Annotated in this window: 39 protein-coding genes and 2 pseudogenes (1 of these 41 only partly in view); 13 read left to right on the plus strand and 28 right to left on the minus strand. The window is 54.1% G+C overall.

What is annotated here, in order from left to right; all coding sequences use genetic code 11:
- From IAE30_RS17760 to IAE30_RS17800, 9 genes are all read right to left on the minus strand, one after another.
- Nucleotides 1–169 carry the start of a YbjO family protein gene (locus IAE30_RS17760; protein ID WP_038647873.1) on the minus strand. It extends 296 nt beyond the left edge of the window, so only the first 169 of its 465 coding nucleotides appear in the window; its start codon is at nucleotides 167–169; its stop codon lies off the left edge, out of view.
- Nucleotides 170–367: 198 nt separating this feature from the next.
- The gene (potI, locus tag IAE30_RS17765) at nucleotides 368–1,213 is read right to left on the minus strand and encodes a putrescine ABC transporter permease PotI (protein ID WP_038647875.1); all 846 of its coding nucleotides are present in this window, start codon (nucleotides 1,211–1,213) and stop codon (nucleotides 368–370) included.
- Complete coding sequence (potH, locus tag IAE30_RS17770) at nucleotides 1,210–2,166, minus strand: putrescine ABC transporter permease PotH (RefSeq protein ID WP_200680502.1); 957 nt, start codon at nucleotides 2,164–2,166, stop codon at nucleotides 1,210–1,212. Before potH ends, potI begins: the two co-directional genes overlap by 4 nt.
- A gap of 9 nt (nucleotides 2,167–2,175) precedes the next feature.
- Nucleotides 2,176–3,309, minus strand: a complete 1,134-nt coding sequence (gene potG, locus IAE30_RS17775) for a putrescine ABC transporter ATP-binding subunit PotG (protein WP_156102820.1) — start codon at nucleotides 3,307–3,309, stop codon at nucleotides 2,176–2,178.
- A gap of 119 nt (nucleotides 3,310–3,428) precedes the next feature.
- A complete protein-coding gene (potF, locus tag IAE30_RS17780) occupies nucleotides 3,429–4,538 on the minus strand; it encodes a spermidine/putrescine ABC transporter substrate-binding protein PotF (RefSeq protein WP_038647879.1) in 1,110 nt (369 codons plus the stop codon).
- A gap of 373 nt (nucleotides 4,539–4,911) precedes the next feature.
- Nucleotides 4,912–5,391, minus strand: coding sequence for a YbjN domain-containing protein (locus tag IAE30_RS17785; RefSeq protein WP_038647881.1), 480 nt, complete (start codon nucleotides 5,389–5,391; stop codon nucleotides 4,912–4,914).
- A gap of 86 nt (nucleotides 5,392–5,477) precedes the next feature.
- Nucleotides 5,478–6,380, minus strand: coding sequence for a 30S ribosomal protein S6--L-glutamate ligase (rimK, locus tag IAE30_RS17790; RefSeq protein WP_200680503.1), 903 nt, complete (start codon nucleotides 6,378–6,380; stop codon nucleotides 5,478–5,480).
- Between the two features lie 17 nt (nucleotides 6,381–6,397).
- Complete coding sequence (gene nfsA, locus IAE30_RS17795) at nucleotides 6,398–7,120, minus strand: oxygen-insensitive NADPH nitroreductase (protein WP_038647886.1); 723 nt, start codon at nucleotides 7,118–7,120, stop codon at nucleotides 6,398–6,400.
- Nucleotides 7,121–7,132: 12 nt separating this feature from the next.
- Nucleotides 7,133–7,384, minus strand: coding sequence for a DUF1418 family protein (locus IAE30_RS17800; RefSeq protein ID WP_200537186.1), 252 nt, complete (start codon nucleotides 7,382–7,384; stop codon nucleotides 7,133–7,135).
- Nucleotides 7,385–7,645: 261 nt separating this feature from the next.
- On the opposite strand from IAE30_RS17800, the gene IAE30_RS17805 reads away from it, so the two are divergent.
- The gene (locus IAE30_RS17805) at nucleotides 7,646–7,909 is read left to right on the plus strand and encodes a GrxA family glutaredoxin (protein ID WP_034820748.1); all 264 of its coding nucleotides are present in this window, start codon (nucleotides 7,646–7,648) and stop codon (nucleotides 7,907–7,909) included.
- Nucleotides 7,910–7,942: 33 nt separating this feature from the next.
- On the opposite strand, the pseudogene ybjM reads toward IAE30_RS17805, so the two are convergent.
- Nucleotides 7,943–8,320, minus strand: a pseudogene (gene ybjM, locus IAE30_RS30430) (inner membrane protein YbjM).
- A 249-nt stretch (nucleotides 8,321–8,569) separates the two neighbouring features.
- Between ybjM and IAE30_RS17815 the strand changes: the two are divergent.
- The 3 genes from IAE30_RS17815 (at nucleotide 8,570) to ybjG (ending at nucleotide 11,808) form a co-directional block, all read left to right on the plus strand.
- Nucleotides 8,570–10,258: an aspartate:alanine antiporter gene (locus tag IAE30_RS17815; protein ID WP_038647892.1), complete on the plus strand. Its 1,689-nt coding sequence runs from the start codon at nucleotides 8,570–8,572 to the stop codon at nucleotides 10,256–10,258.
- Nucleotides 10,259–10,460: 202 nt separating this feature from the next.
- On the plus strand, nucleotides 10,461–11,222 hold the full coding sequence (locus IAE30_RS17820; protein ID WP_038647894.1) for a phosphatase PAP2 family protein: 762 nt from the start codon (nucleotides 10,461–10,463) through the stop codon (nucleotides 11,220–11,222).
- Nucleotides 11,203–11,808 carry an undecaprenyl-diphosphate phosphatase gene (gene ybjG / locus IAE30_RS17825; RefSeq protein ID WP_200680504.1) on the plus strand — a complete coding sequence of 202 codons (606 nt, stop codon included), beginning with the start codon at nucleotides 11,203–11,205 and terminating at the stop codon, nucleotides 11,806–11,808. Before IAE30_RS17820 ends, ybjG begins: the two co-directional genes overlap by 20 nt.
- A 37-nt stretch (nucleotides 11,809–11,845) precedes the next feature.
- Here ybjG and IAE30_RS17830 read toward each other — a convergent pair whose 3' ends face one another.
- Nucleotides 11,846–13,051, minus strand: a complete 1,206-nt coding sequence (locus tag IAE30_RS17830; RefSeq protein WP_200680505.1) for a serine hydrolase — start codon at nucleotides 13,049–13,051, stop codon at nucleotides 11,846–11,848.
- Nucleotides 13,052–13,327: 276 nt separating this feature from the next.
- On the opposite strand from IAE30_RS17830, the gene IAE30_RS17835 reads away from it, so the two are divergent.
- Nucleotides 13,328–13,984 carry an HAD family phosphatase gene (locus IAE30_RS17835; protein WP_038647898.1) on the plus strand — a complete coding sequence of 219 codons (657 nt, stop codon included), beginning with the start codon at nucleotides 13,328–13,330 and terminating at the stop codon, nucleotides 13,982–13,984.
- A gap of 1 nt (nucleotide 13,985) precedes the next feature.
- Here IAE30_RS17835 and IAE30_RS17840 read toward each other — a convergent pair whose 3' ends face one another.
- The 3 genes from IAE30_RS17840 to IAE30_RS17850 all read right to left on the minus strand — a co-directional run bounded on the left by IAE30_RS17840 (nucleotide 13,986) and on the right by IAE30_RS17850 (nucleotide 16,635).
- Nucleotides 13,986–15,119, minus strand: coding sequence for a PQQ-dependent sugar dehydrogenase (locus IAE30_RS17840; protein ID WP_200680507.1), 1,134 nt, complete (start codon nucleotides 15,117–15,119; stop codon nucleotides 13,986–13,988).
- A gap of 105 nt (nucleotides 15,120–15,224) precedes the next feature.
- Nucleotides 15,225–15,881 (minus strand): DUF3313 domain-containing protein, encoded by a 657-nt coding sequence (locus tag IAE30_RS17845; RefSeq protein ID WP_200537182.1) that lies wholly within the window; start codon nucleotides 15,879–15,881, stop codon nucleotides 15,225–15,227.
- A 118-nt stretch (nucleotides 15,882–15,999) separates the two neighbouring features.
- Nucleotides 16,000–16,635, minus strand: a complete 636-nt coding sequence (locus IAE30_RS17850; protein ID WP_034820773.1) for a carbonic anhydrase — start codon at nucleotides 16,633–16,635, stop codon at nucleotides 16,000–16,002.
- A gap of 330 nt (nucleotides 16,636–16,965) precedes the next feature.
- Here IAE30_RS17850 and rimO point away from each other — a divergent pair, with 330 nt between their 5' ends.
- On the plus strand, nucleotides 16,966–18,291 hold the full coding sequence (rimO, locus tag IAE30_RS17855) for a 30S ribosomal protein S12 methylthiotransferase RimO (RefSeq protein ID WP_038647904.1): 1,326 nt from the start codon (nucleotides 16,966–16,968) through the stop codon (nucleotides 18,289–18,291).
- Here the strand turns inward: rimO and IAE30_RS17860 are convergent.
- Complete coding sequence (locus IAE30_RS17860) at nucleotides 18,288–18,737, minus strand: DUF4385 domain-containing protein (RefSeq protein WP_200537181.1); 450 nt, start codon at nucleotides 18,735–18,737, stop codon at nucleotides 18,288–18,290. The two genes, rimO and IAE30_RS17860, sit on opposite strands and share 4 nt — an antisense overlap.
- A gap of 114 nt (nucleotides 18,738–18,851) precedes the next feature.
- Here IAE30_RS17860 and IAE30_RS17865 point away from each other — a divergent pair, with 114 nt between their 5' ends.
- Nucleotides 18,852–20,519, plus strand: a complete 1,668-nt coding sequence (locus IAE30_RS17865) for a methyl-accepting chemotaxis protein (protein ID WP_200680509.1) — start codon at nucleotides 18,852–18,854, stop codon at nucleotides 20,517–20,519.
- 301 nt (nucleotides 20,520–20,820) lie between these two features.
- Here the strand turns inward: IAE30_RS17865 and gsiD are convergent, their stop codons facing one another.
- The 5 genes from gsiD to IAE30_RS17890 all read right to left on the minus strand — a co-directional run bounded on the left by gsiD (nucleotide 20,821) and on the right by IAE30_RS17890 (nucleotide 27,138).
- On the minus strand, nucleotides 20,821–21,726 hold the full coding sequence (gsiD, locus tag IAE30_RS17870; protein ID WP_038647910.1) for a glutathione ABC transporter permease GsiD: 906 nt from the start codon (nucleotides 21,724–21,726) through the stop codon (nucleotides 20,821–20,823).
- A gap of 10 nt (nucleotides 21,727–21,736) precedes the next feature.
- Entirely contained in the window at nucleotides 21,737–22,657 is a 921-nt protein-coding gene (gsiC, locus tag IAE30_RS17875) for a glutathione ABC transporter permease GsiC (protein ID WP_200680511.1), read from the minus strand.
- A 49-nt stretch (nucleotides 22,658–22,706) separates the two neighbouring features.
- Nucleotides 22,707–24,242, minus strand: coding sequence for a glutathione ABC transporter substrate-binding protein GsiB (gsiB, locus tag IAE30_RS17880; RefSeq protein WP_200680513.1), 1,536 nt, complete (start codon nucleotides 24,240–24,242; stop codon nucleotides 22,707–22,709).
- 64 nt (nucleotides 24,243–24,306) lie between these two features.
- The gene (gene gsiA, locus IAE30_RS17885) at nucleotides 24,307–26,163 is read right to left on the minus strand and encodes a glutathione ABC transporter ATP-binding protein GsiA (RefSeq protein WP_200680514.1); all 1,857 of its coding nucleotides are present in this window, start codon (nucleotides 26,161–26,163) and stop codon (nucleotides 24,307–24,309) included.
- Nucleotides 26,164–26,172: 9 nt separating this feature from the next.
- Complete coding sequence (locus tag IAE30_RS17890) at nucleotides 26,173–27,138, minus strand: isoaspartyl peptidase/L-asparaginase family protein (RefSeq protein ID WP_200537177.1); 966 nt, start codon at nucleotides 27,136–27,138, stop codon at nucleotides 26,173–26,175.
- A gap of 228 nt (nucleotides 27,139–27,366) precedes the next feature.
- Here IAE30_RS17890 and moeA point away from each other — a divergent pair, with 228 nt between their 5' ends.
- Both moeA and moeB read left to right on the plus strand, forming a co-directional pair.
- Nucleotides 27,367–28,602: a molybdopterin molybdotransferase MoeA gene (moeA, locus tag IAE30_RS17895; RefSeq protein ID WP_200537176.1), complete on the plus strand. Its 1,236-nt coding sequence runs from the start codon at nucleotides 27,367–27,369 to the stop codon at nucleotides 28,600–28,602.
- Entirely contained in the window at nucleotides 28,602–29,357 is a 756-nt protein-coding gene (gene moeB, locus IAE30_RS17900; RefSeq protein ID WP_038647919.1) for a molybdopterin-synthase adenylyltransferase MoeB, read from the plus strand. Before moeA ends, moeB begins: the two co-directional genes overlap by 1 nt.
- A gap of 64 nt (nucleotides 29,358–29,421) precedes the next feature.
- Here moeB and IAE30_RS17905 read toward each other — a convergent pair whose 3' ends face one another.
- The 8 genes from IAE30_RS17905 to mntR form a co-directional block, all read right to left on the minus strand.
- Nucleotides 29,422–31,014 carry an ABC-F family ATPase gene (locus tag IAE30_RS17905; RefSeq protein ID WP_045814023.1) on the minus strand — a complete coding sequence of 531 codons (1,593 nt, stop codon included), beginning with the start codon at nucleotides 31,012–31,014 and terminating at the stop codon, nucleotides 29,422–29,424.
- Nucleotides 31,015–31,199: 185 nt separating this feature from the next.
- A complete protein-coding gene (locus IAE30_RS17910) occupies nucleotides 31,200–31,601 on the minus strand; it encodes an H-NS family nucleoid-associated regulatory protein (protein WP_034820857.1) in 402 nt (133 codons plus the stop codon).
- A 431-nt stretch (nucleotides 31,602–32,032) separates the two neighbouring features.
- Nucleotides 32,033–33,514, minus strand: a complete 1,482-nt coding sequence (locus tag IAE30_RS17915; protein ID WP_038647923.1) for a sugar porter family MFS transporter — start codon at nucleotides 33,512–33,514, stop codon at nucleotides 32,033–32,035.
- A 268-nt stretch (nucleotides 33,515–33,782) separates the two neighbouring features.
- Nucleotides 33,783–35,300, minus strand: a complete 1,518-nt coding sequence (locus IAE30_RS17920; protein WP_038647925.1) for an efflux transporter outer membrane subunit — start codon at nucleotides 35,298–35,300, stop codon at nucleotides 33,783–33,785.
- 1 nt (nucleotide 35,301) lies between these two features.
- The gene (locus IAE30_RS17925) at nucleotides 35,302–36,870 is read right to left on the minus strand and encodes a DHA2 family efflux MFS transporter permease subunit (protein WP_038647927.1); all 1,569 of its coding nucleotides are present in this window, start codon (nucleotides 36,868–36,870) and stop codon (nucleotides 35,302–35,304) included.
- Complete coding sequence (locus IAE30_RS17930) at nucleotides 36,867–37,997, minus strand: HlyD family secretion protein (RefSeq protein ID WP_200680515.1); 1,131 nt, start codon at nucleotides 37,995–37,997, stop codon at nucleotides 36,867–36,869. The genes IAE30_RS17925 and IAE30_RS17930 overlap by 4 nt, the downstream gene beginning before the upstream one ends.
- Before the next feature lie 187 nt (nucleotides 37,998–38,184).
- Nucleotides 38,185–39,294, minus strand: a complete 1,110-nt coding sequence (locus IAE30_RS17935; RefSeq protein ID WP_200680516.1) for an SLC13 family permease — start codon at nucleotides 39,292–39,294, stop codon at nucleotides 38,185–38,187.
- 21 nt (nucleotides 39,295–39,315) lie between these two features.
- Nucleotides 39,316–39,774, minus strand: a complete 459-nt coding sequence (mntR, locus tag IAE30_RS17940) for a manganese-binding transcriptional regulator MntR (protein WP_045814028.1) — start codon at nucleotides 39,772–39,774, stop codon at nucleotides 39,316–39,318.
- Between the two features lie 265 nt (nucleotides 39,775–40,039).
- Between mntR and IAE30_RS17945 the strand changes: the two genes are divergently transcribed.
- From IAE30_RS17945 to IAE30_RS17960, 4 genes and pseudogenes are all read left to right on the plus strand, one after another.
- Nucleotides 40,040–40,234, plus strand: a complete 195-nt coding sequence (locus IAE30_RS17945) for a hypothetical protein (RefSeq protein WP_045814029.1) — start codon at nucleotides 40,040–40,042, stop codon at nucleotides 40,232–40,234.
- Nucleotides 40,235–40,539: 305 nt separating this feature from the next.
- A complete protein-coding gene (locus IAE30_RS17950) occupies nucleotides 40,540–41,268 on the plus strand; it encodes a gluconate 2-dehydrogenase subunit 3 family protein (RefSeq protein ID WP_200680517.1) in 729 nt (242 codons plus the stop codon).
- The gene (locus IAE30_RS17955) at nucleotides 41,268–43,046 is read left to right on the plus strand and encodes a GMC family oxidoreductase (RefSeq protein WP_045814031.1); all 1,779 of its coding nucleotides are present in this window, start codon (nucleotides 41,268–41,270) and stop codon (nucleotides 43,044–43,046) included. The genes IAE30_RS17950 and IAE30_RS17955 overlap by 1 nt, the downstream gene beginning before the upstream one ends.
- Before the next feature lie 53 nt (nucleotides 43,047–43,099).
- Nucleotides 43,100–43,252 (plus strand): annotated as a pseudogene (locus IAE30_RS17960) (cytochrome c); the annotation flags it as partial.
- Nucleotides 43,253–43,297 lie beyond the last annotated feature (45 nt).

Raw genomic sequence — 43,297 nt, forward strand, 5'->3', positions numbered from 1 at the left:
AATCCCACGCCTGTGCACTGCGGTGGACAAAGTTGGCTATTTCGTCGTAACCCAGCTCATTGGCCAGCATCAGCACGCTGAGACAGCGTGTGGCAATGATGGCGATCCCCGCGACCATCACTGGTGCAGGCGTTGAATTGGCCATCGCGTTTTTGAGGGTTTCCGACATGGTTTGACTCCGTAACCATAAAAAAACGGGCAAGTCTTACCCCAAAATAATTCACGTTTTAGCAAGGCGGCAAGTGTGCGAATCCTCAGGAGCTTACCTAAGTAAGTGACTGGGGTGAACACACGTAGCCAACGCCCCTACAACGTGAAGTATGAAGGATAAACCGGCCCGTTATTATATTGGCAAATGTTACGGGTTTCAGCCACGTCTGGCTTTCTGAATATCGCGTAAACGTTGCTTTTCTTCGTGCGCCATAAAGCGCCAGGCGATGAAACCGACCAGGCCGACGACAAACAAAATCAATGAGGCTAACGCATTGATCTCTGGATTGACGCCGCGTCGAACAGTAGCAAAGATCGCCATCGGCAGCGTCGTGGCGCCCGGCCCGGTGACGAAGCTGGCAATCACCAGATCATCCAGTGACAGCGTAAAGGCCAGCAGCCAACCGGTGACAATTGCCGGAGCAATCATTGGCACGGTTATCACGAAGAACACTTTCAGCGGCGTCGCCCCGAGATCCATTGCCGCTTCTTCGATGGAGCGATCCAGCTCGCGCAGGCGGGAGTTGATCACCACCGCCACGTAAGCAGTACAGAAGGTGACGTGCGCCAGCCAGATGGTGAGCATGCCACGATCGCTCGGCCAGCCGAAGGTATTGCCCATCGCCACAAACAGCAGCAGCAGTGACAACCCGGTGATCACATCTGGCATCACCAGCGGCGCGGTGAGCATAAACGCAAAACCGCTATGCCCACGGAAACGGCCGAAACGCACGATGATCACCGCCGCCATGGTGCCCAACACCACCGCCATGGTAGCGGAGAGCGCCGCAATGGTCAGGCTGAGGCCAACGGCATCCAGCATCGCATCGTCCTGGAACAGCACTTTGTACCAGTGGAATGAGAAGCTCTCCCACACGGTGACCAGCTGCGAGCTGTTGAAGGAGTAAACCACCAGCAGCAGCATCGGCGCGTACAGGAACAGGAAGCATGCGGCTAAAATCGCCGTACGCCACGGAGAGCGAATGGTCGGTAACTGATTCATTCCTTCTCTCCTAACTCACGATTTTGATGCTTGTGGAACCAGATGATCGGCAGAATCAAAATTAACAGGATGATCACCGCCAGCGCCGAAGCCACCGGCCAGTCACGGTTGTTAAAGAACTCCTGCCACAGGATACGGCCAATCATGATGCTGTCCGGCCCTCCCAGCAGTTCCGGGATCACGTACTCCCCTACCGCCGGGATAAACACCAGCATCGAACCGGCAATAATGCCGCCTTTGGTCAGCGGCACAATCACGCTGAAGAAGGTTTTCAGCGGACGCGCCCCCAGATCCAGCGAGGCCTCGACCAGCGAGTAGTCGATACGGGTTAACGCGGTATAGATGGGCAGCACCATAAACGGCAGATAGCAGTAAACGATACCGATATACACCGCGGTATTGGTGTAAAGAATCACCAGTGGATGATCGATAACCCCCAACCACATCAGGAAGCGGTTAAGAATACCGTTGTTGTTCAGCAAGCCCATCCACGCGTATACGCGCACCAGGAACGAAGTCCAGGAAGGCAAGATGACCAGCAACAGCAGAATGGTGCGCATCGAAGGCTTACTGTGCGCCACCGCCCACGCCAGCGGATATCCGATCAGCAGACAGATCACGGTAGAAATCGCCGCCACCTTGAGTGAAGTCAGATAGGCTTCGGCATACAGCGGATCGTCCGTCAGTGTGATGTAGTTACCGAGATTCAGCACCAGATTGAGTTGGTCATCGGCCCAGGTCACCAGATCGGTGTAAGGCGGAATGGCACGCGCAATATCGGCGAAACTGATCTTCAGCACGATCAGGAACGGCAGCAAAAACAGCAGGATCAGCCAAAGATAAGGAAAGGCGATCACCAGCTTGCGGCCATGCAGCATTTTAATACGCGTGCCCCAGCGCTGCAGCGGTGTACCCACCACTTCCGGCTCGCTGCGTTGAGAAATCTGGCTCATTACGCCTCCTTAAACCGTCAGAACCACACAGCTGTCGGCGTCCCAGCACAGGCGAACTTCATCACCCCATGTTGGCGCACCTTTGCGGTAGCGATGTGCATTCTGCAGCTGCGCGCTGATCATCTGACCGCTACGCAGGCGAACGTGATAAATCGACAGGTCTCCGAGATAAGCGATATGCACCACTTCACCCACGGCAAAGTTGCAGCCATCCGCCGGCACCTCTTCGCACAGCATCACTTTTTCCGGACGTAAAGCGACATGCACGGGCACGTTATCGATGATGGAGACATCGGTCTGCACTTTAAGCGGATGCACCAGGCCCGGCGCATCGATCACCACGCCCTCTTCCGTGCGCTCACGCAGCAGGCCATCAAACACGTTAACTGAACCGATAAATTCGGCGCTGTAACGGCTGGTAGGATGCTCATAGATCTCTTCCGGCTCACCAATCTGCACAAATTTGCCACGGTTCATGATCGCGATACGACCGGCCATAGTCATCGCTTCTTCCTGGTCGTGCGTGACCATTACGCAGGTCGCGCCAACGCGTTCAAGAATATCCACCACTTCGTGCTGCATGCGGTCGCGCAGTTTCTTATCCAGCGCGCCCATCGGTTCATCCAGCAGCAGCAGTTTGGGGCGTTTAGCCAGGCTACGCGCCAGCGCCACACGCTGGCGCTGGCCGCCAGAGAGCTGGTGCGGCTTACGTTTCGCAAACTCTTGCATGTGCACCAGCGTCAGCATTTCTGCTACGCGGCTGCTGATTTCGCCTTTCGGCAATTTATCCTGCTTCAGTCCAAAGGCGATGTTCTGTTCCACCGTCATGTGCGGGAACAGTGCGTAAGACTGGAACATCATGTTGATCGGTCGCTGGTAAGGTGGAACGTGCGACAGGTCTTGCCCATCCAGCACAATCTGCCCGCTGGTCGGTGGCTCAAAGCCTGCCAGCATGCGCAGTAAGGTCGATTTACCGCAGCCGGAAGCACCCAGCAGGGCAAAAATTTCACCTTTATAAATGGTCAGGCTGACATCATCCACGGCGTGCTGGCCGTCAAAAGATTTGGTCAGGTTGCGAATTTCCAGCAGCGGCGTTAACGCCTTAGCCGTTTTATTTGGGGGGCGGGGAATCGCGTCGTTCACTAACATTTCTCCGGCGCTAAGCGGTGTAGCGCGGCACAGCCAGCCGCTAAAATGGCACAACAGAGGCCATCACCGCGCCTCTGTTGTCGTCTACAGGTCATGAATCCGTTTAGAACGAATTACTTACCACTTTTTACTTTAGTCCATGCACGGGTGCGCGCACGATCCAGTTTCGGATCCTGGACTTTGAGCACAAACAGCTTGGCCATCGCATCCGGCGTTGGGAAGATGCCCGGATTGTTGCGCACATCCGCATTGATCAATGGCAGTGACGCCTTGTTGCCGTTGGCGTAGTTCATCTTGTTAGAGACATCCGCGATCACTTTTGGATCCATGATGTAGTTCAGCCACTGATAGGCTGCATCGAGGTTTTTCGCGTCTTTCGGAATCGCCATCATGTCGAAGAAGGCCAGAGCGCCCTCTTTCGGCACGCTGTAACCCAGGTGCACGCCGTTGTTGGCTTTGACTGCACGATCTTTCGCCTGCAGGATATCGCCCGACCAGCCGATCGCCACGCAGATGTTGCCATTAGCCAGGTCGTTAATGTACTGAGACGAATGGAAGTAACGGATATTAGGACGCAGCTTCAGCAACAGATCCGTGGCGGCGCCGGTGTAATCTTTCGCGTCAGAGCTGTTCGGATCTTTGCCGAGATAATTCAGTACGGTGGCGAAAATCTCTTCCGGTGCATCGAGGAAGGAAACACCACAGCTTTTCAGTTTTTCCAGGTTTTCTGGCTTCAGCACCAAATCCCAGCTGTTGACGGGCGCATCAGTGCCCAATGCGGCTTTCACTTTATCGACGTTGTAACCGATGCCAGTGGTACCCCACAGATACGGAATCGCATATTTGTTACCCGGATCGTGCTGCGCGACTTTTGCCATCAAATCAGGATCGAGGTTTTTGTAGTTTGGCAGTTTGCTCTTATCCAGCTCCTGGAACACACCGGATTGCAGCTGACGTGCGAGGAAGCTGGAAGAAGGCACGACGACGTCGTAACCGGTTGAACCGGCCATCAGTTTACCTTCCAGCACTTCGTTGGAATCGAAGACGTCGTAGACCACTTTGATGCCGGTCTGCTTTTCAAAATTCGGCACGGTGTCGGCCGAAATATAATCGGACCAGTTATAGACGTGCAGCGTTTTATCCTCTGCCTGAGCACTAACGGCCGTCGCCATCAGCACACCTGCAACCACACCTGGCAACCATTTTTTACGTTGGTTGATCATGTTTTACTTCCTCCTGAGGGGGTCATCACAACGCTGCATACACGCGATCCTGACGTTGCGTTTTTTCTGTTTAATCACAGACACACAATGAATCAATATTCAGCGGGAGTTTAATAGCAAAAACCTATAGTTGTGCTGAGGTTGCATGTCTCAAGCAGCCCCGCAAGAATAGCCCCCCTGCTTCACGCGTGCCAGAGCTCAGCGTAAAAAACGCCTTTTTGCGATATTTTATGCATATTTCTGCTATGGGGTTTGGCACTAGCGGCATAAAGCACGACTAATATCTGGCAATAAAGGGCAAAATGCAGAATAAAAAGTGGTAGGGCTAAAATGAAAACTGCCGCAAAAAGCGGCAGTTAGCGAGGCGGGGAACTCAGTGCAGCATCGCGTGGCTGCTGGAGCTGGGTTGTCGCTCCTCTTCTTCGCCCATCATCAGCAAATTATTGGCAAAGGCTTCCATAATCACCATGGAAACGCCCTCTTCACTTTGCTTCATAAAGTGCGAGAACTGACCAAAGGTTAATCCGGCAGTGGTACTGATCGACTGGCAGACAATCAGCTTAGGCAGATTGTCATCCTGAATATCGATAAAGGCCTTCACCGTAAGCGAACTGGCATTGATCTGCGATAAATCGCCGACCAAAGGAATAAGTGCTGTGGGTTTCACTTCCGCGAGGGCCGAGAAAAGGATGACGTTGTCCACCAGGTCGATTTTTGCATCAAACACCCCGTCAAAATTCTGCATATGCGGCAGGTGCAGTGCCTGACAGGCATCGCATTCGAACCAGGTGATATTTTGTTGATCCAGCCAACGACGCAGGATGTCGATGTCAGGAACGACCAGTGAATCCATCGTTATGTCCTGTGGGGTGAAGAAATAAGCGCCTTAGCTTACGGAAAAAGTCCCTCTGATGCCACGAAAACCACGTAAAAGCGCGCCTAGCCCCCGGTTTTAAGACGATAGCCGGGGCAGGCATGCGCTTCTACCCAGTGAATCATCATTGAAGCGATGTCGAGGCCAGTGGTGCCTTCAATGCCCTCAAGCCCTGGCGAGGCATTCACCTCCATCACCAGCGGGCCGCGATTGGCGCGTAAAATATCCACCCCTGCGATTTCCAGCCCGAGCGTGGACGCGGCTTTCACGGCGATTTCGCGCTCTTTTTCGGTGATGGTCACCGCGTGCGCTTTACCGCCACGATGAAGATTCGAGCGGAAATCCCCCTCTTTCGCTTCACGCTCAATCGACGCCACCACTTCATTGCCAATCACCAGGCAGCGAATATCTCGCCCCTGTGCCTCTTTGATAAACTCTTGCACCAGAATGTGGGCGTTTAGGCCACGAAATGCATCAATCACGCTCTCCGCCGCCTGCCGCGTTTCAGCCAGCACCACGCCAATCCCCTGCGTGCCCTCCACTAATTTCACCACCAGCGGCGCACCCCCCACCATGGCGATCACATCCTGAGTATCGTCAGGCGAAGAAGCGAACCCGGTGATCGGCATATCAATGCCTTCACGCGCCAGCAGCTGCAACGATCGCAATTTGTCACGCGCCCGGGTGATGGCCACCGATTCATTCAGCGGATAGCTGCCCAACATCTCGAGCTGGCGCAACACCGCCGTGCCGTAAAAGGTGGTCGCCGTGCCAATGCGCGGGATAACGGCATCAAAATGGCCCAGCGGTTCGCCACGATAATGCACCGCGGGAGAATCGGAATTGATGTTCATGTAGCAGGAGAGTGGATCGATCATCTGCACCTGATGACCACGCTCTTCCGCGGCGTCGCGCAGGCGCTTACACGAATACAGCGTTCCATCACGCGTGAGAATGGCCATCTTCATAGCAGAGTTCCTTGTGCTTAGCGCGTTGCCCAGCCCTGTTGATGCAGATAATCCAGCATAAACGGACGCGTTTCTTTAATGATCAGGCGTTGAATCAGTTCGCTCCAGGTTTCCGAACGCTGGTTGCTGTCACGCTGCTGGTAATAAGCCGTGATTTGGTTATCGTACTGGGCCAGCACGCTTTTATCGACAGGTTGATAGCGATTTTCATGCACCAGCATCGCCGCTGGCATGCGGGGTTTCACGTCTGGGGCAGAAGCGGGATGACCGATGCAGAAACCAAACAGTGGCAGCACGAATTTCGGCAGTTCCAGCAAATCTGTGACTTGCGCGATGCTATTACGGATGCCACCAATAAACACCCCACCCAATCCCAGCGATTCCGCTGCGACCATGGCGTTTTGTGCCATCAATGCCGTATCCACACAGCCCAACAGCAACTGTTCGGCACGCCCAAGATGGGCATCCGGGCAGATCTGCTGATGACGATTAAAGTCGGCACAAAACACCCAAAATTCAGCGGCGGCACTCACCCACGGTTGCCCGCCGGTGAGTTGCACCAGCTGTTGACGCTTTTCCTGGTCGGTAATGCGAATAATTGAGGAACACTGCAAAAAGCTGGAGGTCGAGGCCGCTTGTGCTGCAGCAATGATCGCGCTGCGCTGGGCATCATCAATGCCCTGCTCGGTAAAGGCGCGAATGGAACGGTGGCTGCACAGTAAATCGATGGTCGGCGTCATAATCCTCTCCGGTTACTTCTTCTTGTGGTTGTGATTGAACAACTGCGGTGCCATCGCTTGCGCGGTACGCCACATCATCAGCCAGGCGGCTGGCAACATCAGCGCAATGCCAAGGAAAAACAGCAGCGTGGCCAGCGACTTTTTCGCCATAAAATCCGGCGCGCTAATCCAGTCATTGACCAGCAACAGCGCCCCCGTCACCGCGAGTACGCCAATCACTTCCAGCAACAAAACCGGTTTAGGCAACGTGGCCAGATTACGCATGGGTGATTTCCTCAGTTGCTCAATAGGTCAGTCGCATTTTAGACCCGAATAATTCGCTCTGCAGCAAGGCGTGGCTATCACCAGCCGCTTAACTGGAGCCAAACACATCTGCAGAGTGAAGTATGATGGACATAGATTGCGGTCATTAGAGTAACAGGCATTTTCTTCTTTGCTTAAGCAGGATGGGCGGGCATGATGTTAGCCATTATTCACGCTGTAATGTGAAACTGGTCACAAAACAGCAGCGGAAGGAGAGAAGCAATGATTGCAGTGATTTTTGGCCGTTCAAGCTGCCCATACTGCGTACGTGCGAAAGAGTTAGCCACCAAGCTGACCAGCGAGCGCGATGATTTCAACTATCAGTACGTCGATATTCAGGCGACCGGCATCACCAAGGCCGACCTGGAAGCACGTGCCGGCAAACCGGTGACCACCGTGCCGCAGATTTTCCTTGATGACCAGCACATCGGTGGTTACACCGAATTTGCGGCCTGGACCAAAGAAAATCTGGGTGTTGAAGCCTAATCAAGCGGGCCTGCGGGCCCGTTTTTGATCGTGCTATTCGGCACGCATCGCCAGCATAATCCGCATCAGGCGGATCAGTAACGCCCCGCATCCAGCCCAAAACAGCGCACTTAAACTCCATGCAACAATCAGCAGCCAACTGTGCATCTGCGTGACGGTGAGCCACATCCAGGCCATACCCAATAGCGTGCCCACCACGGCGACTCACAGTGTACTGACCAGGGGGCTATCTGGCTGCAACACTGCCATTAACATGCCCGGCAATAAAAACAGCAATAATTCAGGCTGTCCGCGCATAGCTTGTTCAGCGGCAACGGCCCAAAAATGGTGTGCAAAAATAAACACCAGCGTATAAAGCATCATACCCAGAACCGATGCTGGCCAGCGATTATTGCGCTGCAACATAACCATCCTCAACTTTGTTGTTAACAATATTGAAACGTTTACTGCCCTGATGCGCACAAGTGGAAATAAAAAGAAACAGCCGCTGGCAGAAGGATTAAAAACTGCTGATAGCTGAGGAAGTTATTTATGATTAGAATGACGCCGTTTTAAATAATGGTCTGCACCTTGCTGGCGGCAAGGACGCTAACGGCTGCCACAAGATAGCGAAAAAAGGCCTTCTCATCAACTTGTTACAGGTAAAGAAGAAGTTAAACCGTGAACATTAACGTCGCAGAATTGTTAAGCGGAAATGACGTTCTGTTATTATTTGTCGTCTTAGCCCTGGGGCTGTGCTTAGGTAAATTACGCCTGGGCTCGGTACAGCTAGGAAATTCCATTGGTGTCCTCGTTGTTTCATTGATTTTAGGCCAGCAGCACTTTGCGATAAATACCGACGCACTCAGCCTCGGCTTTATGTTGTTTATTTTTTGTGTCGGTGTTGAAGCCGGACCTAACTTTTTTTCGATCTTTTTCCGCGACGGTAAAAATTACTTCTTCCTCGCCATTGTGATGGTGGTCAGTGCGCTGCTCATTGCGCTTGGGCTGGGTAAAGTGTTCGGCTGGGATATCGGCCTGACGGCGGGCATGCTGGCCGGTTCCATGACTTCCACGCCGGTGCTGGTGGGCGCGGGTGACACACTGCGGCAAAGCATCAGTGACAGCCATCAGCTCAACATGATGCAGGATAACCTCAGCCTCGGTTACGCCCTCACCTATTTAATCGGTCTGGTCAGCCTGATCTTTGGTGCACGCTATCTGCCCCGTCTGCAACATCAGGACTTACCGACCTGCGCGCAGCAGATTGCGCGAGAGCGCGGACTGGATGCCGACAGCCAGCGTAAAGTGTTCTTACCGGTCATCCGCGCCTATCGCGTTGGCCCGGAACTGGTGGAATGGAGCGGTGGCAAAAACCTGCGCGAGTTAGGTATTCATCGTCAGACCGGCTGCTACATTGAACGTCTGCGCCGTAACGGTATTCTCGCCAGCCCGGATGGGGATGCGATGCTGCAACTCGGTGATGAAATTTCGCTGGTGGGCTATCCCGATGCACACGCACGCCTTGATGCCAGCTTCCGTAACGGCAAAGAGGTGTTCGACCGCGATTTACTCGACATGCGTATCGTCACCGAAGAGATTGTGGTGAAAAACCACAATGCGGTGAACAAACGTTTGAGCCATCTGAAACTCACCGATCATGGATGCTTCCTCAATCGGGTGATTCGCAGCCAGATTGAGATGCCAATTGATGACAGCATCATGCTCAACAAGGGCGATGTGTTGCAGGTCAGTGGTGAAGCGCGCCGAGTGAAAAGCCTGGCAGATCGCATCGGCTTTATTGCCATTCACAGTCAAATGACCGATCTGCTGGCCTTCTGCGCCTTCTTTATCATTGGGTTGATGATCGGCATGATCACCTTCCAGTTCAGCAACTTTAGCTTCGGCATCGGCAACGCCGCCGGTTTGCTGTTCGCGGGTATCATGCTCGGTTTCCTGCGCGCGAACCATCCGACCTTCGGCTACATCCCGCAGGGTGCGCTGACCATGGTAAAGGAGTTCGGTTTGATGGTGTTTATGGCAGGTGTCGGTTTGAGCGCCGGTAGCGGCCTGCAACATGGTCTGGGCAGCGCAGGCGCTTTGATGTTGCTCAGCGGCCTGCTGGTGAGTTTGATCCCAGTGGTGATTTGCTATCTGTTTGGTGCCTACGTGTTACGCATGAACCGCGCGCTGCTGTTTGGCGCCATCATGGGCGCGCGCACCTGCGCCCCGGCGATGGAGATCATCAGCGATACCGCGCGCAGTAGCATTCCGGCACTGGGCTATGCAGGAACTTATGCGATTGCTAACGTTTTGCTGACGCTGGCCGGCACGCTTATTGTGATAATTTGGCCGCTTTTGCCTTTTTAAAAATATTTTTACCGCGTTCAGAACTTTCTATTTGGGCCGCAGTCTGAATAAGTGCCACTGCTTTTCTTTGAAATCCCCAAATTGTGGAGCCCGCCGGTCACTGACTTGCGGGTTTTTTTATGCCTGCAATTCCTGCCGCTTAAGGTTCTCCTAAGCGTAAATTGCGACCCTGCCACTCTGGTTTCGCTATTTTTAAATATTCATGCAACTTTCATCAAAGTTAAACACTCCAACAACCCACGATAAGATTAAGAGCCCGACTATTTATTGTTTGTCTGGTCGCTTTTACGCTATCAACTTTATTTTACTGGCAATTTCGGCACTGGTGTTTATGTGGTGGTCGCGCCACGAAAGCCTGGATATCGCCATCAGCCAGCTGTGGTTTGACCCACAGACGCAGACGTTTCCGTGGCAACACAACCGCTGGCTGGACCTGATCAATCATCGCTTGTTCAAGGATGTGATCATCGCCGGTGCGGTATTGATGTTGTTACGAGGTGTGCAGAAGCGTGATGGTCGCCGCGTGCTGGTGGCCCTGCTGTTTGGCATGGGGCCGCTAGTGGTGGGCATCCTGAAGGCGCACAGCGCGCACTCCTGTCCATGGGATTTGGCGATGTTTGGCGGTAAAGCGGCCAGTTTTGTGCTGCTGGACCCTACTCCGGCCAACAGCGGTCCCGGGCAATGCTTCCCAGGCGGTCACGCTTCCAGCGGCTTTGCTCTGATGGCGCTGTTCTTCCTGTGGTGGCCAGAGCGTCCGCGCCGCGCCGTGCTGGCGCTGTTGTTCGGTATCACCGTGGGCTTACTGATGGGATACGGACAGGTGATGCGCGGTGCCCACTTCTTCTCTCACAATCTGTGGTCGGGATGGTGGGTGTGGCTGAGCCAGGTGCTGATTTTTGCTGGTGTTTCTTTTTGGGTAGACAAGATGAGGAAAAGCAAACGTGATGGAAGCGCTCAACCATAGACTGTTTCTATGGATCAATGCCACGACGGACTCACCGCCATGGTTGATTAATCTGGCAACCTTTATCGCCAAAGATGTGATTGCCATTGTCCCGCTGCTGATTGTGGCCTTATGGTTTTGGGGGCCGCGCGATCAAGTGCAATCTCAACGCGCGCTGGTACTGAAAACCGGTATGGCGCTGATTTATGCATTGAGCATTTCATGGTGCGTGGGCCAACTGTTGCCGCATCCGCGTCCATTTGCCATTGGCTTAGGGCACCAATTCCTCGCTCACGCCGCCGATGACTCTTACCCCAGCGATCATGGCACCACCATCTTCACTTTTGCACTGGCGTTCATCTTCTGGCATCGCCTGTGGTCTGGCGTCATTCTGCTGGCCGTGGGCAGTGCGATTGCCTGGTCACGCGTTTATCTTGGCGTACATTGGCCTATGGATATGCTGGGCGGATTTTTGGTGGGCTTACTGGCGTGTCTGGCCTCGCATATGGCGTGGCAGTTGTACGGCGAACGCATGCTGACATTCACCCACCAGTTGTATCGCGCTCTGTTCGCTATGCCGATCAAAAAAGGGTGGGTACGCGGATAAGGTAAAGGGCGGCTCACTCGGGCCGCCCGTTAGAGGACTAGCTAAACCACTTCCCAAACAAGCCGTTAAATTTCATCATAATGAAATCCCAGATACGACCCATAAACCCGCCCTCCGGCACCGCTTCCATCACCACCAGCGGGCGCTGATCCACGGTTTTGCCATCCAGTTGGAAATCAATGGTCCCCACCACCTGGTTCTTCTCCAGCGGCGCCTCCAGCTGCGGTGAATTCAGGGTGAAACTCGCCTTAAGGTTTTTCATCTGCCCTTTCGGGACGGTGATCGCCGCATCTTTCGCCACGCCGAGATTAACCTGGCTCTGTTCACCAAACCACACACGCTGCTGGGCAAAAGGCTTGTCGCTTTTTATCGGCGTCACGGTTTCGTAGAAACGGAAACCCCAGGTAAGCAGCTTCTCACTTTCACGGAAGCGAATCGCATCGGTTTGCGTACCCAGCACCACAGAGATCAAACGCATGTCTCCGTCGACCGCAGACGCGACCAGGTTATTCCCCGCGCCCGAGGTATGTCCGGTTTTAATTCCATCCACTTTCAGATTACTGCTCCACAACAGACGGTTACGGTTCATCTGCTTGATGTGATTAAAAGTGAACTCTTTCTCGCTGTTTAACGCGTACTCTTCAGGCACATCGCTAATCAGACGCTGCCCGATGATCGCCATGTCGCGCGCGGTGCTGTATTGCCCATCGGCATCCAGCCCGTGCACCGTCATAAAGTGGGTATTTTGTAGTCCAAACGCTTTAACGTAGTTGTTCATCAGGCCGATAAACGAGTCCTGGCTACCGGCGACATAATCGGCCAGCGCGATACAGGCATCATTGCCTGACTGAATCACCACGCCTTTATTGAGCTCAGAAACCGGAATACGGTCACCGGGTTTGAGGAACATTAGCGAGGAGCCGCGCAGTTTTGGATTGCCGGTTGCCCATGCATCCTGACCGATAGTCACCAGGTCATCGTTATGGATCTTACCGGCTTTCAGCGCCTGGCCGACCACATAGCTGGTCATCATTTTGGTCAGGCTGGCGGGATCTAACCGCTGGTCGGCATTGGACTCAGCCAGTACCTTGCCGCTGTTGTAGTCCATCAGAATCCAGGCTTTAGCCTCAATTTGAGGGGCTGCAGGCGCCTGTTCAGCCTGAGTGGTGACGGGAAGGAAAAGCACTAATAATGAAGTGGCAGCCAGCGGCCGCAAAGCAGAAATGACGGAGTTTTTTCTCATGAGCGTGACCAGATTGTCCTTGTTAAATCATGGTTTTCTAGCAGGTAAGACATGTCTTAATAAAAGCTACACGCTTACCACCTGCGAACAAAACCGTCCAACCGTAAAGTTTTATAGAGTTTATTAGAGTAACCCTGGCATCAACCCTGCTGCGCTGCCACTTTTACGGTTCGGCCGTAGTGGAAAAAGTGAGAGAAATTCCGATTTTTCGCAGAACGGTTAAGCCAGTCACAAAATTCCGCTAACCTGATGCCAATCAGCCCGAGGAGAACCACGATGGACTTAGCCGTTTTCGATCTGGACGAAACCCTGATTTGTGAAGACAGTACCAGCCTGTGGCTGCGCTGGCTGGTCTCACAGGGATTTGCCCCCGAAGCACTCATCTCTCAGGAACAAGCCTTGATGGAGAAATACCATGCCGGCACCCTGTCAATTGAAGAGTATATGAACACGACGCTTTCCCCGCTCGCCGGTATGGCGACCCTGACGGTTGAGGGTTGGGTGCGGCGTTTCATCCATCGCGATATCCTGCCACGCGTGTTCCCCGCTGCGCGGGAACGCATTAACTGGCATCAGCAGCGCGGCGATACCGTGATGATCATCACCGCCAGTGGCGATCATCTGGCGGTACCGATTGCACAACGTCTGGGCGTGCACGGTGCGCTGGCGATTGGCGTGGAAGTGGTGGACGAGCGCTACAGCGGCCAGATTTACGGCACCGCCACCTATCGTGAAGGGAAAGTGACCCGTCTGAGTGACTGGAAGGCTTTGCAGCAGGATCAGCGCTTTGAAAAAACCTGGGCTTACAGCGACTCCATGAACGATTTACCCCTGCTCAATCACGCCGATCACGCCTGGGTGGTCAACCCTAATGCGCTGCTGCTGGAGCAAGCACAGCAGCGCGGTTGGGAAGTCTGTAACTGGGTGCGTTAAGTTATCCGCGCGCGGCGCTGGCGGGTTCCGCCAGCCCGACTTTTAGCAGCTTGCCGTTGGCTTCATCGGTGAGCACATAGAGATAACCATCCGGTCCCTGGCGCACATCGCGAATACGTTCGCCGCGATCCCCCAGCAATCGCTGCTCTTCCACCACTTTCTCACCGTTCACCCGTAAGCGAATCAGACTTTTTTCCTTCAGTGCGCCGATGAACAGCGAATTTTTCCACTGCGGGAAACGTGCGCTGTTGTAAAACGCCATCCCGCTGATGGCCGGTGACACTTTCCACCAGAACTGCGGTTGTTCTGTTCCCGCAACATGCGTGCCCTGCGCTTCCGGTACTTTCTGTCCGCTGTAATCGATACCGTAAGTGGCCAATGGCCAGCCGTAATTTTTGCCTTTCTGCGGGATATTCACTTCATCGCCGCCGCGTGGGCCGTGTTCACTTTCCCACATTTGCTGCGTCCACGGATTGAAAGCTAATCCCTGCGGATTACGCATGCCGTAGGACCAGATTTCTGCACGCGCGTCTTTACGTTGCACAAAGGGATTATCCGCGGGGACATCACCGTTCTGCGTCAGGCGCACGATTTTTCCTGAAAGCTTGTCGAGCTGTTGCGCGCTCAGGCTGGAAAAGTTGTCGCCAAACGCGATAAAGAGAAAGCCCTGCGCATCAAACGCCAGCCGGGTTCCTATATTCGCGCCGCTGGAGAGTTTCGGTGTCTGTTCCAGTACCACCTTAAAGTCACTCAACTGACGATTATCTTCACTGAGACGGCCATAGCCGACGACACCACCCGCTCGCCCCTGCGCATCAGCCGTGGTGTAACTGAGCCACACGCGGCGACTCTGGGCGAAATCCGGTGCCAATACCACATCCAGTAAGCCGCCCTGGCGGTTTGCCCACACGTTTGGCACACCGCTGATGGGCTGCGACAATCCCTTCCCCGGCTGCCAACTGCGCAGTTGCCCGACGCGTTCGGTGATCAGCAGCGTTTGATTGTCGGGAAGGAAAGCCACCGACCAAGGATGGTCGAGTTTATCCTGCAATACCTGAACCTGGACATCAGCAGCCAGAGTCGAGTGGGCGTAGCTCAATGCGCCAAGCAGCAGCGCGACAGGCAGTAAACGCATGGGATTCTCCTTTATCACGGTCTGCCGTTAAGGGTAGTCAGCCAGTAAGAAAGGATGTGCAGGATTTACAAAACATTAAGCCCGACAAAATGTCGGGCGATTGGATCAAGGGGCAGAAAATGCCACGACATCTCGAACCATCTCATCGATGCCTGGGCGCACATCGTTGAGCGTAATCGGCGCGCTGTTGTTAGGCAGTGACTTACCGAAGGCTTTGCGCACCACTTTAATCAGCGGCTTACCCGTCTGTGCATCGACCGCTTCTACTTCCAGGAATAGCGCACTGTTCTGGGTGCGATGCCCGGTTGCCGCCATGGTGCTGGCGACCACCGCCGCAATCGGCACCACTTCATAGAACTGCACTCCTTCGTTTTCTGCCGTTACGGCGGTGATGGCGCTTTTCACCCTAAGCGTATGTGCACCAGGCTTGCCCACCACCGGTTTACGTTCTGCGACCGCGCGTTTTAACTGGCTATCGGTGTACTGACGGATTTCATCCAATGTTTGCTGGCTGATGCGTTCAGTCGGTCGCGCGGCGGGATAGTAAACCACGGGTTCGAACACCACGTTGGTGTAATCCGCGCTGTGATAATCCGGCGAGATCCAGCGCAATGTCGGTTTACCGCTCGGTGACTGTTCAGATTTTAACTGGCTGTAATCGCCGAGAAAGCCGGAAAACTGCTGTTTATCCGCGACATGAGAGGTACAACCTACGGCCAGAAATGCCAGTGTCAAAGCAGGAATATAAAGACGAAATCGCATGAGAAGGCCCTTATAAGAGGTATATCGCTTCTCAAGTGTAGAGCGCACGCTGCGCTTTAGCGGGAAATTTTCACAGATTGAGAGAAGAAACCACCTGCATTGCAGGTGGTTAGAGGAATTACTCGAAGCAGGTTTCTGGATTCTCAGACAACGAAATGAAACTTTCGCCGCCTTTGGTCAGGGCAATAATGCCGCCGCTCTCAATATCATAAACCCACCCATGCAGACGCACTTTGCCTTTACGCAGCGCCACCGCTACCGAAGGGTGTGTTTTGATATTGTTCAGCTGAGCAATCACGTTCTCTTTGACCATTTCATTGAGACGGGTTTCCACCGCTTCATAGTTACGCTCTTCCACCACAGCTTTCGCTGCATTGGCGTAGTGCAACCAGTGATCAACTGCGGGCATGCTTTCCAAATCCGCATTGGATGCGATGGCGTTCATGGCGCCACAGTTGGAGTGACCGCAAATAATGATTTCAGTCACGCCCAGCGCAACTACCGCGTACTCAATCGTGGCGGACACACCACCCGGTTCGGGACCAAACGGCGGCACAATATTACCGGCGTTACGGATCACGAACAGCTGGCCTGGCTCGGATTGGGTGACTAATTCAGGCACCAGACGGCTGTCTGAGCAGGAGATAAACAGGGCTTTGGGATTCTGGTTTGACGCCAGACTTTTGAAAAGATCCTTCCTTTCAGGGAACACATTCTGTTGGAAATTCAGAAAACCTTTAACGATCTCTTGCATTTGTCTGCTCTCACTTTATCCGCATCTGCGCTGGCGATACGATCGGCACCGTCAGCACGCGTTCAAATTCTTCAGTGCGGTGAATAACTTACAATCACCAACCGAACATTTAAGCAAAACAGGCGGGTTTACACAACTCGGATCACCGTTAACGGTTCGCAGCCACCAGCCTTATCGGCGATGATTTGAACGGATAACGGCTCCATTAAGCATAGCGGGAAACGCCCATTACGCTGTTAAGGAGATTCTTACATCACCTATACATTTTCCCTCGCAACCTCTGTACAATCCCCCGCCTATCCACACTAATTATGATGAATTATTATCCTTATGAGCCATGTCAAAAATCCGCCGCGCGTAGGCTTCGTCTCACTCGGCTGCCCAAAAAACCTCGTCGACTCAGAACGCATCCTGACGGAACTGCGTACTGAAGGCTACGATGTGGTGCCACGCTACGATGATGCGGAGATCGTCATCGTTAACACCTGTGGATTTATTGATAGCGCCGTACAGGAATCACTGGAAGCCATCGGTGAAGCGCTGAACGAGAATGGCAAAGTGATCGTCACCGGTTGCCTGGGTGCCAAAGTGGATCAGATCCGCGAAGTGCATCCTAAGGTACTGGAAATCACCGGCCCGCACAGCTACGAGCAAGTGCTGTCGCACGTTCACACTTACGTGCCAAAGCCGGAACACAACCCATTCCTGAGCTTAGTGCCAGAGCAAGGCGTGAAGCTGACGCCGCGCCACTACGCTTACCTGAAAATTTCCGAAGGCTGTAACCACCGTTGCACTTTCTGCATCATTCCTTCTATGCGTGGCGATCTCGACAGCCGCCCGATTGGTTCGGTGCTCGACGAAGCCAAGCGTCTGGTGGAAGCCGGCGTCAAAGAGCTGCTGGTGATCTCACAGGATACCTCGGCTTACGGCGTGGATGTGAAACACCGCACCGGTTTCTGGAACGGATCCCCGGTGAAAACCAGCATGGTCAGCTTGTGCGAACAACTGGCGAAACTCGGCGTGTGGGTGCGTCTTCACTATGTCTACCCTTACCCGCATGTGGATGACGTGATTCCGTTAATGGCCGAAGGGAAAATTCTTCCGTACCTTGATATTCCGCTGCAGCACGCCAGCCCACGCATCCTGAAGTTGATGAAGCGTCCAGGCGCGGTTGAACGCACGCTGGAGCGCATCAAACGCTGGCGCGAAATTTGCCCGGAACTGACGCTGCGTTCGACCTTTATCGTCGGCTTCCCCGGCGAAACCGAAGAAGATTTCCAGATGCTGCTCGACTTCCTGAAAGAAGCGCGTCTGGATCGCGTTGGCTGCTTCCAGTACAGCCCGGTTGAAGGCGCGACGGCCAACCAGCTACCCGATCAGGTGCCAGACGACGTGAAGCAGGAACGTTTCGATCGCTTCATGCAACTGCAGCAGAAAATCTCCAGCGAACGTTTGCAGGAGAAAATCGGCCGTGAAGTGTTGGTGATCATCGATGAAGTGGATGAAGAAGGCGCGGTGGGTCGCAGCATGGCCGATGCACCTGAGATCGACGGTGCAGTGTATCTGAATGGCGATCGTCAGGTGAAAGTCGGTGATGTGGTGCGTGTCAAAGTTGAACACGCCGATGAGTACGATTTATGGGGTACGCGCGTTTAACCGTGCTTCTGCTGGTGCGCACGTTTGCGCGCCAGATAATCGGTGTCCGCTCTCAGCCGATCCCAGCATGATTTGAAGATGGCCGCTGCTGCGGCCTTTTCTTTTTCTGTGGTGCGCGGCAACTCATTGCCATCCGCATCATATTTGCGTCCGCCTTTGTGATTGCTATATCGGCGCGCGCGGGTATAGCCCATCTGAATAAATTTTCGCGCCATATCCATGCCGACAAAGTCGTCCTGTGCACGATACTCCTCAAACAACTGCATGATCTGAACGGAAGATTCCTGAGCCAGTTCCACGGTACGGAAGCGCCAGAACGGCAGAATTTCGCTCTTGTAAGGCTCCACCATTAACACCCCCTGCTCACCGCGCCCAACCTGATAAAGGTCTGGCCGCTGTCGGAAATCGATATTCTTAAAGTCTTGTTCGTAATCAAAGGGTTTCACTGCATTTCTCCTGCACGACATTATCACTTATTGCAATTATTTTTTTGCGGCTCTTAAGCAATATGCTTTTACACCGATAACTTCTCTACTAGCCTACTTTGCTCAGGGAAAATCATGTTAACGAAAATGAAAATTGTGACTGCCATCATATTGATGCTGTTGGTATTCACCGCTATGCAGGCCATCTCCGGCTCGCTGTTTTTATCTTCCCTGATCGCTGGCCAGCATAACTTCACTGCCAGTAGCCAACTATCGCATCAACAGCGTGAGTTCTCCGACAGTTGGCAAACGCTGGTGAAAACGCGCGTCATTATCAACCGCGTCGCGATTCGTATCCTGAAAAATCAGACTGATGATGCTTCACGCGCTGCCATTGACAAGCTGCTGGTTTCCGCGGGCGCATCGCTTGATGAAGCTAAGCAGCACTTTGACCGCTACAAAAGTGTCCCACGGATTGCGGGGCAAAGTGCAGAGTCCGCCAAGCTCATTGAGAGCAAGTTCACGGCTTATTATCAGCTTTTAAACCAATCCGCCGCATTCCTGAAAGCCAACAACTACGCCGCCTATGGTGAGTTGGATGCACAGCAGGCGCAGGATGATTTGGAAGCGGCCTACAAACAATGGCGTGGCGACAACGTGCAGTTGATCAATGCGCGCACTGCGGATAACGATAGCACTTATCAGCATATGCTGGTGATGGTCGCCGTGATGGCAGTGATTGTGGTGCTGTTGTTGCTGGTGGTATGGCTGCTGGTTCGCCGCATCCTGTTAGCGCCGATGAAGCAAGTGCAGCAGCAGATGGAGCGCTTCGCCGAGGGCGATCTTTCCGCCAGTTTGACGATTGAAGGACACAGTGAAATGGCCGCCATTGCCGCGAGCCTCAACCATATGCAGCAAGCACTGTTGGGCACGATTAACAATGTGCGCGACAGTGCCGATGCCATTTTCGGCAGTGCCAGCGCGATCGCCAACGGTAACAACGATCTCTCCTCCCGCACTGAGCAACAGGCCGCCTCGCTGGAAGAGACCGCCGCCAGCATGGAAGAGCTGACCGCCACCGTTAAACAGAATGCCGATAACGCACGTCAGGCGACGCAGCTAGCGAAAACCGCGTCGGAAACGGCTGACCGAGGCGGCAACGTGGTCGATGGCGTCGTAAAAACCATGCGCGACATCGCCGACAGCTCGAAAAAAATCGCCGACATTACCAGCGTGATCGACGGCATTGCTTTCCAGACCAATATTCTGGCGCTGAATGCTGCCGTTGAGGCAGCGCGCGCAGGTGAACAGGGACGTGGCTTTGCGGTGGTCGCGGGTGAAGTACGTAATCTGGCACAGCGCAGTGCGCAGGCAGCGAAAGAGATTAAGCTGCTGATTGAGGGCTCCGTGCAGCGCGTCAATTTAGGCTCACAGCAGGTAAGCAGCGCCGGCGATACCATGCAGGAGATCGTCAGTGCGGTCACGCGCGTGACTGACATCATGGGCGAAATTGCATCAGCTTCAGACGAGCAGAGTCGCGGTATCGACCAGATTGGTGTGGCGGTGAACGAGATGGATCGCGTGACGCAACAGAATGCCACGCTGGTGCAGGAATCGGCTAACGCCTCGGCTTCGCTGGAGCAGCAAGCCAGCAGCTTGTCCTCGGCGGTGGCGCGCTTTAAAACCGGGACACGGGCTGTGATTGCACCGATAACAAAAACCGTGAAAGCCCCTGTCGCAGCCACACCACGCGCTTTGCCCGCTGCCGGTGCACACAGCAACGACAACTGGGAAACCTTCTGAGGTAACTGAAAACCAGGGGCGCCAAAAGCGGCGACCAGCTCGTCTGTTTAGCAATGGATGATAACGCAGTGCTCATTGTTAAAAAGGGCACCATAGTAGAGGCGAGAGCGCCTCTGCTGCTGCAAGGGCTATCCGCAGCGCTGAGGCTTTTACGTTGGGCCAGGAGCCAGCAGCAGAGGTGCGCTGGCCCGCACCTCTGCATTCTCAGCCAAACGAAAAAAGCTGCCACTTTTCACCGTGACAGCCTTTGCGAAAATGACCTCAGCTGACGAACACTGCACCCTAAGGCGTGGAAACGGGATCAGGTCTTTAACTTCGGATCCAACGCATCTCGCAGTCCATCCCCCAACAGATTAAACGCCAACACCGTCAGGAAAATCGCCAGACTGGGGAAGATCGCCACATGCGGCGCAATCACCATATCGGCCCGCGCTTCATTAAGCATCGCGCCCCACTCCGGCGTGGGCGGCTGTGCGCCCAGTCCGAGGAACGACAAACTCGCCGCCGTGATGATCGACGTGCCGATACGCATGGTGAAATAGACCACAATTGACGACACGGTACCGGGCAGAATGTGACGCATAATAATCGTCCAGTCTGATGCGCCGATGCTGCGGGCTGATTCAATAAAAGTTTGGTGTTTCAGCACCAGCGTATTGCCACGCACCAGACGAGCAAAGGCTGGAATACTGAAAATCGCCACCGCCACAATCACATTGCTCATGCCGCTGCCCATGATCGCCACCACCGCAATCGCCAGCAGAATGCCAGGGAAAGCAAACAGCACGTCACAGATACGCATGGTAATGCGATCCCACCAGCCCTCGTAATAACCGGCCAGCAAGCCCAGCAACGTACCTATCAGCGCACCGATCGCCACCGAAAAAAAACCGGCAATCAGTGAAATACGCGTACCAACCAGTACGCGGCTAAATATGTCACGCCCCAGCGAATCCACACCAAACCAGTGCATCATCGATGGCCCATCATTCAGCCGGTCATAGTCAAAATAGTTTTCTGCATCAAACGGGGCAATAAACGGAGCGATAAACGCCACCACAATCAACAGCAGCACAAATAAGCCCGCCACCATCGCCACATGTTGATGACGAAAGCGGCGCCAGAATTCACGCCACGGCGTACGTACCCGGGTTTCCGTCATCATCGGCATGGTTTTCAATGCCGCTGCGCGTCGCCAGTTTTTCAAGTGCGACTCCTTACCTGTAACGGATGGCCGGGTTGATCGCCGCATACAGCATATCGACAATCAAATTGATCAAAATGAACTCCAGCGAGAACAGCAGCACCTCGGCTTGAATGACCGGGTAATCGCGCATCTCAACAGAATCCACCAACAAGCGGCCTAAACCGGGCCAGTTGAACACCACCTCCACCACAATCGAGCCACCCAGCAGGAAACCAAACTGCAGGCCCATCATAGTCACCACCGGGATCATCGCATTGCGCAGACCGTGTTTGACCACCACCAGCGACTCACGTACCCCTTTGGCGCGCGCGGTACGCATGTAATCTTCCTGCATCACCTCGACAAACGAGGCGCGGGTAAAGCGTGCCATCACCGCCGCCACGGCTGCACCCAGGGTTATCGAAGGCAGAATGTAGTGTTTCCAGCTGTCGGCACCGACGGTTGGCAGCCAACCCAGCTCAACAGAGAACACCTGCATCAGCAGCATGCCTAAGGCGAAAGCGGGAAAAGAGATACCAGACACAGCCAGCGTCATACCGATGCGATCGGGCCAGCGGTTGCGCCAGACGGCCGATGTAATGCCGATGGTCATACCGAAAATCACCGCCCATACCATGCTGGTCAGCGTCAGCCATAGCGTTGGGAAGAAGCGTGCAGCAATCTCTTCCGAGACCGAACGTTTCGATACCATCGACTGGCCGAAATCCCCCTGCAAGGCATTGAGAATAAAGTGCCAGAACTGCTGGATCAGCGGTTGGTCGAGGCCCAGCTCCTGGCGCACCAGTGCCACCACTGAGGCATCCGCTTCCGGACCCGCGATCAGGCGCGCCGGATCGCCCGGCAGCAGGTGGACAAATAAGAACACCAGCACCGCAACAATCAGCAGCGTGGGGATTAACCCCAGTAGTCGTTTGAGAAAATAGTTGAGCATGCAAAATCCTGCGCAGCAACGGCCAGCCTCGCAAGGCTGGCCTTGCCAGTTACTTCAGATCCGCCTCATCAAAATTGAATGAGGTATCGGGCATGACATAAAAACCGGTGAGGTTTTTATTGTTCGCGGAGAGCAACTGCTCAACCACCAGCGGAATCCACGGATGGTCGTTCCAGATACGATCCTGAGCGTCTTTGTACAGTTTGGCTTTCTGCTCACGATCGGTGGTTTTCAATGCATCACTCAGATCTTTATCCACCTGCGGATTGCTGTAGAACGCCGTGTTAAAGATAGCTGGCGGCCAGGAAGTGGTGGCAAAAAGCGGCGTCAGTGCCCAATCTGCCTCACCGGTCGAAGCCGACCAGCCCGTGTAGAACATGCGGACACCGCTCTCTTTCTGCCCTTTACTCTCGACTTCTGCGGCACGTTGGCCAGCATCCATCGCGGTGACTTTAACCTTCACGCCGACCTGCGCCAGCTGCTGCTGAGTGAACTGCAACACTTTCTGCGCCGTGCTGTGGTTGTGAGAGGACCACAGTGTGGTCTCGAAACCGTTCGGGAAACCGGCTTCCTTCAACAGTTCACGCGCTTTGGCCGGATCATATTTGATTGCCGGATAGGTCTGCGCAAAATCAATCGCCGGCGGCACGATGCCGGTAGCCGGTGTGGCATAACCCGCAAACGCCACTTTGACCAGCGCCTCACGGTTAATGGCGTATTCCAGCGCTTCACGCACTTTCGGGTTATCAAACGGCTTCTGCGTCACGTTGAGGCTGATGTAACGCTGCATAATCGATGGCGTGGTGACGACGTCGAGTTTGCTGTTGCCCTGCAGCAATTTAGCCTGCTCAAACGGTACCGGGAATGCAAAGGTCGCTTCGCCGGTCTGCAACATCGCCGCACGGGTATTGTTGTCTACCACCGGGCGGAAAGTGATGCTGTCCAGCTTTGGATAGCCTTTCTTCCAGTAGCCATCCCACTTCTTCACTTTGACGAAGTCGGTCTGATTCCAGGTGACGAACTCATACGGACCGGTCCCCACCGGATGGAAGCCAATGTCCTTACCGTATTTCTTCAGGGCGGTGGGCGAAATCATCACAGCCGCTGGGTGTGCCAGATTGTTGATGAAGGCCGAGAACGGCTGCTTCAGCGTAATTTTCACCGTGGTCGGATCCACCGCCTCGGTGCTGGCGACATACTTAAACAGGTTATAACGCTTGAGATGATTATCCGGATTGCTGGCACGGTCGATGTTGGCCTTCACCGCTTCAGCATTGAAATCGGTGCCGTCCTGAAACTTCACGCCCGAGCGCAGTTTGATGGTGTAAGTTAAGCCATCACTGCTCGCCTGATAGCTTTCCGCCAGCACGTTTTGCAGCTTCATGTCCTTATCAAAGCCGAACAGTCCCTGATAGAACGCCTTGGCCACCGACTGCGACAATGTGTCATTGGCGTCGTACGGGTCCATCGTGGTAAAGGTTGACGCCACAGCAATTACCGCGTCCTTCGCTGCCCACGCTGGCATTGCCAACGCTGAACTCAACAACCCGGCAGTGATAACCCCTTTTCGCATAATGTGGTGCATTGTTATCGTTCTCCTGTAATCCCTGTCATGCGCGGCATCCGTGGATGACGCGGTTGCTTGCTGCTCAGGCGCCGCTAATGGCGTGGCGGGCAACAAAATGCCCCGGTGCCACTTCCAGTAACGGTGCCACTTCTGGCTCATCACCCAAGGGGCGAATCGGGCTGGGGATCTCATCCACCATTAATGCCCGCTCACGATGACGGTGCGCCGGATCGGCGACCGGCACCGCGGCCATCAGTTTTTTGGTATAGGGATGGCGCGGCTGCTCAAACACCGCCTGGCGCGGCCCCATTTCCACAATCTGTCCGAGATACATGACGGCCACGCGATGGCTGATGCGTTCTACCACCGCCATATCGTGAGAAATAAATAAGAAGGCGATACCAAACTCGCGCTGCAAGTCGAGCATCAGGTTAATGATTTGCGCCTGAATTGAGACGTCCAGCGCCGAGACTGACTCATCGGCAATCACCACTTTAGGATTCAGCGCCAGCGCACGGGCGATGCAGATACGCTGACGCTGACCGCCTGAAAACTCGTGTGGATAGCGCTGCGCATGCTCCGGCAGCAAGCCAACGCGCTCCAGCAGCCAGGCTACGCGCTTCTCCGCCTGTTGCCGATCCATGGTTTTATGCACCAGCAGCGGTTCCATAATCGAGAAACCCACCGTCAGGCGCGGATCGAGCGAGGCGTAAGGATCCTGAAAAATGAACTGAATATCGCGCCGCAGCGAAGCCAGCGCGTTGCCCTGCAGCGCATCAATGCGCTGACCATTGAAAGTAATCGTGCCGCCCTGGCTGGCAACTAAGCGCAGCAGCGAACGACCGGTAGTGGATTTTCCGCAGCCGGATTCACCGACCAGCGCCAGCGTCTCGCCAGCGTGCAGATCAAAGCTGACCTTCTCCACCGCATGCACACGGCGCTTAACGCGATTCAGTAAACCACCACGAATATCAAAGCGCGTCACCAGGTCGCGCACCTGCAAAATCGGCGGTTCATCGCTACGCACCGTATCCTGTGGTGTCGCCACTTCTTCACGACCATTGGTGTGCAGCAACGGGAATTTGGCCGGCAGCGGCTGGCCGCTCATCGCCCCCAACTTCGGTACTGCCGCCAGCAAGGCGCGGGTGTAAGGCTGTTGCGGCGCATCAAACAGCTGCTGCACCGGCGCACGCTCAACCACATCGCCGCGATACATCACCTGCACGCGGTCGGCCATCTCCGCCACCACGCCCATGTCGTGAGTGATAAAAATCACCCCCATCTGCATCTCTTTTTGCAGCACGCGAATCAGCTGCAGAATTTGCGCCTGGATGGTCACGTCCAGCGCGGTGGTGGGTTCATCGGCAATCAGCAGCGCCGGTTTGCACGACAGCGCCATGGCAATCATCACGCGTTGACGCATGCCGCCAGAGAGTTGATGCGGAAAACGCGATAACACATTATGGGCTTCAGGTATGCGCACCAGATCCAGCATACGCCGTGCTTCGGCCTGCGCTTGCTGGTGGCTTTTGCCCTGATGTAAACGGATGGATTCGGCGATCTGCTCACCCACGGTGAAAACCGGGTTGAGTGAGGTCATCGGCTCCTGGAAAATCATCGCCATATCGGCACCGCGCACTTTGCGCATCTGGCTGGCGGTGGCGTGCATCACATCCAGCACCTCGCCGTTACGTCGACGCAGGCGGATATCGCCACTAACATCGCCGCCCGCCTGCTGAATCAAGCGCATCAGCGCCAGCGACGTGACCGATTTGCCCGAACCGGATTCGCCAACCAGTGCCAGCGTTTCCCCACGATGCAAATCCAGCGACAGGTGACGAACCGCTTCGGTGATTCGCCCTTCATGCTCAAATCGTACGTTGAGGTCACGCACCGCCAAAACCTGCTCGGGTGCAAACTGCTGATGCTGCTGCGTCATGCCTGCTCCTTAGCTATCGCGGTAAATCGCTACCTCGACTTCGCCACCGACATAGGCGAATCCCCGATACATCCCTTCGCTGTTGAAGGGCAGCGCCACATTGCCGTGGCTGTCGACGGCAATCAGCCCGCCGCTGCCTTCCAGCTCCTGCACTTTGTCATGAATCACGTTGGCGGTGGCTTGCTGCAGGCTACGGCCACCGTACTCCATCTGTGCAGAAACGTCATACGCTGCCAGAGTACGAATAAACACTTCACCGGTGCCGGTACAAGAGACCGCCGCCGTTTCATTATTAGCGTAGCAGCCCGCACCGACGAGCGGGGAATCACCCACGCGCCCGACCTGCTTGTTGGTCATGCCGCCGGTTGAGGTCGCAGCGGCCAGATTACCCTGAAGATCGAGCGCCACGGCACCCACGGTGCCGAATTTGCGATCGGGGTCGAGCGGATCGTCGCTGTGACTTTGCGCGGCGCCATCATGGTCGAGCACCATCTGCTGGCTGCTGAGCGCACGCTGTAATTGCTCCCAGCGTTCAGGCGTGGAGAAGAAATCCGGTGCAACCTGTTCCAGCCCCTGTTCAGCGGCAAAGGCTTCTGCCCCCGCACCGATAAACAGCACGTGAGGGCTGTTTTCCATTACTTTACGCGCCGCCAGAATCGGGTTACGAATGTGATTCACGCCCGCCACCGCACCGACATCGAGGGTACGACCATCCATAATGCTGGCATCGAGTTCGTGGGTGCCCTGATGGGTAAACACCGCGCCTTTGCCTGCGTTGAACAGTGGGCACTCCTCCAGCAACCGCACCGCCTCGGTCACCGCATCCAGCGCACTGCCGCCTGCAGCCAAAATCTGCTGGCCTGCGGTAACGATTGCGTTCAGTTGCTGACGATAGTGCTGCTCTTTTTCGGCGCTCATGGCGGCACGCGTGATTGCGCCCGCACCGCCGTGAATTGCGATAACTGCTTTAGCCATAACCGGTACCCTGTCAGGAAATCAGAGCCAAAAACACTGATTTAGAATGGTTTTCATCTTTTTTTGGCAATTTTCGACTATAGAAAGGCACTCCCGGCTTGTAAAGCAGAAAGTGTATCTCCGGTCATAACCTTTTAATGTGGATTATGCTTTTTTAGTCGCATGTGACTCGGCAGGCAAATGCCACCATAATAGGCAGCATCTGAAATTCATCACGCAGAGACAGACATGGAACCTTTCACCGCAGGATTAATCTCCCTCGAAGACGCGCAGCAAAAAATGCTGCAACAGCTTACCCCCATCAGCGATAGCCTCAGCGTCTCGCTGTTTGAAGCAGCAGGACGCATCACGGCAAAACCGGTCACTTCTCCGCTGGATGTGCCACCGTTCGATAATTCCGCAATGGACGGTTATGCCCTACGTCTCAGCGATATCTCGCCAGAACATGTGTTTCCCGTGGCGGGCAAAGCTTTTGCCGGTGCACCGTTCAACGGCGAATGGCCCGCTGGCAGCGTGATTCGTATTATGACCGGTGCGCCGATTCCGGCAGGCTGCGATGCGGTGGTGATGCAGGAGCAAACCGAACAGCGTGCGGGTGGCATCGCCCTCACCGCCGCCGTGACACTCGGGCAAAATATCCGCCGTATTGGTGAAGACATTCAGGCTGGCAAACAGGTGCTGGAGGCGGGGGTTCGCCTCGGTGCCGCCGAGTTGCCGTTGCTGGCTTCACTGGGGATTGCCGAAGTGAGCGTGCTGCGCAAACTGCGCGTGGCGATTTTCTCCACCGGCGATGAATTGCAGGCGGTGGGCCAGCCTTTGGCTGACGGGCAAATCTACGACACAAACCGCTTTACCGTATCGTTGATGCTCAACAAACTGGGCTGCGAAGTGATCGATTTGGGCGTGATTGCGGACGATCCCGAGGCGCTGCGCCAGGCGTTCAGCGAGGCCGATCGTCAGGCAGATGTGGTGATCAGTACCGGCGGTGTGTCCGTCGGCGAGGCGGATTTCACCAAAGCGATGCTGGAAGAGTTAGGCGTGATTACCTTCTGGAAACTGGCGATGAAGCCGGGCAAACCGTTCGCTTTTGGCCGTTTAGCGAACAGTTGGTTCTGCGGCCTGCCTGGCAATCCCGTATCAGCTGCCGTGACCTTCTATCAGCTGGTGCAACCGCTTCTGGCGACCCTCACCGGCCAGACCACGCGCATTATGCCGCTGCGCCAACGCGCTCGCGCTATCCAGCGTTTGAAAAAATCGCCTGGCCGCCTCGATTTTCAGCGCGGCATTCTCAGTCGTGGTGAAGACGGCGTACTGGAAGTCCGCAGCACCGGCGCCCAGGGTTCACACGTGTTTAGCTCTTTCGCCCTGGCCGACTGTTTTATTGTGCTAGACCGCGATCGTGCGGATGTGGAGCCCGGCGAATGGGTTGAGGTTGAAGTTTTCAATAGCCTGCTGGAGGGCTAATGAGCGTCGAACTGAGCCATGAGGAGATGCTGCGTTACAACCGTCAGATTATACTGCGGGATTTTGATTTTGACGGGCAGGAGAAGCTTAAAGCCTCGCGCGTTTTGCTCGTCGGACTCGGCGGACTCGGCTGTGCTGCTGCACCCTATCTTGCTTCGGCTGGCGTGGGCCATCTTACCTTGCTGGATTTCGACACCGTTAGCCTCAGTAACCTGCAGCGCCAGATTCTGCACAGTGATGCCACCCTCGGTCAGCCCAAGGTGGAGTCTGCGCGTCAGCAACTGTCGGCGATGAATCCTTATTGCCAGCTTGAAGCGATTGATGCACAGCTGGATGATGCCCAACTCAGCGCCCTGATCGCGCGCCATGATGCGGTGCTGGACTGTACTGATAACGTCAGTGCGCGTGAACAGATCAATCGTCTGTGTTTCCAGCACAAGGTGCCGCTGATTTCCGGTGCGGCCATTCGTATGGAAGGTCAACTCAGCGTGTTTACCTGGCAGCAGGACGAGCCGTGTTATCGCTGTATTAGCCGCTTGTTTGGCGATCAGACATTAAGCTGCGTGGAAGCCGGCGTGCTGGCGCCGTTGGTCGGTGTCATTGGTGCGATGCAAGCTTTAGAGGCCATAAAAGTGCTGACCGCGCTAGGGCAACCTGCCCGTTCACGCTTGTTGATCTATGACGCGATGAGTGCAGAATTCCGTAGCATGAAGGTGATGCAGGACAGGCATTGCGAGGTATGCGGGAAACCATGATTTCCCGAAAATAATAACGGCGCGATTCTCCGCGCCGTAATTACTGTCATTCAATCATTTATAATTAAACAATACCCTGACTGCGCAGATAATCTTCGTAGTTGCCGGTGAAGTCGATAATGCGATCGCCCTTCATCTCCATCACGCGGGTTGCCAGTGAACTGACAAACTCACGGTCATGTGAAACGAAAATCAGAGTGCCTTCGTAACCTTCAAGTGCCAGGTTAAGCGATTCAATCGATTCCATATCGAGGTGGTTGGTCGGTTCATCCATGATCAAGATGTTAGGCTTCTGCATCATCAGCTTGCCAAACAGCATGCGGCCTTTCTCACCACCGGACAGCACTTTAGCAGGCTTCTTGATTTCATCATGACCAAACAGCAGACGGCCCAGAATACTGCGCACCGCTTGCTCGTCATCACCTTCCTGCTTCCACTGGCTCATCCAGTCGAACACGCTCAGGTCATCGGCGAAATCTTCGGCATGATCCTGCGCGTAATAACCAATGAGCGCATTCTCGGACCATTTCACGGTGCCGTTGTCAGGCGTTAGCTCGCCGACCAATGTTTTCAGCAACGTGGTTTTACCGATACCGTTGGCGCCCAAAATAGCCACTTTCTCACCAACTTCAACCATCAGATTAAGCTTGCTGAACAGCGGACCGTTATCGAATCCTTTCGTCAGTGCCTCAACTTCCAGCGCATTACGGAACAGCTTCTTATCCTGGTCAAAACGGATATAAGGGTTCTGACGGCTGGACGCTTTCACTTCATCCAGTTTAATTTTATCAATCTGCTTGGCACGCGAAGTAGCCTGACGCGATTTAGAGGCGTTGGCACTAAAACGGCTAACGAACGATTGCAGGTCAGCAATTTGCGCTTTCTTCTTCGCGTTATCAGAAATTAAACGTTCACGCGCTTGCGTCGCCGCGGTCATATATTCGTCATAATTTCCTGGATACACGCGCAGCTCGCCGTAATCCAGATCCGCCATGTGCGTACACACCATATTCAGGAAGTGACGGTCATGCGAAATGATAATCATGGTACTGTTACGTTCGTTAAGCACCTGCTCCAGCCAACGAATGGTATCAATATCCAGGTTGTTCGTCGGTTCGTCGAGCAGCAAAATATCCGGGTTTGAGAATAATGCCTGCGCCAACAGCACACGCAGTTTCCAACCTGGTGCGATTTCGCTCATCGGACCGTAATGCTGTTCCACCGGAATACCCACGCCCAGTAATAATTCACCGGCACGAGATTCCGCGCTGTAACCATCCATTTCACCGTATTCGACTTCCAGGTCGGCAACTTTATAGCCTTCCTCTTCGCTCATTTCTGGCAAAGCATAAATACGGTCGCGCTCTTCCTTCACCGCCCATAATTCGGCGTGACCCATAATCACCGTATCCAGCACGCTAAATTGCTCAAAAGCAAATTGGTCCTGGCGTAACTTACCGATACGCTCGTTAGGGTCGAGTGAAACATTACCGTTGGTCGGTACCAGGTCGCCGCCCAGTATTTTCATGAAGGTCGATTTACCGCTGCCGTTCGCACCGATTAAACCGTAACGATTACCGCCGCCAAACTTAACGGAGATATTCTCAAACAGCGGCTTACTGCCGAACTGCATAGTAATATTGCTGGAAACTAACACGGCATTGACCTTTGTTACGCAGTGGAGGAAAAAACAGCGGGCATTATGCCAGAAAGCAGCACCGGGACGCCACCTCTGCGCCTGCGGGCAGCGAGCGAAGGCGTTGAACGCGTTGTTGCAAATAGAGAAATAAAAAAGCCGAAGACAACGTGGTCTTCGGCTCCCGCTTACAAGGATTGTGCAGATTATTTGATCAGGAAGCTGTCCAGGCTTTTACCAGAGTCCAGCGCTTTCTTAATCGCTGCTGGGGTACGGCCCTGGCCGGTCCATGATTTCTCTTCACCGTTCTCATCGGTGTAAGAATATTTAGCCGGACGCGGTGCACGCTTCGCGCGTTTTTTACCGGTTTCCAGCGCACCCAGCAATTCGTTCGGGTCAATACCGTCAGCCAGCAGCATTTCGCGGTATTTAGACAGCTTTTCTTCTTTCTCGCGATTCTGCGCTTCTTCTGCATGAACTTCGTCGCGGCGCTCAGTCACCACCACGGTTAATTTCTCCAGAATCTCTTCCAGATCGGTCAATGGCAGTTCACGAGCCTGCGCACGTAATGTGCGAATGTTGTTCAGAACTTTAAATGCGTCACTCATCACAAGGTCCTTGCTTAAGGGGGTTTAAATAAACTGTAGTGGCAAGATTACCCAATTCAAATAAAAAAATAAATTAATTTATGCGGACGGATAATTCCTAACTGATTAACGTATTCACAATTTGAGCGGTCCCCCCAGCGAGAAGCTTTAATTAACGGTGAATTAACAACAACATTTTAGTACCACCGACTGGAACTGGTACCGATTTCAGAGGTTATTCCCGGCTGATAAACAAGCATTTAGCGGCTAATGCCTTGTCTGGCTGAAGTGTGTTAGCAGATTAATGAAGATTAATGTTATGGACGAAAATCTATTTTCACAGGTGATTATTATATTTTTACAGTTGAGAGCACAATCGCATTTTTATCCCCCTTTACGATAAAAAGCCAGTGCATGCACCGGCTTTTACCCTCATAAAACGTCACCTCAGGTTACGAGCTTTTCTTCACAGCGTGCGTCAACTGCGGTTGCGGTTCTTCATTTGACAGCCAGTCGTGCAAATAATGCTCGATCTGTTCCAGCGAACGATTTCGTGTTTCTGGTACATAGCGAACCACAAAAATGGCTCCCCCTATTCCGACTAGCGCAAAAATAAAGAACGCTCCCGATAAACCCACCGATGCCAACAGGATCGGGAACATCAGCGAGATAAGGAAATTAGCGATCCACATAGCAAACACGGCGCCGCCCATAAATATCCCACGCAGACGTGTAGGGAAAATTTCAGACAATAGCAACCAGGTCACGGGTGAGAGTGCTCCTTGCTGGAAACTCAAAAACATCAGCATTCCCAGCAGCACCATATAACTGCGCAGTACATCAGGTTGACCATTTACCGTCTCCGGCATGAAATAACTGACGGCACCAATAAACACCAGACAGGCGGTACAGCCAAACTGCCCTAACATCGTCATGGTACGGCGCCCAATGCGCCCCAGCAGCCAGATACCAACGAAAGTCATTAATACCGAAATAACGCCATTGGCGATGGTGGCAATTAAGGCTGCGTTATCGCTCATGCCCACGGCTTTTAACATGGTCGGAGCGTAATACATGATGGTATTCACCCCGGTTAACTGCTGTATGACCGCAATCCCCACGCCAATCAAAAATAATTTAAACAGCCAGGGTTGGCGAAGTTCACGCAGGCGTGGGCGCGTTTCATGTTGCTCTTCAGCTAAGGTCTCTTCTATTTCCGTGAGTTCCCACTCAACATCTTGTTTAGCTCGCGTGCGCTCCAGCACCTGACGCGCTTCCGCCAACCGCCCTTTCATCGCATACCAACGCGGTGAGTCGGGCATAAACAGCATGCCAAACCACAGCAGCACGGCAGGCACCGTCGCGACCGCCAGCATCCAGCGCCAGGTAGCATCACCGCCCCACACCGCGTTAAATCCAGCGTTGGAGATGTAAGCCAACATCTGCCCGGAGACGATCATCAGTTCTTGCATGGTCACTAACTGGCCACGTTTGTTGGCGGGCGCCATCTCCGCGATGTACACCGGAACCGTCGCTGACGCTCCCCCCACCGCCACACCCAATACCAGGCGGAAGAAAATCATCCATTCAACGTCAGGTGCTAACGCGGTGCCGATTGCGCCAATGGCGAAAATCACCGCCAGCACCAGAATGATTTTTCTCCGCCCGGCCGCGGCGGCAAAGTGGCCTGACGCCAGGGCACCAAAAGCCGCGCCAAACAGCAGGCTGCTGGTGACCAACCCCGTGGTAAAGGGTGTCAGATGGAGATCGTTACCCATAAATAACAGTGCGCCAGAAATCACACCGGTGTCATAGCCGAACAGCAACCCCCCTAAGGTGGCAATCATTGCTATCACCTTCACAAAGGGTTCAGTGCGCGTGCTGCTGTTCGGCCCTGATGCTTTGTTGGGGGTAAGGTAGTTTTCCCGCGGCATAATCCACTCCTTAACAGTGAGAGAAGATTTAAAAATAGTTTATTTCAACCAACAGGAATAATTATGAAATTTAAATTTTGCGCGACAGATCATAAACACCGCATTTACATGCGGAGCAGATCACAAAAAGCGGCTTTACTGCGTGTAAATCGGTAAAGAGTGATCAGAGGGGAATTTGCATTTAATCCAAAATGAAAATTTTCATTCCAAAATGGGTGGAGTGTAATGCCTGATGCTGGGGCAGCCCGCAGACTGCCCCCTTTTATGATTAAGGCACCGTGGTGGCAGGGCCAAACACGGAATATTCAGGCAAATTAACGTTCTGATAAGGTTCCCAGCCGCCGCCCAGCGCTTTGTACAACGCGACTAAATCCAGTGCACTCTGCATGCGTGCCTGTGTCGATTGTGCTTCTGCCTGCGCTAACTGGCGCTGTGCGTCCAACACATCCAGGAAGGTGGAAATCCCCTGCTTGTAGCTATCACTGGCGAGATCAAATGCTCTCTGCAATGCGCCAGTGGTTTCATCCAGAGCTGTCACCTGCTGCTGATCGGCGCGATAGCTGACCAGGGCATTCTCGACATCCTGCAAGGCGGTCAGCACCGTCTGGCGATATTCCAGCGCCGCATTGGCCTGCTGCGCGCGCGCCAGTTTCACACTGGAGACCAAACGCCCGCCCTGGAAAATCGGAATGGAGAGCGAAGGTCCAATGCTGTAGAAATGGCTGCTCCAGTCATCCAGATAGCTGGCATCGGTGTTGCGAACCCCGAGTTGACCCGTCAGTGACAGGCTGGGGAACAGATCCGCCACCGACACGCCGATGTTGGCGGTCTGCGCATGCAGATTGGCTTCCGCTTGCCGAATATCCGGACGTCGTCGCGCCAGCGTGGATGGGATCCCCACCGCCACCATTTTCGGCAGCGCGGGTAACGCTTTACTGCTCATCAACTCGTTATCCAGTGCGCCCGGCGTTTTGCCCAGCAAAACTGCTAAGCCATTCATGGCCTGCCGCTCCTGCGATTGATAACCTGGCAATTGCGCATTCAACGAGGCCAGCTGTGCACGCGCGTTTTCCACATCGGTGAGCGGTGCCATGCCGTTACGCTGCTGGCTTTGCGTCAGTTCCCAGGTTTGCTGCGCCACATCGATTTGCTGCTGCAGCGTGTTGAGCACCGCTTGCGCGCCGCGCAGTTGCAGATAGGCGCGCGCCACTTCAGCTTCGAGCGACACGAGCGCATCATTGCGCTGTTCAATGGCGGCCTGCTGCTGCGCATCTGCGGCTTCCATCTGACGCCGCACTTTGCCCCACAGATCCAGCTCCCAGCTGGCGTCAAAGCTACCCTGGTACAGCGTGACAGAGTGATCGAGGCCATTCAGCTGGCTGGCAACGTCACTGTCCACCTGATCGTAAACCCCGTTGGACTTAAGTAAGCCTTTTAAACCCAACTGCTGACGGGTCACTTTGGCTGAACCATTGAGTGACGGAAAAAGCCCTCCGCGCGCCTGTGCCAGTTGCTCACGTGCACCGGCAATGCGCAGCACCGATTGCTGCAAGGTTAAGTTACCGGCGATGGCGCGTTCGATCAGGCTATCCAGCTGTGGGTCATTAAAGCTTTTCCACCATAGCGGGTTGGTGGCCGCCGATTGCGGCTTTGAGGCTTCCTGCGACGGTAAATCGCGATAGCTGCCCGGTGTCTGTGCATGGGGAGGCTGATAATCAGGACCCACAGCGCAACCCGCCAGAAGCAGAGAGAGCGCCAGCAAACTCAAGCGCGAAGAGGTGATCATTTTAGTGTGCTCCTGCACTGCCTTCGCTCTTGATCGGCGAAAGCAACCAACAAAATGGAATCAACAGCAAGGCCACAATACTCAGACCCATAAATACGTCGATATACGCAAGGATACGCGCCTGCGCAATCATCTCTTTGTACAGCTGACCGGTCGCCAGCGTCAGTGGATCACCGACGGCGCTGGTAAAGTCGCGAATCGCCTGCGCCCAATGCTGCAAAGTCAGGTTGAACGGCTCGTTAAGCGGCGTCATGTTATGCACCATATTCGCTGAGCGCGTCTGCATACGTTCGGTAATCCCTGCCGTTGCCAGTGAAATCCCGATCGATCCCGCCACATTACGGAACATGGTAAACAATGCCGATGCATCCGCATTGAGCCGTTGCGGCACCGTAATAAAAGCAATGGTAGTCAGCGGCACAAACAGAAAACCCAGTCCTATCGATTGCGCACTGCGCATTAATACCAGGGTGGTAAAATCAACGTTCGGCGTTAAGGTCGTGGAATAAAAGAAGGCGCTGGCGAGACAGGTAAAGCCGAAAGCAATGATGTAGCGTGTTTGCACAATCGGCATCAGCTTCAGCACCAGCGGAATAGTCAGAACGATCAATATCGCACCAGGCGAGAGTACCAGCCCCGACCAGGTCGCGGTATAGCCCAGATCCTGCTGCGCCAGCTGTGGAAGTACCACCGAACTGCCATACAGAATCATCGCCATGCCTGCCATCAGCAAACCGGCCACCCAGAAGTTACGATCTTTCATGACCGTGATATCCACCACTGGTTTACGTGCATACAGCAACCAGTAGACGGCGCCGACAATGCCGATCACCGCCAGCATGCAAAACAGGCGAATAAAGTGCGAGGCAAACCAGTCTTCATCTTCGCCACGGTCGAGGAACACCTGCAAACAGCCGAGTCCAAGGGTGATCAAGCTGATGCCGATGTAATCGATTTTCAGCTTGCCCTTCGCCCATTTACGCTCCCACGGCGGATCTTCCAGCAGCTGATAGATCGCCAGCACCGTTAAAATTCCGACCGGGATGTTAATGAAGAACACCCAGCGCCAGCTGTAGTTATCGGTGATCCAGCCGCCGAGTGTGGGGCCGATCACTGGCGCAACGATAATCGCAATCGACGAGAGACCAAAAGCTTTGCCACGATCTTCCGCTTTAAAGTAATCGAGGAGCACCGATTGCTGCACCGGCTGCAAACCGCCGCCGAAAAAGCCCTGCAACACGCGGAACAGAATGATTTGCCATAGCTCGGTGGCGATACCGCACAGGAACGAGCAGATGGTGAACATGACAATACAGATCAGGAAGAACTGTTTACGCCCAAATAAGCGGCTAAAGAAGGCGGAAATGGGCAACACAATGCCGTTGGCTACCAAATAGGAAGTCAGCACCCAGGTGGATTCGTCGTAACTGGAAGAGAGTGAGCCGGCAATGTGCGGCAGCGCCACGTTAACGATGGTGGTGTCGAGGATCTCCATAAACACCGCCAGCGTCACCGTGATGGCGACCAGCCAGGGATTGCTGGCCGGACGCCAGCTTTCGCTCGCACTCATTCGACGGTGACCTTCGGCTCAACCGACAGGCCCAGCGGCAGCGGATGATTCGGATCCAACCCTTTATCGATAACGATTTTCACCGGCACGCGCTGCACAATCTTCACATAGTTACCGGTGGCATTTTCGGCCGGGAAGGTGGAGAAGCGCGAGCCGGAGCCCATCTGCACGCTATCAACGTGCCCTTCCAGCTTCATATCAGGCCAGGCATCGATACTGATATCCACTTTGTCACCGGGATTCATCCGAGCCAGCTGTGACTCTTTGAAATTGGCATTGATCCAGATATCCGGCGACACCAGTGAAAACAGCGCCGTGCCGGCCTGTACCAGTGTGCCGACCTGCACGTTACGCTTGGTGACAAAGCCATCGTAGGGGGCGCGCACTTGGGTATAAGAGAGATTCAGTTCGGCGGTGTTGAGCTGTGCCTGCGCCTGCTCAACCTGCTGCTGGCGCGCCTCCACATTGGTTTCCTGCTGACGAATCTGCAATTGCACCTGTGAAGCCACTTCGACCTGCGCTTTAGCACTTTGCATTTGTGCTTCAGCGGAGCGCAACTGCGCGGCCGCAGTATCGATGTTACGTTGGGAAGTCGCGCGAGGATCTACGCCGCGCTGACGACGATAATCCGCCTGCGCATTCAAAAGATTGGCCTGAGCTTTTGCTTGATCGGCTAACGCCTGATCGCGCTGCGCAGGATACTGCACGCGAGACAGCGCTAATTGCGCCTGTGCCTGATGCAGTTGCGCCTTCGCCAGACCGAGTTGGGCTTTGGCCTGATCGCGTTGGGCACTGGTATCGCGCGGGTCGATCTCCACCAGCAAATCGCCCTGCTTCACCCGCTGGTTGTCTCTCACCAGCAGCTTCACCACATAACCCGCTGCTTTCGGCGCAATAGTCACCGCATCGCCTTCGGTAAAGGCATCATCCGTGGTTTCAATATTGCGCGTGGTAAACCAGAACCACAGTCCCACCAGCAGCATGATCACGACCACGATGGCAAGAATGATCAGGGGCTTTTTGCCGGGGCGTTTACGTTGCGGTTCGTTGTTTTTTTGACTGGAGTCTGAAGCGTGCTGTGCATCCTGCTGCTCGCGAGCGGGCGGCTGATTGTGGTTATCACTCATAAGTTATCATCGCTGGCTGTGATCCCGATCCACGGGCAAAAACGGTCAACTTAACCTTAGATCGAAAATTGACAAATGCCAGTACAACTTTACACAACCCAACAATCAACGCATTTTCTGCCACTGAGTGCGATAACGCGCTGAATAACCAGCGCGTCAGCTTCACCTGCAGGACAAATTGGCTACCTTAATGTAGCCAGTGCAACAGAAACCAACCGCACAGCATCGACCACGCCAGCATGGGCAGAGAAAACAGGTGAAAGCGCCACCAGACTTTGCTGTCCTGCGCCATACGCAGCGCAATCAGGTTAGCCAGTGAACCCGGCAACAAGCCGAATCCGCCAATGTTGACGGCCCAGGCGAGCACCTCGGTGGGCGGCACTTTTTGCAGCAACAGAATGGTGGCCGGCACATTACTGATGACCTGTGAAAGACCGATCGCCAGCAAATACATTCCCCCTTCGCTTAAATGACCTATCGCGGCGAAATACGGTTGCAGCAGGGGAAGATGCATCAGTAAAAACACATCGATGAACATCGCGACAAATACCAGTAACAAGCTCCAGTCAATACTGATCAATACGCTGCGCGCCATGATCAGGAAGCAGCCTGCCACCAATATCAGTGCCCATCCGGTCATTTTCAGCTCTAAAGCCACAATAAACACCAGATAGAGCAGCACGCTGATGATAAACAACGGTTTTTGCCATTGATGCGCTTCGCTTTGCGCATGCTTCTGAATGGTTCGTTTTGGAAAACTCCACCAGGTGAGCGCCATCAGGCTGATCATTAATACCGCAGCCAGCGGTGCCATTTGCAGAATAAAACCTGGCACGCTGAGTGTGCCGTGACTCCACAACAGAATATTTTGCGGATTGCCTACTGGCGTCAGCAGCGATCCAGCATTCACCGCCAGCGCTTCAAAAATAATCAGACGAGAAATCGGCAGACGCGAGAATTTGCGCAACGTCAGCGTCAGCGGCACCAGAATAAACAGCGCCACATCGTTGGTGAGAAAGGTGGAAAGTAGCGCTGCGGCACAGACCATAAACAGCGCCAGCGTGCGCTCATGTTGAAAGCGCTGTACCAGACGTGCGCCGAGCACATCGAAATAGCCGCTGTTTTCCAGTCCTTTGGTCAGCATCAATAGCCCGGTGAGCGTCATGATGGTGTGCCAGTCAACGGCGGCAGGCAATTGCGGCCAACGATACTCCGCCAGCGGCAATAAAATCACACCCAACAGCAACAACAAATGCAAAATACGATCACGCATTAAGGAACGCAGTACGATGGGCATGATGGCGGAAGGCCTTGTAGGTTAGCGGCTCTCGTAAAACTTCTGGAAGACGGCGAGGGTTTCATCACTGACGTGATGTTCCAGACCTTCAGAATCCCGGCGGGCAGTTTCCGGGCTAATACCTAAAGCCAGCAAGAAGGTTTCCACAATGTGGTGACGCACACGGCTCGCTTCAGCCAGCTTTTCACCTTCAGCCGTCAGAAACACGCCGCGATAGGGAACCTGTTCCACCAGACCCGTGGTGCCTAAACGCTTCAACATCTTTGCCACGGTGGGTTGTGAAACGCCGAGGCGCGCGGCCATATCGACCTGACGGGCTTCACCAAATTCACGAATCAAATCAGAGATTAACTCTACGTAGTCATCAATAAGTTCACGTCGATGCGCTTCGCGCACCTGGCGAAATCCTTCGACATGCTCCTCTATATCTTTAAGCGGCCCCTGGGGCGTATTGGTGGCGCTCTTTGCACGACGACTCATTCAGCTTCCTCTTTATTATCTGCCGCACTTTACCTGCGGTGCGGGCCTGGCTGCGCTCATTGTAAACCAGGCACAAATAAGCACAAATTTTTCCTAAATAGTGTTGGCTAAAGAGTATAGCCAGTGCTATCTTTGTTCGTAATGTAAGCGAATAGCTTATTTAGGAGGCAATGATGAACGCACCCTATCTGCTGCTACTCCTTTTCCTGCTGTTTATCGCAGGTTTATGCTTACTGTTACGTCGTTATTCATTCGGGAGGTGAACATGACCACCATGAAAAACTGCCTCGACTGTGGCAAATGCTTCCAGGTTGAGCAGAGCAAACCGGCTTTTGAGCTGAAATCGCTGCTGTGCCTGTTTAAACGCTCGCCCTTTGCCCTGCGTCTGATGCTGATTGAAAAGCTGACCGGCAAACAGCTGACCGAGCGCCCCTGCCCCAATCTCATCTGGCGCGGCTGATTCATCCATAAATTCCTTCTCAGGATCCGTTTCTCTGACGGATCCTTTGCACGATCTCACATTTTGTTACCTTTTTCGTCCCACTCTTTCTAATGTTATCGAACAAATTCCAAATCCCTGCGCTTACTGTGGCTGAATCGCTTCAGGCATTGACATAACTTTACCTTCAACTTCGCTTAAACGATTAGGCTGCTAACATTTAGCTTGCAACCTGTTGTGACGTCTGATTAATCTCCTCATAACAAAAAATTACATACTTATAACAAAATCAACCCAGGGTGGGTTTTTCGTAAGGAAGATTAGCAATGTCACTTAAAAAGCCTGAAGAGCAAGCATCGGGCAGGAGACGATTTTTACAAAAATCGCTCTCGCTCATTCCCCTCGCCGCCGCAGCCAGTACCGGTGTGGTGTCACTCTCCTCCCCCGCTGCCGACAAGCCGCAAGGTGTGTTATCCGACTATGTTCCCGCTTACTTCAACGATAAAGAGTGGAAATTTCTGCTCGCGGCACTGGATCGCCTGATCCCTGCCGATGCCAACGGTCCTGGCGCCGTCAGTGAAGGTGTACAGGTGTTTATCGATAAGCAGATGGAATTGCCCTACGGCTATGGTCGCCTGTGGTACATGCAAGGCCCGTTCGCCGATTCGATTCCGGAAATGGGTTACCAATCCCATCTGGTGCCACGCGATACCTATCGATTAGGCATCGCCTTAGCTGACCAGCATTGTCAGCAGCAGTACCAAAAAGATTTTTACCAACTGGAGACGGCGCAGCAGGAAGAGGTTCTGCATGCGCTTGAAGCCGACAAACTGCGTAATGATGCTATTCACGGCAAGCAGTTTTTCGAGCAGCTACTGGAAAACGCCAAAGAGGGTTATCTCGCCGATCCGATTCACGGCGGCAACCAAACGCTGGCCTCGTGGAAAATGATTGGTTTTCCCGGTGCACGTGCGGATTTCGTCGATACCGTACAGCAGCCTAATAAACCCTACCCCCTTGGCCCAGTCAGCATTTCCAGTAAAAGGAGCGTGTAATGGCGGCAGTAAAAAAAGCGCCCGTCGATGTGGTCATCGTCGGGTTCGGCTGGACCGGTTCGCTCATGGCGATGGAACTGGCCAGTTCTGGTTTGAATATAGTGGCACTGGAGCGCGGCGAAAATCGCGATACCTACCCCGACTTCTCCTATCCGCGTATTGCCGATGAACTGACTTACGGTATTCGCTTAAAACTGTTCCAAAACGCCTCGAAAGAGACCGTGACGGTTCGCCATACCACGCAGGAAACCGCGCTGCCATATCGTCGCTTCGGTTCCTTCCTGCCCGGTGATGGCGTGGGCGGTGCCGGTACGCACTGGAACGGTCAGCTGTGGCGTCCGCTGGAAGCTGACTTGAAAATGCGCAGCACGGTCATCGAAAAATACGGGGCTGATTTCATCCCGAAAGACATGACGGTGCAGGATTACCCATTCTCTTATGACGAGATGGAACCCTACTTCGATAAGTTTGAGAAAATTTGCGGTGCGGCGGGTCAGGTCGGTAATCTCAACGGTGAAAAAGTCGAAGGGGGTAACCCGTTCGAATCCCCACGTAAAAATGGCTATCCCACTAAGCCGCTCGAGACGTTGTATGCTGGCGAACTGTTCTCCAAAGCAGCGAAACAACTCGGCTATCATCCGTTCGAATGTCCCGCCGCTAACTGTACCGAAGCCTGGACAAACCCTTACAACGTGCAGCTTGGCGTGTGTAACTACTGTGGTTACTGCGAACGCTTCGGTTGCTTCAATTATTCCAAAGGTTCACCGCAAAGCTGTGTTATCCCTGCTCTGAAACCGTTTAGTAACTTTGAGTTACGCACTCAGGCGCACGTGATTCGCGTTAATACCGACAGCAGCGGCAAAAAAGCCACCGGCGTAACCTATATCGATGCGCAAGGTAACGAAGTCGAGCAACCGGCTGACCTGGTGATCCTCAGCGCCTTCCAGCTGCACAATGTGCGCTTACTGCTGCTGTCAAAAATCGGTAAGCCCTATGATCCGCAAACCGGTGACGGCGTAGTGGGCAGGAACTATGCCTACCAGATGACCGGCGGCATCAAGCTGTTTTATGACAACGACAACTGGTTCAATCCGTTTGCGGCAACCGGTGCAACCTCTACCGTTATCGATGATTTCAATGCAGAAAACTTCGATCACAGCAAAGTCGGCTTTGTTGGCGGTGCCACCATTTCGGCAGCCTTCTCCGGCGGACGTCCCATCCAGCAGATGGGCATCCCTAAAGATGCGCCGCGCTGGGGTTCCGGCTGGAAACAGGCCATCAAAGATAATTATCTGCACAACATGAACGTCGGCTCGTCCGGTTCAGTGATGCCGTATAAGCAGTGCTATCTAGACCTTGATCCCACGTACCGTGATATCTACGGCCAACCATTGCTGCGTATGACGTTCGACTGGCAGCAGAACGAGCTGAAGATGACCAACTTCATCAAAGATAAAGCCGAGGAGATCGTCAAGGTGATGAATCCTAAGCACTATGAAGTGGGCTTCAAAACGCTCAACAGCCATTACGATGTCCGCCCTTACCAATCAACGCACACCACAGGTGGTGCTGTGATGGGCGACGATCCGCGTACCAGCGTGGTGAACAAGTTCCTGCAAAGCTGGGATGTACCGAACGTGTTTGTGACGGGTGCATGCTGCTTCCCGCAAAACCTGGCGTACAACCCCACCGGGATTGTCTGTGCCACCGCATTATTCGCGGCGGATGCGATTCGCAACCGCTATCTTGCTAACCCTGGTCCGCTGGTTCAGGCCTGAGAAGGAGCGTTATAGTGAAATTTTCCACACTCTTTTTCGCTCTCAGCGGCGCGCTGATCAGCCACGCCGCATCGGCCGCGACCGATGCCTCGGTTAAGCAAGGCGAGTATCTGGCCAAAGCGGGCGATTGCGCCGCATGCCATACCGCAGCAGGTGGACAACCTTTCGCTGGTGGGCTCAAAATGAGCACGCCGATCGGCGTAATGCCGATCAGTTAAGACAAAAATGATCGGTTGAACGATCCGGCAGTT

The organism is Pantoea sp. S61 (genome assembly GCF_016625145.1).
GTDB classification, from domain to species: domain Bacteria; phylum Pseudomonadota; class Gammaproteobacteria; order Enterobacterales; family Enterobacteriaceae; genus Pantoea; species Pantoea rwandensis_B.

What these genes read in the sequence shown, in the direction of transcription:
- potI (WP_038647875.1), bottom strand. Translation starts at nt 1,213, where the DNA reads ATGAATCAGTTACCGACCATTCGCTCTCCGTGGCGTACGGCGATTTTA.
- potH (WP_200680502.1), bottom strand. Translation starts at nt 2,166, where the DNA reads ATGAGCCAGATTTCTCAACGCAGCGAGCCGGAAGTGGTGGGTACACCG.
- potF (WP_038647879.1), bottom strand. Translation starts at nt 4,538, where the DNA reads ATGATCAACCAACGTAAAAAATGGTTGCCAGGTGTGGTTGCAGGTGTG.
- IAE30_RS17785 (WP_038647881.1), bottom strand. Translation starts at nt 5,391, where the DNA reads ATGGATTCACTGGTCGTTCCTGACATCGACATCCTGCGTCGTTGGCTG.
- rimK (WP_200680503.1), bottom strand. Translation starts at nt 6,380, where the DNA reads ATGAAGATGGCCATTCTCACGCGTGATGGAACGCTGTATTCGTGTAAG.
- nfsA (WP_038647886.1), bottom strand. Translation starts at nt 7,120, where the DNA reads ATGACGCCGACCATCGATTTACTGTGCAGCCACCGTTCCATTCGCGCC.
- IAE30_RS17800 (WP_200537186.1), bottom strand. Translation starts at nt 7,384, where the DNA reads ATGCGTAATCTGGCCACGTTGCCTAAACCGGTTTTGTTGCTGGAAGTG.
- IAE30_RS17805 (WP_034820748.1), top strand. Translation starts at nt 7,646, where the DNA reads ATGATTGCAGTGATTTTTGGCCGTTCAAGCTGCCCATACTGCGTACGT.
- IAE30_RS17820 (WP_038647894.1), top strand. Translation starts at nt 10,461, where the DNA reads ATGCAACTTTCATCAAAGTTAAACACTCCAACAACCCACGATAAGATT.
- ybjG (WP_200680504.1), top strand. Translation starts at nt 11,203, where the DNA reads ATGGAAGCGCTCAACCATAGACTGTTTCTATGGATCAATGCCACGACG.
- IAE30_RS17830 (WP_200680505.1), bottom strand. Translation starts at nt 13,051, where the DNA reads ATGAGAAAAAACTCCGTCATTTCTGCTTTGCGGCCGCTGGCTGCCACT.
- IAE30_RS17835 (WP_038647898.1), top strand. Translation starts at nt 13,328, where the DNA reads ATGGACTTAGCCGTTTTCGATCTGGACGAAACCCTGATTTGTGAAGAC.
- IAE30_RS17840 (WP_200680507.1), bottom strand. Translation starts at nt 15,119, where the DNA reads ATGCGTTTACTGCCTGTCGCGCTGCTGCTTGGCGCATTGAGCTACGCC.
- IAE30_RS17845 (WP_200537182.1), bottom strand. Translation starts at nt 15,881, where the DNA reads ATGCGATTTCGTCTTTATATTCCTGCTTTGACACTGGCATTTCTGGCC.
- IAE30_RS17850 (WP_034820773.1), bottom strand. Translation starts at nt 16,635, where the DNA reads ATGCAAGAGATCGTTAAAGGTTTTCTGAATTTCCAACAGAATGTGTTC.
- rimO (WP_038647904.1), top strand. Translation starts at nt 16,966, where the DNA reads ATGAGCCATGTCAAAAATCCGCCGCGCGTAGGCTTCGTCTCACTCGGC.
- IAE30_RS17865 (WP_200680509.1), top strand. Translation starts at nt 18,852, where the DNA reads ATGTTAACGAAAATGAAAATTGTGACTGCCATCATATTGATGCTGTTG.
- gsiC (WP_200680511.1), bottom strand. Translation starts at nt 22,657, where the DNA reads ATGCTCAACTATTTTCTCAAACGACTACTGGGGTTAATCCCCACGCTG.
- gsiB (WP_200680513.1), bottom strand. Translation starts at nt 24,242, where the DNA reads ATGCACCACATTATGCGAAAAGGGGTTATCACTGCCGGGTTGTTGAGT.
- gsiA (WP_200680514.1), bottom strand. Translation starts at nt 26,163, where the DNA reads ATGACGCAGCAGCATCAGCAGTTTGCACCCGAGCAGGTTTTGGCGGTG.
- IAE30_RS17890 (WP_200537177.1), bottom strand. Translation starts at nt 27,138, where the DNA reads ATGGCTAAAGCAGTTATCGCAATTCACGGCGGTGCGGGCGCAATCACG.
- moeA (WP_200537176.1), top strand. Translation starts at nt 27,367, where the DNA reads ATGGAACCTTTCACCGCAGGATTAATCTCCCTCGAAGACGCGCAGCAA.
- moeB (WP_038647919.1), top strand. Translation starts at nt 28,602, where the DNA reads ATGAGCGTCGAACTGAGCCATGAGGAGATGCTGCGTTACAACCGTCAG.
- IAE30_RS17910 (WP_034820857.1), bottom strand. Translation starts at nt 31,601, where the DNA reads ATGAGTGACGCATTTAAAGTTCTGAACAACATTCGCACATTACGTGCG.
- IAE30_RS17915 (WP_038647923.1), bottom strand. Translation starts at nt 33,514, where the DNA reads ATGCCGCGGGAAAACTACCTTACCCCCAACAAAGCATCAGGGCCGAAC.
- IAE30_RS17920 (WP_038647925.1), bottom strand. Translation starts at nt 35,300, where the DNA reads ATGATCACCTCTTCGCGCTTGAGTTTGCTGGCGCTCTCTCTGCTTCTG.
- IAE30_RS17925 (WP_038647927.1), bottom strand. Translation starts at nt 36,870, where the DNA reads ATGAGTGCGAGCGAAAGCTGGCGTCCGGCCAGCAATCCCTGGCTGGTC.
- IAE30_RS17930 (WP_200680515.1), bottom strand. Translation starts at nt 37,997, where the DNA reads ATGAGTGATAACCACAATCAGCCGCCCGCTCGCGAGCAGCAGGATGCA.
- IAE30_RS17935 (WP_200680516.1), bottom strand. Translation starts at nt 39,294, where the DNA reads ATGCCCATCGTACTGCGTTCCTTAATGCGTGATCGTATTTTGCATTTG.
- mntR (WP_045814028.1), bottom strand. Translation starts at nt 39,774, where the DNA reads ATGAGTCGTCGTGCAAAGAGCGCCACCAATACGCCCCAGGGGCCGCTT.
- IAE30_RS17945 (WP_045814029.1), top strand. Translation starts at nt 40,040, where the DNA reads ATGACCACCATGAAAAACTGCCTCGACTGTGGCAAATGCTTCCAGGTT.
- IAE30_RS17950 (WP_200680517.1), top strand. Translation starts at nt 40,540, where the DNA reads ATGTCACTTAAAAAGCCTGAAGAGCAAGCATCGGGCAGGAGACGATTT.
- IAE30_RS17955 (WP_045814031.1), top strand. Translation starts at nt 41,268, where the DNA reads ATGGCGGCAGTAAAAAAAGCGCCCGTCGATGTGGTCATCGTCGGGTTC.